We start from the raw sequence: 57671 nt of genomic DNA, 5'->3' as shown, positions 1-57671 counted from the left end.
ACAGAATCGAGGTAGTAAACATGATTGATAAATTCAAAAGGAACATAAATTACGTTAGATTATCAGTTACAGACAAATGTAATTTCAGATGCAACTACTGCATGGATGAAAATGCAGAATTTTTACCTAATGATGAACTTTTAAATCTAAGACAATTAGAAACATTAATAAAAGTTCTAAAAGAAATGAAAATTAAACACATTAGGATAACCGGTGGAGAGCCTACTTTAAGACCTGACATTGTAGAAATCGCAAAAATGTTAAAAAAATATTTTGGAAACTTTAGTATGACAACAAATGGTTCCCTTTTATCATTTCTTTTAAAAGATTTAAAAGAAAACGGTCTCACAAATATTAATATTAGTCTTGATTCCTTAAATAGGGAAACCTTCAGAAAAATCACAAAAAGAGATGATTTAAAAAATGTTTTAGAAGGGTTGGAAAAAGCTGTAAGTTTAGGAATGAATGTAAAAATAAACACCGTTGTTCAAAAAATTAATTTCAATGAAATTTTCGATTTAATTGAATTTGCTTCAAAAATTGAAGTTCCCATTAGATTCATTGAATTAATGCCTGTAGGAAACAGTTACAAAGAAGAAAACTTTGTTAGTGAAGACAATCTAAAATCAAAAATTAAGGAAAAATATACACTTATTCCCATAACAAAAAAACTCGGTTTTGGACCTTCACGGTATTTCTTAATCAAAGAATTAAACTCATACATTGGATTTATATCAGCAATGACACATAATTTTTGTTATTCCTGCAACAAAATTAGGATATCGGCAAATGGCTTAATATATCCTTGTCTAGCCTTTGACTATCATATCTCCTTAAAAGACGTAATTCACGATGAAGAAAAATTAAAAGAAAGAATCAAATTTGCGATAAACAAAAAACCTGAAAAACATTATTTTAATGAAATAGAAAAAACAATACCTATGCATAAAATGGGGGGATAATATGGAAGAATTAACACATTTAGGTAAAGATGGCAATGTACGTATGGTTGATGTTTCTAATAAAGAACCCTCTTTAAGAATAGCAAAAGCATACGGAAAAATATTTATGAAACAAGAAACAATCAAAGCAATAGTAAATGAAGAAATAAAAAAAGGTAATGTTTTAACCACTGCAAAAATTGCAGGCATTATGGGGGCAAAAAAAACTTCCGAACTTATTCCAATGTGTCATAACATTTTTATATCTAACATAGATATAGAATTTAAAATAAACAAAGATAACATAGAAATCTTTTCAACAGCCAAAACATTTTCACAAACAGGAGTGGAAATGGAAGTTTTAACTGCTGTCAGTATTGCTGCATTAACAATATACGATATGTGTAAATCTATTGACAAAGAAATGGAGATCAAAGAAATTTATTTACTTGAGAAATCTGGAGGAAAAAGTGGGAACTTTAAAAGGAGTGAAAAGAAGTGAAATACTTTGTATTAACGTTAAGTGATAAAGGCTTTAAAGGCGAAAGAGAGGATATAAGTGGAAAGGTTATCCAGGAACTAATGAATAAAATAAATGGAAAACTAGTTGGTTATAAAATTTTACCTGACGATGAAAAATTAATAGAAAATGAATTAAATAGTTTAGTAAAAAAAGATATTGATGTTATTTTAACTACAGGAGGCACAGGATTAACTCCAAGGGATGTCACCCCTGAAGCAACTTTAAAAGTAATTGAAAGAAGAATATACGGAATGGAAATAGCAATGATAGTAGAAGCTTTAAAACATACACCCCATGGTATGCTTTCAAGAGCTATTGTAGGTATTGCAAACAAAACTTTGATTATAAATTTACCGGGTAGTCCCAAAGCGGTAAAGGAAAACTTGAACGTTTTGCTGCCTGCAATTCCACACGCAGTTGAAAAAATTAAAGGTTCAAATGTTGAATGTGGAAAATAAAAATTAACCCCCATTTTTAATGGGGGGTTGTTTTATTATTCTACAGTAACACTTTTTGCTAAGTTCCTAGGTTTATCAGGATCATATCCTCTCATATCGGCTATTAAGTATGCAAACATCTGAATTACAGGTGACATAATTAAAGGATACATATCATCAGGTGCTTTTGGTACGTAAATTATATCATCAACTATCTTTAATAGATCTTCATTACCCTCGTTTGTTATTGCAATAATTCTTGCTTTTCTTGCTTTTGATTCTTCAATATTACTCTTTATCTTTTCATATAAATACCCTTGCGGTGCAATAGCAAACACTGGAAATTTTGGATCAAGCAGAGCTATTGGACCGTGCTTTAACTCACCTGCTGGATAAGCAGTTGCATTTATATAACTTATTTCTTTCAATTTCAAAGCACCCTCAAGTGCAGTAGGATGATTTATTCCACGTCCAATGTACATAAAATGATTGTAATTTTTATAATATGAAGCAAGCTCATCAATTTTGAAATCTTCAAGTAATTTTCTAAATAAATTTGGGGATCTTTTCAAAAATTCAAAGTCATTTTCTAAATCTTCGTTCCATATACCTTTCTTTTTCAAAATCTCCATACCAAGCAAGTACAAAACAACTAATTGATTCACATATGTTTTTGTTGCAGCTACTCCTATCTCAGGGCCAGCGTTCATGTAAACCGTTACATCACTTTCTCTTGTAATAGTTGAACCTACAACATTTGAAATTGCAACTACTTTTGCACCTTTTTTCTTCACAATTCTAACCGACTCAAGCGTATCTGCAGTTTCACCTGATTGAGATATTGCAACTACTAATGTTTTATCATCAACATATATGTTTCGATATCTAAATTCCGAAGCCACATCAACTTCTATATCTATATTTGCATACTTTTCAACAAAGTATTTAAAAACTAAAGCTGCATGATAACTTGTTCCACAAGCAACTAATTTTATTTTTTCAACGTTTTCTAAATCAAACTCTTTCAACTCATGTAATACTGGACCATCTAAAGTTACCCTTCCAACTAATGCACTTTCAATTGCTTCAGGCTCTTCGTAAATTTCCTTGATCATAAAATGTTTGTATCCGGACTTTTCTGCAGCTGCTTCATCCCAATCTATGTGGTAAATTTTTCTCAATACGAGATTCCCATTTGAATCAGTTATTTTAAATTCCCCGTCTTTTAAAATTGCTAAATCTCCTTCTTCTAAAAACACCACATCTTTAGTGTATTTAATTATGGGAGTGACATCTGAAGCTAAAATAAGTCTGTCAGGTGCTTTACCAATTACAAGTGGACTACCTTTTCTTGCAGCTACAAGTAAATTTGGAAAATCAGCATGCATTACCGCAATTGCATATGCACCTTTTAACTTTTTTACCGTCATTAAAACAGCTTTATACAAATCACCATCAAAATGTTCTTCTATAAGGTGGGCAATTACTTCCGTATCGGTCTCCGATTTGAACTCATGTCCTCGACTCTTTAAAAACTCTCTCAATTCAACATAATTTTCAATTATTCCGTTGTGAACAAGGGCAATTTTACCGGTACAATCAGTATGAGGATGGGCATTAATATCATTTGGAGCACCGTGTGTTGCCCATCTTGTATGTGCAATCCCTGCAAGTGATCTAACAGGTTTTATCTTCTCCCTAAGATTTTTTATTCTTCCCAAAGATTTAGTAACACTAATTGTTCCATCACAAATGTATGCAATTCCTGCGGAATCATAACCTCTATATTCTAATTTTTGTAAATCATCAATGAGTTCCCCTACATTAAATTCAGTTCCTACTATTCCTACTATTCCACACATTTTCAATGGCCCCCCTTATTTTCTCCGGAAGTTCCTCTTCAATACCCTTACTAGCAACTTTTAAAGCATTATAAATAGCTATTCTATCAGAATTACCATGTGCTTTTACTACCACACCTTTTACACCTATAAAGAACGTACCTCCGTATTTTCTCGGGTCCACCTTTTCCTTCAGTTTATTAAATACAGGCTTCATCAAAAGTGCACCTAAAATACTTACGATATTCTTCTTCGTTTCATTTTTAATAAGACCAGTTATAAGTTTTGCAACACCTTCCATGGTTTTCATTGCAACATTTCCAGCAAAACCGTCTGCAATAACTACGTCAACTTTTCCCGTATTTATATCATTTCCTTCAATGTTTCCTATAAACTGGTCCTTAAAAACATTCTTTAACATTGCAAAAGCTTCTTTTTCTCTTTCGGTCCCTTTATTATCTTCCGTTCCAACGTTTAAAAGCCCAATCTTAGGATTTTCTTTTCCCAGTATTTTAGCATACTCTACAGCCATAATTCCAAATTGAAGTAAATTTGAAGGCTTAACATCAATATTAGCACCGGCATCTGCCATAACACAAAAACCATTTGATGAAGGTATCGGAACGGCAAGTGTTGGCCTATCTATTCCCTTAATTCTTCCAACTACAAAAGTTGCACAAGCAAGTAAAGCACCTGTATTACCTGCACTTACAACTCCATCGGCTATTCCATCTTTCACCAATTTACAGCTCAAATACATTGTGCTATTGCGTCTTCTTACTGCTTCAGTTGGCTTTATATCCATTGGCAAAAAATCATTTGTTATAACCTTTTCACAATTAGATGGTATATCAATATCTTTGAAATTTTCTTCTAGCCCCACCAAATAAAGTTTTACTTCAGGGTTATCTTTTGCAAAAGAAAGGGCGCCAGCAAGTATTTCCGCTGGCGCATTGTCTCCTCCCATTATATCAATTGCTATCTTTCTCATGATTATTGTGCGACTTCAAACACCTGTTTTTTACCGTAGTACCCGCAACTCAAACATACTCTATGGGGAAGTTTTGGCGCACCGCAATTTGGACAAACTGATACTGGCACAGAAAATGCTTTGTAAATTTTTGCTCTTTTGTGATGTGTTCTACTTCTTGACCTTTTTTGTTTTGGAACTGCCATAATATCCCTCCTCTTAATTCCTTTTTTAATTTAATTATTGTTGTTGTTTTTCAATTCATCTTTTAATTTCATTAACTTTTTAAACCTAACATCTACAAATTCTTCTTCAAATCTTTCTTTTTCAGGACATTTGTGCCCAGGATTTTTATTCAAATTTTCTCCACAAAACGGGCACAATCCTTTACAATCTTCTTTACAAAGAAATACATCTGGTGCACTTACAACCAGCGCTTCAATTATTCTATCTTCTAAATCTATCACGTCGCCTTTATAGTATATCACATTTTTTAAATTTTCCATTTCAGAATCTTTAAAATTTGGTTCATTTTTCAAGTCGTATATTCCTTCGATTGTTCCATTTATTTCTAATATAGATAACTCAAGACACCTATCACAGGGTCTTTCGACTTTTCCTTTAACAAATCCACCTACAATTATTGTTCCATCTGAGTATACTAAAGAAATTTTAACATAAAACTTACCTTCAATTACTTTGTAGGTTCCTGTATGAAAATCCATATATTCTCTTTCATAAAAACCTTCCAATTTCATTCTCTTGTTAGCAATTACATCTTTTACCTTTACTTTCCAATCCATTTTCACACCTCATACAATAAATTGCTTTAAAATTTATGGTAATATATTGTTAAGGGGGGAAAAACATGAAAAAATTGTTTTTTATACTTATACTGCTTCCATCCTTACTGTTCGGTTTACTAAACGACCCAATAAATTTTTTAACCGAAACAAAACCTGGTATGCAAATTCAATTTTATACTAATGGAGGAAAAATTTCCATATATTACCCAATTATTTACAAAATTGTTTCATTCGATACATTTACTGAAACAATGAGATATCCAAATATCATTAAAGGCCTTGCATACATTGAATCTGGTTTCAACATTCATGCTTTATCTTACGTTGGTGCTATGGGAATTGCACAATTCAAACCAGACACAGCAAAAGACTTTGGTGTTGTAAATGCTTGGAATCCATTTCAAGCACTACTTGGAGCTGACCGTATGTTAAGATTTTACTATGAAAAGTATGGTGATATTTCAACTGCTCTTGCAATTTATAACGTAGGTGAAACAAATTTTAATAAAGATAAAGAAATGAAAAAGAAAGGCTTGGAATACGCTGAGAAAGTAATTGCAGCTTCAAAAAAAATAAGTGAAAATATTTCACTTTTAGACAGAGGAGTATATTATTTACAGGCCGGGTTTGTTAATAATCTTGATGGTATAAATATAACATTAGAAGTTGGAACAATCTTTGATATTTTAGGTCAACTATATTTTGATATATCTCCAAAACTAATAACCCAGTTATCTTCAGGTACTAATTTTGTCTTTGAACTTACAGAAAAAACATATATTAAACTTGATCATTTTAATTCAATTGTATTTGGATATAATTTGGGGTATAATAATGAAGGTATGTACAACGGCCCAATTGTTGGGTATTCATATTTTAAACCAATTGGTTATTCTTTTGAAGCATATTATGACTTTTCTAAACCTATAGATATTAAAAACATTTCTATAAAAATTGGATACGGTCAAAAAGATTGGAGAGTAAGTTTTGGTTTCGACTCGGATTTTAAAAGCTTTTATGTTGATTTAAAATTCTAATTAGATTGGGTGGAATTCGTGCAAGATGAAAATGTATACTGCGTTATGGACACAGAAACTACTGGATTAAACCCCTTTTTTGGTGATAGAATTGTTGAAATTGCAATTGTTCCAGTGTATAAAAATAAAATAATTGAAAAGTGGATATATCACTCTCTTGTAAATCCCCATATAAAAATCCCTGCATTAACTCAAAAAATACACGGCATCTCAAACACAGAAATTGAAAATGCACCAAGCATTGAAAATGTTGTATCAAACATTAGGGCATATGCAAAGGATACAATTTTTGTGATGCATAATGCATATTTCGATTTATCTTTTATAGACTTTGCAACGAAAGAAATAGGAGAATTTCCTATTAATTTTAGATACATTGATACTTTAGAAATGTGTCAGGTAATATATGGCAAAAAGAGATCTTTGGAAAGCTTGATAAACGAATTTAAGATAGGAACTAAAGTTCCTCATAGAGCACTAGATGATGCTTTACTTACCGCTAAGGTCTTTATAAAACTTACAGAAAAAATTGGAAGTGAAAATTTATCAGAATTTATCAGAAAGTGGGGTGGAAAACCATGAAAAAAAACTTTATACTTGATACAAATGTTTTGATTCACGATCCTCAATCAATATATGCCTTTCAAGACAACAATGTAATTATCCCTTTACCCGTTCTTGAAGAATTGGACAAATTAAAAAAACATTCAGGTAGTTTAGGAAAATACGCAAGAGAAGTTATAAGAGAATTGGACAGTCTTAGACAACACGGAAAATTATCAAAAGGTATTAAACTAAAAAATGGAGGAACTTTAAAAGTTTTAACCCTTGAAAGAAATATTCCAGAGAAAGTAGACTTCTTATTTGAAAAATATGTTGACAATTGGATTCTCGTTTATACGCTCCACATAATGAAAAATTCTAAAATTCCCACCTTTCTTGTATCAAAAGACATAAATTTAAGAGTTAAAGCAGATGCATTAGGAATACCCTCCCAAGATTATTTAACCGACAGATCTAACCTCTCAAATCTAAATCCCGGATACTTTGAAACATCAAACATAGAGCATATAGATAAAAAATCTTTGTATCCTAATGTTTATTTGATAGACAATAATAAGTACTATAGATTTGATGGAGAAAATATTTTCGAAATTCATAAAGACATTGTAGTGTGGAAAATAAAACCAAGAAACAAAGAACAATTTTTTGCAATGGATGCAATGTTAAATGATGATATAAAACTTGTTTCATTAATAGGTATGGCAGGAACAGGTAAAACATTTATTTCACTTGCATGTGCCCTTCAAAAAACTGTGATAGAAAGAAAATATGAAAAAATAATTGTTGCAAAACCATTAGTAGCTCTTGGTGGAAAAGACATTGGATACCTTCCTGGAAGCTTCGAAGAAAAAATGCGTCCATGGATGTCACCAATATACGATAACTTAGAATATTTGTTTAAACTCTCGAACATCAATATGAAAGAATTTATGAAAAAAGATATCATAGAAATTGAAGCGTTAACGTACATACGTGGAAGATCTATTCCAAATCAATTTATCATAATTGACGAAGCCCAAAATTTAACACCCCATGAAATAAAAACTATATTAACAAGAGCAGGAGAAAATACAAAAGTAGTTCTCCTTGGTGATCCATATCAAATTGATACACCTTACTTAGATAAGGATAGCAATGGACTTGTATATGCAGCTACCAAATTTTTAAATAGTAAATTATCTGCACACGTTGTCCTAGTCAAAGGTGAAAGATCTCCACTTGCAACTGAAGCAGCAAATTTACTTTAAATTATAAAAACATATGGAGGGATCGTATGTATAAAAAGGTCTTACTTAAATTAAGTGGTGAGGTTTTAAGTGGTGAAGGTCAAAAAGGATTCAATCTTGACAACATATCGTACCTCATTAAAGAATTAAAACAAATTCTCGAATATGGTACCAATGTGGGCATCGTTATAGGTGCTGGAAACCTTTTTAGGGGGAGGGAAATGAGTGAACTATCTCCAACAATAGCCGATCAAATTGGAATGCTAGGAACGGTAATAAATGCACTTTATTTAAAAGATATTTTCGAAAAAAACGGTATAAGGACCGTTATTGTTTCACAAGTTACTAGTTTACCATCTATCCGTCCAATACATTATGATGATATAAACTTGTATTTTGATGCTGGATATCTTGTCATCTTCGCCGGTGGTACAAGTAATCCTTTCTTCACAACTGATACCGCAGCTGCATTGAGAGCTGTGGAAATGAAGGCAGAAATATTAATAAAAGGCACAAAAGTTCCAGGAGTATTTGATAAAGATCCTAAAATTTACGATGATGCTAAAAAGTATGAAAAGCTAACTTTTGATGAAGCAATTGAAAAAAATTTAAAAATCATGGATACTGAAGCTTTTTCTATCTGCAAAAGATACAATATGCATATAATGGTATTAGATTTCTTTGAAAAGGGAAACCTTTTAAAAGCAATAACAGGGGAAAATGTAGGTACTTTAGTTGTTCCAGGTGATTCAAAGTGAGTAATGTATGGTATCCTGGACACATAAATAAAGCCAAAAGGCGGATAAAAGAATATTTAAAAGCGGTTGACTCAATACTAATTGTGCTTGATGCACGTGCCCCACTTGCTACAACCGCTTTTGAAATAGATATATTCAAGGGGAAAAATATTTTATTTGTACTTAACAAATCCGATATTGCTAATAACGAGCTGACAACAAAGTGGCTCCAAACAATAGGTCAAACTGCTCCAGTAATTTCTTTCAACAAAAATGATTCAATTTCCAAAATTAAAAACTTTGTATTAAAAAACTCTAAAACTAAACTCAACGAAACACGTCTATTAATTGCCGGAGTACCAAATGTAGGAAAGTCTTCTATAATCAACAAAATTTCTGGTAAAAGAAGTGCAAAAACTGGTGCAACTCCAGGGATAACAAGGGGAGTTCAATGGATTAACCTTGGAAAAATAAAACTTCTTGATACTCCCGGCATAGTTTTTGCAAAACTTTTTAATAAGGATATTGCAGCAAAGCTATTACTTGTTGGTTCACTACCAATAGAAAATATAGATAATTATGATATAATTTCAAGGGCATTTGATATTTATAAAACTGAGGCTAACGTAGAGGAGGATTTTGAAGATTACATAACCAAATTTGGGCTCTCCAGGGGGTTTATATCAAAAGGCGGAAAATGTGATTTTGAAAGATCTAAAAATATTTTTTTCAAACTACTTTCCGAAGGAAAATTGGGGAAATTCACATATGATAAAGATTTTTCAATGTGGATTTATAAATAAATAAGTTAAGAATGGGGGAATTCATATGATTGTAATTACAAGCGTTCTAAAAGATGAAATTATCGGTGCTTTTAGGGAATTACTTCCTGTTCTTCAAAATGGGGAAATTTTAAAACGACCTTTTACTAGGGGACTTATTGGAACAAATGAAGTCGTTCTCTCTTACGGTTTCATTGGCAAAGTCGAAGCAGCTATGATGGCCCAAGCACTCATTGACAAATTTCAACCAAAATATTTTATTCACTGTGGATCTGCCGGTGCTTTAAACCCCGAAAGGAAAATTGGAGAAATAATTTGTGGAACAGAATACATAGAACACGATATATATTCTAGAGATATGAAATGTTCAAAAATAACTGCTTCACAAAGCCTTGTTGAACGCATTTGTGATGTATATGACAACATTATCCTTGGACCCATAACAAGTGGGGACGTTTTTGTGGAGTCTGAGAAAGAAAAAGAAAAAATATACAATGAAACTCTTGCAGAAATTGTGGATATGGACAGCGCAGCTATTGCAAAAGTTTGCTACGAAAACGGAGTTGAATTTTGTGCTCTAAAAATTATTATAGACACAAGTAAAGAAGAAACAAGAATCGAATATCAAAGAAACATCAAAAAACTCGCTCCGTTTCCTTCAGCAATTGTTGCAGAAATGCTTGAAAAGCATTTGTTATAACTTGAAATACATCCTATTCACAAAACAACGGGTGAACTCTTCACCCGTTTTGTTTTTTAGAGGAGTAATATGTTAAAATTCAAAGTTTTCTATTTTTAAATACAAGATTTGATGTTATAATCTATAATTGAAAAACTCTAGGAGGTATTGTATGAGAAAAAACGTAGCTGTAATCTTTGGCTCAAAATCAGTTGAGCATGAGATTTCCATTATAACAGCAAATCAGATATTAAATGCAATTGATAGAAATAAATACAATGTAATACCTGTATACATTAATAAAGATGGGGATTGGTATACAGGTTCGGTACTTGAAAAAATAGAAAATTTTAAAAACTTAAACCTTATTGAAAAAAAGGCTAAAAAGATTAATCAATTTAAAAAGAAGAATTCTAAACTTTTGTTAAAAACCAACTTTAAAACATATGAAATCGATCTATGTATTCTCGCAACTCACGGAACGTACGGTGAAGATGGTTCGCTACAAGGATTTTGCGAAATGTTTGATATACCATATACTGGTTCTGGTATTCTTTCTTCAGCAATCGCAATGGATAAAGTACTAACTAAACTCATATTAAAAGAAAACAATATCCCCGTTGTTGACTTCAAATATATTACAAAACAAGATTGGGATTCTTCATATGATAAATTCATTGAAACATGTGAAAAAGAACTAGGATATCCTATGTACATTAAGCCTGCAAGGCTGGGATCAAGCATAGGAATATCAAAAGTATATTCAAAGGAAGAATTTATAACCTCGGCGGAAGTAGCTTTTTCTTTTGACAACAAAATACTTGTGGAAAGGTCCATCGAAAATGCAAAAGAATTAAATTGCGCAGTTTTAGGATATAAACAACCAATTGTCTCAGAAATTGAAGAAATTATAAAGCAAAAAGAATTTTTTGACTTCAAGGAAAAATATATTAACAAAGGGAAAAAATTTTCAAATCACAAAATTCCTGCAGAGCTTGATGAAAATATTAAACAGGAAATAATTAAGCTTGCAGTAAAAACTTTTAAATCCCTCGATTGTTATGGTAATATAAGAATAGACTTCTTGTATAAAGATAAAATTTACGTAAATGAAGTTAATACCATACCAGGCGCTATGGCTTTTTATCTTTGGCAAGCAAGTGGAATAACCTTTACACATTTAATTGATAATCTAATTAACATTGCAGAAAAAGTTTACAAAGACAAGAAAAAGAAAATTTATTCAATCGACACAAACATCTTATCAATTAAGGTGACAAAATGAAGAAAAATGTAAATGGTATAAACATAAATTTTGAAATAACTGGAAAGGGCAAAATTGTCGTTTTTCTTCATGGTTGGGGAGGTAACTTACACTCTTTTTACCCAATTACGAGGCTATTAGATTATCAATCAGTTTTAATTGATCTTCCAGGATTCGGGAAAAGTGACATTCCAAACTCTACTATTGACAGTTTTGAATATGCTAATTATATCCAGAAATTAATTGAAGAGCTAAAAATAGATGAAGCAATACTTGTTGGACATTCCTTTGGTGGAAAAGTAGCTGCAATTATAGCAAGTAATAACCCTAAATGGTTAAAAGGTCTTGTTTTAATTTCTTCTCCAGGGATAAAAACCAAAAAAAAATTAAAAATTACAATTAAAATTTTCTTCTACAAATTTTTAAAAAAGATTATCTCGGTTTTTCCTAAAAAAGAGATTATTTTAGAAAAACTCAAAAACAAATTTGGTTCAGAGGATTTCAAAAGATCAACTGGAACAATGAGAGAAATTTTAAAGAAAGTAGTAAACGAAGATATCTCAGATACAATTCAAAGTATAAAATGTAAAACTCTTTTGATATGGGGAGAAAATGATAAGGATGTTCCTGTTAGTATTGGAAAAAAATACAATGAAAAAATTAGAAATTCTCGACTTATAATCTACAAAAATGCTGGACATTTTCCTTACATTGAAAATTTCGAAAAGTTTTTAAGTGATTTCAATAACTTTCTGAGCGAGGTTTACAAAAATGACTAGAATCATCTTTCTCAGTATAGTAGCTGCAAGCTTTCTAATAAGATCGTTCTATTCACTTCATATGCTTCAACTTGAAGAGTACTCAGAAAAAAAATTTATAAGATGGATTTTTAGCCATCTTGATAGATATTTTTCGAACTTTGTTTTTTTAATTTCAATTATTCTCTACTTTTTCAATCCTCTCTACGCCATTCCATTCGGACTTTTTTCTCTATACCTAGATATTCGAAAATTTGTTTTAAGAAAAAAGAAAAAACCGCTGGTTTTTACAAAAAGACTTAGAAGGTTATTGACTGTTTCATTTACAATCTTTTTAATTTTCTTTGTTGAAGTAATAATTTACAACACAATACTCCTAGATATCTGTACTTTTTCTCTTGTGCTATTTAATTCCATTTATTTCTGGCTAATAAATGGCCTTATGATTCCCATTGAAAGGTTAATAAACAACTATTATTTCAAAGATGCTGTTAGAAAATATAGAAGGTTAAAACCTTTAACCATTGCCGTAACCGGTAGCTATGGAAAAACAAGCACAAAATATTTTATTCATCACATTGTTTCAGAATATTATAAAACTCTAATGACTCCCGAAAGTTATAACACCACAATGGGTATTACAAAAACGATAAGGGAAAAACTTGATAAATCTCATGAAATCTTCGTAGTTGAGCTAGCCGAAAATGATTCATATGGATACAACAAACTTTTAAAACTTGTTCAACCTGAAATTTCGGTTTTAACATCCATTGGTGTTCAACACTTCGAAGAATTTGATAGTATGGAAAAAATCTTTGAAACTTTTAAAGAATATCTTGAAAATGAAAAATCTGGAAAGATGTTAATAGTGAACCTAGATGATGAAAATGTAAAAAAAGTAATCAGCAAAATTTCGAATAAGAAAATAATAACCTGTGGAATTGAAAATAATGAAGCAGATTATGTAGTAAAAGATCTCAAACAAGAAAAAAACGGTTCTAAATTTAGGCTTCTAACTCCCAACGATGTAAGTTTTGAAATTGAAACTAACGTATTTGGAATTGAAAATATAAGAAATCTTTTACTTGCGATAGTAACTGCTTTTGAAATAAAGGTACCTGTGGAAGAAGTCTTAGAAAGAGTCAAAGACATTCAAAGACCAAAACACAGGTTAGAGATTATAAGGGATGATACAATAACAGTTATTGATGATACATTCAATTCAAACCCAAAGGGCTTTAAAATGGCACTTGAATATTTAAAACTTTACAATGGAAGAAGAAAGATAGTTGTTACTCCAGGTTTTGTTGAACTCGGAGAAATTGAAGACGAGGAGCATTATAAACTTGGAAAAAGTCTTTCAAAATACGCCGACTATGTCTTTTTAGTTGGAAAAGATAGAACTAAGGAAATAAAAAAAGGACTCCTAGATTCTAATTTCCCAGAAGAAAGAATATTTGTAGTTGACACGCTTGAAGAAGTTACCGAAATTTTCAAAAAATTCTTAAAACAAGGTGATGTTGTTTTGTTTGAAAATGATCTTCCAGATAACTACATGTGAAAATCTCCTACTTATTTTTTTCAAGCATATGTTTAATTGAAAGTATTCCCCTAGTAATATCTTCATTTTCAACTAAAATACCAGGCGGTACATGTAAAATAGCGGGAGCAAAATTCCAAATAGCTTTTATGCCACTTTTTACAAGTAAATCTGCGGCTTCTTGAGCTGATTCTTTTGGCACACACAAAGCTGCTATTTTTACTTTAAATCTTTTTATAACCCTCTGAAGTTCAGACAATGGAAGAACTACAAGTTCACTCACAAAAGTTCCGATTTTGTCTTCATCATTGTCAAAAATTGCAACTATATCTATTCCTATTCTTTTAAACCCTTTGTATTTCGCAATAGCAGTTCCTAACCCCCCCGCTCCAACGACAATAACATTATCAGTAACATCAACTCCAAAAAGTTCATTTAATTCATTTAAAAGTGAAGGAATATGATAACCAACTTTGGGTTTTCCTACGAAATTTAGATATGAAATATCTTTTCTAACTTGCTCAGGTGTAATTTTTAATTTTTTAGCAATTTCATCCGAAGAAATATATTCTTTTTCTTCTTGCAATAACAACGCTAGATAAAGTTTTAATCTCTCAAGTGTTGGTTTTGGAAACATCAATGTTTTTTTATTATTAGAACATTCTGACATGCTTTACACCTCATTTACATTTTTAACTTATTTCTATCTATTATTGTATCATCAATATGAGTATTTGAAAATTATTTCACAATTTCCAAGGTTAACAAAAAATTAAAAATTTATTACTCGATAAAAACGTGAATTTTTTTAAAAGTTAAAGTATAAACTCTTGTTAATCTTTACCTATCAAGTAACTAAAATCAATTTTTAGTAGTAAAATAGAATAAGGGAATTTTACTACACTTAAACTAAAGATTTAATATTGAAAATTAATTAATGTTTAAAACTTTTTGTTTCGAATTTTTAATCTTAATTAAACAAAGTTCCTAAAAAAATAATGATAATATATATTGTGAAAAATATAACAATATGTTGTAAATATAGGTAATTAGTTATTATTTCAATAAAAGGGAGTGATCGTATGAACAACTTGAAAAAAATTAATGTGGAAATTTGTGTTGGTACTGCCTGTCATTTAATGGGGTCAAACGCATTAGTAAATATGGTTGAAACTCTTTCTGATGAAGTTAAAAAACATTTGAATTTTAAATATTCTTTGTGTTTCGGGGATTGTAACAAAGGCCATACTCCACCAATAGTAAGAGTGAATGATACAACATATACATCTGTCACTCCAGAAAAATTAAGAGAGATTATTTTTTCGTGTTTGGAGGAGATCAAATGAGAAGATTTGTTCTAAATAATGTAATCAAACTAAGAAGAATGCTCTATATGGAGATAATTAAGAGCTATAGAAATGGAAATCTTAAAGATGTTCTTCCGAAAATTCCTAAAAAATTAATTCCCGAAATAAACGGTGAGGGTAGAACTCGTGTTTTTTACGAACGTGAAATTTTAAAGGAAAAGATCAAATTTATTCTCGGGCTTGATTATAAAAAAGTTCGAGAACTTGAACTATATGAAATTGCTGAACAAATGGAAAAAATTATAGATGGTACATCACCATTATTAGTTGAAAATCCTGGGTTGGGAGTAATAAAAGATGTTTGTAATGATTGTCCTGGTGGAAAATATTACGTGACTGATTTATGTAAAAATTGTATAGCACATTCTCCAAAACACAAAGACCCTTTCAATTCTAAGTTATCTAAACTCATTTTTTTGATCTTTTCAACAATTTTATGAGCACCTTTCAAATGACACGAACTTCCCATACAAACCTTTATTTCCATATTTTTCACCCAAAAATATGTTATTTTTTTCACAATTATTTTATAACGTTTTTCCTCATATGTCAATTAGTTTTCCCGTTTAATCTTTTAATATATCTTTCATGGTATACTAAAAATGATTATATTTTACTTAACACATAATCTTTTTTAAATGTAATATCCATTTTTTAAATAAATGTCTTACTCCATATTTATTGGAAAGGGGGAATTTACACATGACACCAGCTTTAGATATTCAAACTTTGATAACAGTATTTTTTATAATTATCTTTGTATTATCAATTATAAGCAAAGTATTTATAAGACGTAAGGCAGGAGTAAACATTGGTAAAATAATTTCATCCATTGTTTCATTAACAATAGGAATTATCTTTTTCTTTACATTCTTTTCTTTGTTCAGTAGATTTACATTAGAATTTTATCCACCACTTTATGGACTAGACGTTCTGTTCAAAGTATTTATTTCCATAATTCCTGCATTGATTATATTTAGTATACTCTTTTCCATATTTAAAAATATTACCCATCAGACAAGAAGAAATGTAGAAGCAGAGCTTAAAAATGTAGGGTTAGACGAAGAAACAATAGCTGCATTTAGAAAATTGGGACTCTCTCCCAATATGTCATATACACAAGCAAACATGTTGTTTTATCAAAAAGTAAAAGAAATTAACGAAAATTCTAAACTTGCTTTAAAAGACAAGGAAAGATTGCTCAAAGAATTAGACAAAGCTTTTGATAAAGTTACAGAGTATTATAAAAATAAATAAATTACCTTTAAGCCTCTTCTATTTTTGGCTCAAACATCTCTTCAGGTGAAATAAATACAAAAATCAATGATACTGCCAATACAGAAAGGGATATTACCAAAAATATAAGATGAGCTGGAACATGATCTAACAAGAACCCATACAAAACTGCACCAAGTGGTATCATAAGCTGTATTAATACCTCAAGGGAGGCAAATACCCTAGACCTTATATTTGTTGGAGTCATCAGTTGCAAATTTGTTGATACGGGAACATTAACAAATGTATTAAAGAAACCTATTACAAAGTAAATTACACCTGTTATAATGAAAAATTCCCAAATAGCATAAAGGGATAAAATATTTGGAAAAATAAATATACTGAAAACTATGAGCATTGCTGTTTGAGAAAAGATTCCAGAGATCATAAGAACTTTACTTCTAGCTTTACTCAGAAATGACGCTAAAATAACATTTCCTACAAGCAACCCCACAGTAAAAATTGCTTGTATAAATCCATACTGTTGAGCGTCAAATTTTACTACTTGCCTAAGAACGTATGGTTCTACAACCTCATAGAGCGGATACAACAAGAAATTAATCAATAAAGCAAAAGAAACAAGATATTTTAATTCCCGTTTCCTAAATATAAATAGTAATCCTTCCTTGAATTCTACAATAAAAAGTTTAAAGTTAAGTTTTTGGTCACTTTTAAACCTCATTTCATATGTTATAAACATTTCACTTATTGCAGAAACTACAAATGATATACCATTTAACAAAAAGACTATTGCTATTCCTGAAATCCCATAAATAATTCCACCTAATGCTGGGCCAATTACCATTGAAAATGAATTTACTGAACCAAGTACTGAATTTGCTTTTCTTAAATGTTCATTCTCTACTATGTCCGGTAACATCGCTACAGTCGCCGACCCAAAAAATCCATCTAATACCGATACTATCGCCTGTACTATAAACAATATTATTATCCCCATCGCACCTTTATATGCCAAAAACGCCAGTATTAATATCAAAATCCCCCTTAAAAAATCTGTCCATACCATTATATTTTTTCTGTTCCACCTATCACCTATTACTCCCGCAAAGGGTGCTGCCAATAACCTTGGCAACATCCCAAGTAATGTAAATATCCCCATCGCTGTTCCTGACCCTGTTAAATCTAATATATAGAGTGGTATCGCTACCATCTGTATCCCCGATCCTATTAACGATACTAATCTCCCCAATATGTATAAAACAAAATTCCTGGCAAATAAACTATTTTTCGGAGATTTTCTCTTCACTTAGATCCCCCTCCCATGAATTGTTCTAAAACTATGTTATTTACACAATTAGAACTTTAGAATAGAAAAGATCAAAAAATTTTTTAAACTCCTTACTGTATTATAACTTTTTTTATTATATCATTGCAAATCAGTTTGCTAATATACTATTACATTACATATTTTGCCAAATATTTGCTTTTATATTAATTTTACTTGAATTATAAATTCATTGCATAAATAAAGTAGCATATATTATAAAAAAACATGGCCTCAATAAACAGAGGCCATGGCATTTCTAATAAAGGTTACGCTTACATTTCAATATTGTGCAATTTCTCCTTTTCTTCTTACAATCCTTGCAAAACATTCAAATATCAAGATACCTGCAATTACATATATACTTGATGAAATTAACATATAAAACCAATCATTTAAAGTTGTTCCCTTACCATTAACTATATTTTTAAATATTTGTATAAATCCATTAGCTGGAACAATATACTTCCATATTCCTTCATAATTACCCATCAAAACTCCCACAATCCCAAACTGTAACAAAGTAAGAATTGATTGAGTTCGTTTGAACTTTAAAGTCATACCCGCAAGTACTAATCCTATTCCATATCCTTGTATCATCAACAATACAAGAGCAATAAAGAAACTTAAAGGAATTAAAACTGGTATACCGGCAATCTTGAAAACTATCACCATTATGACAAGTTCCATGGGTATTACAATTATTAAATTGGAAAATTGGTACAATAAATAAATCACTGTTGGACCAATTGGTGAAATAAACGTTTGTTCTATTAAACCTATATTAGTATCGTTAATAATAGTCCATGAAAGATCAGTCATTGTACCAATTAGAGCCATCCAGACAATATAACCAATCGCAATTGCTTGAACACTTTCACCAAGAACAGCTGGATTTCCAAATTTATTTATTCCAACGACAATAAAATAAAAAATCATTGTCATTATTCCAAAAGAAGTTAAGGTGTTTAAATAATATCGTTTTACTTCTGTAAAACTCCTCAATAATGTTCCTTTGAATACATTTAAATATTTCACTGCCTACCACTCCTGACAAAGTTCACAAATATTTCCTCGAAATTAATCATAATACTTTCAAGATGTTTTATTTCTATTTGTTTTTCTTTAAAATAATCCATTATTTTATATAGTTCTTCCATATTTTCTAATTGCACCTCTAGAATTTTTTCTCCATTTTCTTCATATAATTTTCCGTACTTTTTCAAATCAACATAATGATCTTCTCCTTCAAAAACTATCTTATAAGCTTTCTTTTTAAACGCATTAATGAGATTCTCCTTTTTATCACAAACTATAACTTTTCCATTGTTTATTATCAAAACTCTATCAGCTACTTTTTCAACAAGATGCATATCATGAGTAGATAATAAAATTGTTTTACCCTTTTTAGCTAATCTAATTAACATTTCACGAACTTTTATAGATGATTCAACATCAAGCCCTAATGTTGGTTCATCTAAAAGTATAATAGGAGTATCTGGAAGTAAAGCTATTGCTATTGCCAATCTTTGTTGCATTCCCCTAGAAAGTTTTCCAGCTAGTTCATTTCTTTTATCTGTAAGTTCAACAAATTCTAACACCTCTTCTACTCTCCTTTTTAAAAATCGTCCCCCTAATCCCCGAATATAACCAAAATATCTTAAATTTTCATATACCGTCATTTTCCAATGAATGTTTCTATTGCCTTCTAAAACTGCAGATAAATTTTTTAGTGCTTCAGAAATGTGTTTGGAAATATCAATTCTATTTACATGTACTTTTCCTTCTTCTGGTATAACTAATCTTAGTATAGCCTTTATAGTAGTGGTCTTCCCTGCGCCATTCGGCCCAAGTATTGAAAAGACCTCTCCCTTGTTCACATAAAAACTTATACCTCTAACTGCTTCAACCCTTTTGTTCTTTGAAACATATGTCTTCTTTAATCCTTCAACTTCTAAAGCTTCCATATATTAGCTAATCTCCTGCATTTCTGACGATTTCGGTTCGTAAACTTCGTATGGTGCAATAATTATAAAAATCACAGCTATAAAAATTGTAATTAAATTCACAACTAAAAATAACAAGTGAGCGGCAACACGATCCAACAAAAAACCGTAAATAACTGCACCTAACGGAACCATAAGTTGCGAAAAAATTTCAACTGCAGAAAAAACTCTCGAACGTATGTTTGTTGGAGTCATAAGTTGCAAATTTGTTGATATTGGAACATTGACAAATATATTAAAGAGACCTATAGCAAAATAAATAATTCCTGTTAACCAGAAAAATTTCCAAATTGTAAAATTCGACAAAACATTTGGGAAAATCAGTATGGAAAACGCTAATAACATGAACAACTCTAAAAAAAGTCCCCCAACTATTAATACTTTATTTTTCACCTTACTCAAAAATACAACTAAAATAACATTCCCTAACAACATTCCAATAGTAAAAAATGTTTGAACAAAACCATATTGTTGAGCACTCATTTTGACAACCTGTCTTAATACATACGGTTCTACCACCTGTAAAAGCGGACTAAGCAGAAAGTTTGTAACCATGGCAAACGAAAAAAGGTACTTTAATCCTCGATTGTTAAATATAAAAGCAATTCCCTGTGTAAATTCTTTTAAAAACTTCGTCACGTTCAATTTTCCTTTTTCTTTAAACTCAACATTGTAAGTTATAAACATTTCACTTATTGCTGAAACTATAAATGATATACCATTTAATAAAAAGACCATCGCTATACCTAAAACACCGTATATGATTCCCCCCAATATTGGACCTATTATCATTGAAAATGAATTTACCGAACCAAGTACTGAATTTGCTTCTCTTAAATGTTCATTCTCTACTATGTCCGGCAACATCGCTACAGTCGCCGACCCAAAAAATCCATCTAATACCGATACTATCGCCTGTACTATAAACAATATTATTATCCCCATCGCACCTTTATATGCCAAAAACGCCAGTATTAATATCAAAATCCCCCTCAAAAAATCTGTCCATACCATTATATTTCTCCTATTCCATCTATCCCCTATCACCCCTGCAAAGGGTGCTGCCAATAACCTTGGCAACATTCCAAGTAATGTAAATATCCCCATCGCTGTCCCTGAACCTGTTAAATCTAATATATAAAGTGGTATCGCCACTATCTGTATCCCCGATCCTATTAACGATACTAATCTCCCTAAAATATACAATACAAAATTTTTCTCGAATAACCTATCTCTCAAGTTCATTCTCCTCACAAGATATCCCCCCGGTATTCAATTTACCTTTCCCCCTGATAACTTCACAACTTACAAAGCCCGCACTAATAGTACCATTTAAATAAATATCCTCTGCACTAATATTTCCACATTTTACAGATGCATTTTCATCTATTATCATATTTTCAGTAGAAATATTTCCACATTTTAAAATTCCATAGTCAGAAACTATAATTTTTTCCGACGAAACATTACCACATGAAATCTCACCATATATTGCTAAACTGTCAGTTTTTAAATTTGAACAAACAAGTTTTCCATTAACAATTACCTCATCAGCTTCAATATCATCTTTTGTTTCAAAAGTTTCCCCTTCTTTTACAATTAATGTGTCAAATTTTTGTGTTTTATTTTTCTTAAAATTCCATTTTCCTTTGAAATTCCCATTCTTTATCTCAATTCCCGATAAAAAAGGTTTTAAAAATAAACCAAATAAACCTCTCATAAATAGATTGTTAACCCTTGTAATTCCTCCACGAACTTTTGGCATATTTCCACTTTCTTTACTCCCTACAATATTTAAACTCCCGTGGATAATTCCCCCTTCCCATTTTACTTTTGAACCAACAATATTCATATCTCCCATTACTTCTCCAGAAAAAGTAAGTTTTCCCATAACAACTGAACAATCACCTTTCACTGTCCCTCTAACGATTACTTCACCGCTCACAACATTAATATCACCTTCAAAAACTTCTCCTTCAGCAATTATTGTTTTATCCCCCATAAACACTTTTTCTTCTTCAACATTTTCTTCGTGCTCTTCTTCAAATCTTATCTTTTCTTCCGCTGCTTTTTCTTTTTCCTTTATAGCTTGAATTAACACTTCCGCTTCATCAGCCGTTATTTCCCCTTTTTGAAGAGCTTCCAATACCTTTTTAATTTCATCCATTTTGTCCACCCCCACTTTTCTTTTTAATCATATTTAAAGCATCTTCAACTGTTATTAAACCTTTCTTTAATTTTGTAAATACATCATCCGTTTCTTCAACTTCATCCTCACCAATTGGTTTTAAACCCATTTTATCCAAAAGTCTCTCAAGTCTTCCTCTCAAGGTAAAATATCCTATTCCCGTAATTCTTTCCATCTCTTTTAAGTTTCCTCTACTTCTCAAAAATAAAATTACAAACCTCATATCTTCTTCATCTAAAAAAGCTAATGGCGATACTGTAAACAAACCTGAAACTTTTACATTATCATGTGTACATTTTAATTCAGTTACTTTCATTGGTTTTCCACACACTGGACATAATGGCAACACTTTTTCACCTCCTTATTGTTTTTTACTTTGAATATATTCACAAAACAACAACTTGATAGCACATTCTTGATTAGTAAAATAAAAATAAATGTTTCTTCCTTCTTTCTACAAATTTTATTATACTATTACCAAATATTTTTGTCAATAGATAAAATTTTTTGTGTTTGATCTAAAATATTTTGTCAGGAGATAAAAAGCGGTAGAAATAAAAAAAAGCAGAGCAATCGCTCTGCTTTTTAAAGATTAATTTACAATTAATTTTACATGTTTGAAAATGTTAATAGCTTTAAAAATTACTACTATTATTGAATTACTATAAACTTTCCTTTTAAAAGGCCACCAGTTACTCTCACGCCAGCTTCATCAATACTAGAACCTATGTTCTCAACAAAAATAGCAAAATGGAAAATTCGACCACCATTGTTGAAATAGTCAATTATTTCTCTTAAAATAGGAGATTGTGAAGAATCAAGAGTTACATTAACAACTTTGTTGGTATCTGTAAAGGTTTGCGTTGCTATTACTAAACTATCAGAAACGTTATTTAAAGTAATCTCAGTAGTACTTGCATAGACTGTAACATTTACTTCTCCAATAATTGTTCCAGTTGCTTGAATCTCAAGATCAACTCTTAATTGATCAATTTGGACTCTATCAAGTACTTCCACCCCTTGAAGTTCATCAAAAATAACGTCTTTAAACAAAACAGGGACATTTCCATATTGACCTACATTTAAAATGTATTGATTAGTTGCAGGTATAGGTAAACTGAATGGAATTTGTGTACACCCAGACAAAATGAGAATAGTAAGTATTAAAGACACTCCTAATATCATTAAACCCTTTTTTATTTTCATAATATCACCTCCCAAGCTTTTAAAAATTATATCAAAAATTAAACAAAAAACAAAAAAATAAAAAATAGCCCCCGATTGGGGGCTAATAAATGGTGGCGGCGATGGGACTCGAACCCATGACTCACTGATTATGAATCAGTTGCTCTAGCCACTGAGCTACGCCGCCGCGAAAAATATGATATCATAATTTAATCTAGATGTCAATAAAACTGTTATTTAAATATTTATTACAGAGCCTTTGTCAAGAAAGCGGATGTTAATTTTCAAAAAGGCAAATCAGCCATACCAACCCAGCATTGAATACCGTCTTTTGTAAACATTTGGTTAATCTTATCCTTTAGCATTTTTCCTTTTACATTTCTTGTATCTATAAGTATTCTTACTATACTTGTATTATCTACTATCAAATCAAGTATTACTATTTCAAACTTTTCATATTTTGCACTGGATTTTTAATCTTAGATATTTTCATTCCTCAGACTCCATAATTATTGACATATTTCAGAATGTGCTCCTCATGGGTTATCCTCTTCTTTGCCTCCTTTTTCCGTCGTTATTTTCCTTATTCGAATTTTTACCTTATTATATCCTTTCATATCTTTATCTCACATTCTTCTTCTATATCCTTATTCCATATTTACATTTCATATTCATATTTTCAAAGATCGTTTTTTTCAAATTACAACTTTTTTAACTCCTTATCTTGCCCATTTATTTTATACACATACGGATTTATCCAAAGCCAGAATGGCTGGAACAAGTTCCAATGGATAAGCAGAATGTTGCAAACAAAGTGTTAAAAGAAGTTGGCGTAAAAGATATGAGAATTGTTGGTATAACAAATCAACAGAAAATTACTATATTATGGGATGGAAGAACAAGTAAACCTGTATACAATTCAATTGTTTGATAATGTAGAAGAACAGCGGAAACGTGTAAAAAATTGAAAGAAGATGGTTATGAAGAAGTAAAAAAAGGAAATATATTGTTTGGAACAATTGATAGTTGGCTTATTTGGAATCTAACAAGGAATAAGATACGTGCAATAGATTATTCAAATGTTTGGCTGATCTTATTCTATGCTAAAATTTTCTGGCTTAACTAATAATTTATTGATATCTTGAAATTTGCTAATGTAACTTTTTTCAAATAGATTCGAACATTATTATGATGAGATCCACAACTACAAGTGAGACTCCAAAAATTTCAAGGTATCCAAGAGAAGGGAAAGGGTTAAATAATAACGCTATTAGTGCTACGATCATCACAAGTGTTGTAGAAAAATTAACCGCTTTTGAGGAGCCAAAACCATATATCATTTCTCCTATATAGAAAAGCAGGAAAGTTGAGAGGGCTATGAAATCATGCGGTTTAGTGCCATCTGGAAAAAGACCAGTAAGAATCATAAAAATTCCACTTAAAAGAACATACGATCCTCCAATAGTTCCAGATTTTGAATAAGATTTCAGGGTCATAAAAAATCCGTAGAGGCTCATCAAAATGCCACCTATTATGAGTGAGCATGAAAAAATCCAAGGATATGTTGCAAATCCAGGTTTTCCAAGTTTGCTAAAAGTATGAATCGATATATTGAACCACGGATTGAACATATTCGATACAAGAATACCGGCAATGAATACACCTATACTAAAAAGACCCAATAATTTCCAATATTTCATGTTTTTTGCTCCTTTAGTAAATTTTTTCTTTTTGTTTAGTTTACCATAAAAAGCAGATCTGCTTAAAACTGAGCGTTCTTCCTTTTTTTCATTCTGAGCATAAGCGAAGAATCTCAAAGCACATCTTCATATTTTTGAAACACACTTACTCCAAAATGATCAGAAACAACTTCCTTATTTATACCGTTAAATATCACAAATGATGATGTAACTTCAATACACTTATTTACAAAAATAAAATCAATTCTCAATTTATTATTACTTTCATTCCATCCATCCAAATTACTCGTTTTTACCGTAACACCATCATCTTTGAATTTAGCCAAATTATATGTATCAAACAACCCTTTTGACAAAATATAGTCATATCCTTCTTGTCTCACAAAAGCATTATTATTAAAATCTCCCATAAGAAATGTTAGTTTTTCTTTATCTATTAAGTTATATAATTTATCAAACTGAGCTTTAAATGGCTCTTCTTTGTCATCCCACCATCCCAAGTGACATGAATAAAAATCAATTTCTTTTCCATCAATCAAAACCGATGCCTTGATTACTTTTCTTGTTTTCCAAAAGTAGAAATCATCAACTTTTGATACTAAAAACGATTCAACATTAACAACCTTATGTCTTGTAATTATTGCAACTCCTTCCTCATACTTTTCAAATCCAATATGACACTTTTCATAGTATAGTGTATATTTCTCCTTTGAAAGTTCGTTAACTTTATTTATTAACACCAATGCAAAATTGTCTTCTCTAACATTAGCTCCTATTAACTTTGCACCAATTGACTGATTTACTTCTTGAAGTGCTATAACATCATATTGTTTTTCTATGATGTCATTAGCAATTATTTGTAACTTTTTCATTTGATCTTCTTCCAACCACGAATGACAGTTTAAAGTTAAAAGTCTCAAATTTACCTCCTAACAAAAACTTAAATTAACAAAAATACTTAAACATTGTAAAGAATCAACCATCTTCTTCTATTGACTTCTTTTTATACCTTTTGTGAAAATATTTAATAAACTTTTCAAATAACAAAAGTAATAAAAAGGCAAAAAGAACTCCAAAAATTATGCCGGAAAGATCAATAATTACATCATTTAATGAAGAACCTCGATTATAATATTGTTGACTATATTCGTCTATAACAGCAATAAAGTTTGGAAAAGTAATACCCAAAAGTAATGCAATATAAACTTTTGTTATTTTCGAAAAGCCAATAAAACTTAAAAAACCCAAAATAAAATATAAACCAAAGTGAGCCGTTTTTCTTACTAACATTTCAGCAGGAACATACTGCGTCTTAAACCACATTTTCTTTATATACAACTCTAATTTTCTAAACAATGCTGTATTTGAAAAGTCAATGGCTTGATCTATCTTTCTCAAAATATTCGTAACAAAACTAGACTGTTGAGAAGATTTCACTGGACTTCTCGAAGAAAAATAAAATATTAAGAAAATCCATAAAATTAGAACCAAAAAGATTACTATAATTTTGTAATTAACTTTGTTATTCATTTCTTACCTCACTATCAAATTTTAAAAGTTTCAATTTTAAAATTAGAAATAGTATAAAAACACCAGTCAATACCAATGAAAAAACACTGTTATAAAGGAAAAGAATTCCCAACAAACAAAATAGTGTACTAATAAATGTCATTGCAAAAAAGGTTTTTCTTTTACTTTTGAGCTTTCTAAACAGTTTATCATAAATATGATCTCTATCACCACTAAATGGGGATTTTCCAGCTAACATCCTCCTCAGCATACTTGAAAAGATATCAACAAAAAAAGGTGAGAGTATAATCAAAGAAGCTATTGTATGTGACAAACTTTTTGAAAATGATGATATTACTGCTACACCCAATATACCGCCTATCGTATAACTTCCCATATCCCCCATGAAGATTTTTGCTGGGGGAAAATTATAAAAAAGATACGCAATTAACGAACCAATTAGAGCCGTTAAGAAAAACTTGTCATACGGAAATGTAACAGTCCACAAAAGGCCAAATGCTGCAATAACAGAAGTTATTCCACAAATCCCATCCACACCATCCATCATATTAACTGAGTTTATCAAAAAGGCATAAAACACTGTAGCAATTACAATTTCTACAGGATTTGTTAAAAAGCGAGTTGAAACAAAATATCCTATTAAAAACTCTACAAACATTCTCAACCAAGGATTTAACGATTTTATATCATCGTATAACCCCAAAAACGCTAAAACCAGAATATACAATTTTCTAAAAATACTAAACGGTGTAAAAAACAAAAACGAAAGCATAAAAGCTACCCCACCAAGATAAGGGGTAGCTTTTTCATGATTTTTTAACACTTTATCAGGATAATCTACAACATTATACTTAAATGCTACTTTTCTCAAAAAAGGAATTATAAGAATAGTGAATACAAAAGATAGTAAAAGTGAATAAAACATATCTGCCTCCTTTTTTAAATCACAAAGTATATTCTATCATATATTATTTTCCTTTTAAATTCTTATAATCAACGGGAACATAATTTACAGACGGTCTTCTCTTTCCAGATTGCTTATACAAATCCATTAGCATATACACCTCTTTAGGCATATCGCTAGTCACTTTTAAACCTAATTCTCGAGCTTTTTCAATAGTAATTGGATAATCATGTGTCCAGTAACCACTAACTAATTTGTCTGCAAGTTCTTCAGCTTTCTCATTATACTTTTCTTTTAATAAATCAGTCACATACTCTTTCATCTGTCTTATCGCCTTTTCAGCAACATCGGCCAAAATCAAAGTTTGATCATCAATTTCGTTAATATCTTTCTTTCGTACAACTGACAAAATGGAGGCAGCAGGATATTGTCCAAGTTGAGGATCAACGGGTCCTAACACAGCATTTTCATCCATAACTATTTCATCCGCAGCTAGTGCTATTAAAGTTCCTCCAGACATTGCATAATGTGGTACAAATACTGTGACTTTTCTTTTATGTTTTTTCAAAGCATTTGCAATCTGTTCCGCTGCTAGTACAAGACCACCTGGAGTATGAATTATTATATCAATTGGCATATCATTTGGGGTCATTTTTATAGCTCTAATTAATTCTTCAGAATCTTCTATATCAATGTACCTTCTTATAGGAACACCAAATAAACTTATAGACTCTTCCCGATGGATAAGTGTAATAACTCTACTATTTCTTTTTTTCTCTATACTTCTAATTATCCCTTCCCTTGATGCATGAAGTGAAAAACTTTTAAATAATGGTGTTAAACTGCTTACAATCAGTACCATCCAAAAAATCTGAAATATTATTGTAAACAAATCAGCCATTCCATCACCTCCTTACTATTATATACCAAAAAACAAGGCTCTTTTTAAAAAGAGCCTTGTTTAAATATGAAGTATAATGAAAACTCATTATCTTATTGGTTTATCTTTTGTTGCTTCCTCAAGAATTTGAAGTCTTTCCCATCTTCTTGTAATGTACTCTTGAAGTTCTCCAATAATTTCATCGGCATCAGATCTTTTCAAAAGATTTCTAAATCTTCCTTGGGCCTTAATAAACTCTATTACTGGTTTTAATTCTTTTACCTTCTTGGTAATTCTATAAACTCCTCTTTCAACTTCATACAATGGCCAATACCCTGTTTCAATGGCAAGTTTTGAAATATCTACTGCTTTATCATCATTAACTCTCCAAAATCTTACACATGGTGAAAATGCTGCAATAAATGCTGGACCATCAAATTCTAAAGCCTTTTCTATCTTTTTAAAGAAATCCATTGGTTCTGATGTTGAAACTGTTGCTACATATACATTCTCATGACCAGCCATTATTTCTACAATATTCTTTTTAAGCTGTACTTTCCCAGGAAGTTTTTTACCTACGGGTTGTGTTGTTGTTTGTGAACCTGCAGGAGTTGAACCTGATCTTTGGTTTCCAGTATTCATGTATCCTTCGTTATCATATACAATGTATATAAACTTGTGACCTCTTTCTACTGCACCTGAAAGTGATTGAAGTCCAATATCGTATGTTCCACCATCACCAGCAAAAGCAAAGAAAGCATATTTTTTGTTTGGATCCACAATTCTTCCTTTTTTTGCAAGTGCTCTATACGCTGTTTCAACACCACTTATTGTTGCTCCAACATTTTCAAAAGCGTTGTGAATGTAAGGAACATTCCAAGCTGTAAATGGGTATATAGTTGTTGAAACTTCCAAACAGCCAGTTGCAAGACCTACAACAGGTGTATAACCAAGGGACTGTGCTGTCATAAGGGCAAACTTTGCCACGTTGGGGGCAGCACATCCAGGACAAAGTCTATGTCCCTGAGTTATTCCTGGATTTTTATCTGCAAACATCGTTGCTAATTGCATTATATTTAAAGCCATCCATTACACCTCCTCATTCTCTGAGTCCAAGATATCTTTCTTCATCTGGGTTAAGATCACCTGAGAAAGCATCCTCAAATGCTTTTTTAATATGTTCAATTTTAATATCTCTTCCGCCAAGTCCGTATACATAGCTTCCAATCAATGGTTTGGATGATACATTGTATAATGCGCTCTTTACTGCTTCATATAGTGGAGCCTCTGCGCCAAAAGATGCAGCTCTATCAAGAACTATAACCGCTTTTCTTCCATCTAACAATTCTTGAAGTTCTTTCTTTGGGAAAGGTCTAAAAATCCAGGGTTTAATGACCCCAACTTTATGCCCTTGTTCTCTCAAAAGATCCACAGTATATTTAATTGTTCCTGCAGTTGAACCAAGAGCAATCATTATATATTCTGCATCATCTATCATATATTTATCAAGAACTTCATATTTTCTTCCCGAAATTTTTTCAAATTCTTCAGCTACTTCTTTAAACACCCTTTTCACATGTTTCATAGCTTCAATTTGTTGTCTTTTATGTTCAAAATAATAATCATATAAATCTAATGGACCATATGTGACGGGGTTTTCTACATCAAGCAACGGATATTTTGGATTTGGTTCACCAACAAATTTCTTTGCAACTTCATCATCTAAGAAATCTACAACTTCTACGCCATGGGAAATAATAAAACCATCAAAATTAACCATAACAGGTAATCTTACATCTTCATGTTCTCCTAATTTAATAGCCATCAATGTTAAATCATATGCTTCTTGTGCATTTTCAGCCCAAAGTTGAATCCAGCCAGAATCTCTTTCAGCCATAGCATCACTGTGATCACAGTGAATATTAATTGGTCCTGAAAGAGCTCTATTTGCAACAGGCATTACTATTGGTAACCTTGAAGATGCAGCTATATAAACTATTTCATGCATTAATGCAAGACCGTTAGCCGCCGTTGCTGTCATGGCCCTTGCACCAGCAGCTGCAGCACCAACAACTGCACTCATTGCACTATGTTCGCTTTCAACAGGAATCATTTCAGTTTCAACAACACCATCTGCAACATATTGAGCAAAATATTCTACCACCGGTGTTTGTGGAGTAATAGGATAAGCTGCCACAACATCTGGATTTATTTGACGCATTGCATTTGCAACTGCCTGAGCACCTGTAACTGCTTGTCTATTTTTTACTTCTGGCACGTCACACACCTCCTCAATCCTGAAAATCCGTTTCAGGTTTCATTACTATTGCACGTTTCTCTTCAGGTAATTTATCATTTGATTTTGGACAAACATTGGCACAAAGTCCGCAACCTTTACAGTAATAATAGTTGTATCCTCTCATCTTTGGTTTACCATCTACGACCTCAATTTTAATAGCTTGATCTGGACAATAAAGCCAACACATCATACAATTAATACAATTCTCAGGTTGATAAACAGGTCTAATTACTCTCCAAGTACCAGTTTGATATTCTTTTGCCGTAGCTGGTTTGTCAATAATTCCACCAATTGGTATTTCCTTCCAATTTTTGAGTTCAGCCATTACATTTCACCTCCTCAAATCCACGGCGCAATGCTCTAATGTTAGCTTCAACTATTTCTTCAGAAAACTTTTTTCCAAATGTTTTTCTAATTCTTTTTTCAGCACTTTCTAAAGTAATGGCACCAGTAACTTTTGCTATAGCTCCCAACATCACTGTATTTGGGATTCCTCTTTTAATCTCTTCTAATGCAATATCAGTTGCAGGTACGACACATATTTTTCCAGAAATTCCAAGTTTTTCTTTGACAAATTCTATATCTTTCGTTGTGTTGACTATAAAAATAGTATCTTCTTTAACACCAGTGACTAAATCTGGATGACCAAGCATGGTGTCATCAATAACGATCACGACATCTGGACTTTCTACAGAACTGTGGACAAGGATTGGCACATCAGCTATCCTGTTAAAAGCTTTCATTGGAGCACCCGTTCTTTCAGCACCGTATTCTGGGAAAGATTGAACATATTTTCCCATCTCTAGTGCTGCTTCTGCTAGCATTTGCGATGCACTTTTTGCACCTTGCCCTGCTCTTGCATGCCATCTTATTTCAAAATATTTTGCGGGCACTTTTATCCCTCCTCGCTAAAATTTGTTGTCAGACTTTCAGATACATACTATAGTCTATTTCTGAGAAGATATCGTCAATCCATTCATAATGTGAAAGTCTTCTCATGTCTATTTTACCACTAATAACCATTTCATACAATTCTAAAAAACGTTTCACATGTGTTTTAGTTCTGTTAACAGCATATTCCACACTTGTATTTGTTGTCATTATAAATGCCCAATCACTCGATTGTGCAAGCAATAATTCTCTCGCCATTTGATTCAAAGCTCTTTTTATTTCAGAAGGGGTTTCAGAAGGATCAGGATATTTCTGAGCTGCCTCTGTCATTTTTTCAACAAGCTCATGAAGATGAAGATATATCCAATCGTTAGAACCGTTTAACCAAACTTCATTGTAACCATTTGCACCCCAAGTAGAAGCAGCAGGAGTAACTATTTGAACTTTTTCCACAATATCTACTATATCAGAAGCTTTCGTTGTTCGAACAAATTTACTGCCATCAACATGTCTCAAAAATTCTTCTAGAAAAATTGGTCCCTCATACCACCAGTGCCCGAATAGTTCAGCATCAAACGGAGCAACTATTATAGGTTCCAAACCTTCAAAAATATTTAACAAATTAGAAGCTTGCATTTCTTTTTTTCTCAAAAAATCCAACGCATGTTCTTTGGCAACTTTTTTAGCTTCATCAATATCATAAAACTCTTTTTCATTAAGCGGAACATCTTTACCAGTTATTTTGTGGTATTTAATACCAGTGTTAACTCTTACTCCACTTGGATCTATATATGGTTTTATATATTCAAATTCCCTATCAAATCCTATGTCTCTATAAAACTCCCTATATCTTCCATCACCAGGATAACCTATATCAGCACTCCAAACTTGTTCGCTACTCTCAGGATCTCTGGCGAAAACAAACACATTATTTGGAGTTATTACAGGCCTATAAACTCCGTATCTGGGTTTTTCATCTGCATACCAAAATCCATGTGAATCGACAAAGAAAAATTCTATTCCATATTCTGCTAAATATTTATCTAATCCTGGAAAGTATGCACATTCTGCAAGCCAAATTCCCCGTGGTTTTTTCCCCATATGTTTTTCATATGTCTTTACACCTTGCTCAATCTGCGCTCGGATAGCTTGAGGATATTGTTCCATAAAAGGAAGAAATCCGTGTGTTGCATTGCAAGTAATAATATCAAGATAACCCTTTTCCATATATTCTCTAAAACCTTTTAATATATTACCTTTATATAATTCTTTAAAAATATACAATATTTCTTTAAAATCTTTGTAATAAAATTTAGCCATCTTATGTTTCTTTGAATTCTCACTTTTTGTCCTCTCTATTTCCCTCTCAGCAAGCTTTATTAACTTCTCCATTTTCGCAATGTACTTCTGCTGTAAATCTTCGTTTGCTAACATTTCCATTAAAGGGGGAGTAATTGTCATAGTAAGGTGAAATTTTTTGTTCTCATCCTCAAGTCTTTTAAAGATCCGTAAAAGGGGAACATACGTTTCTGTAATTGCCTCAAACAACCAATTTTCTTCTAAGAAAAAGTCATACTGTGGATGATGTATATAAGGAAGATGTGCATGAAGCACAAGGATTATATTTCCTTTTGGCATGTTATATCCCCCTTCCACTTCTAAACACGCTAATTAACTGCCAGTTAAAACTTTTCCCAGACAAAGTTTTTGAAATCTCTCTTTCTAACCCAAATATAGAACTTGCAACCCTTTCCACTTCTTTAATAACTGGCCCATCTGAAGGATTGACAATTTTTCTCTTTTTCCTAATATCAAGCCATCTTTCCCTTGTACTTTGGCTTGGAGAATTAGATGGAGTTCTACAAACATTTGATCTTAAAATAGGAACGAACCTGCCATCTCTTGTAAGATAACCTAATTCGGACATATAATCAGCATTAGGCATTGGGACATTAAAATAATAATTTTTTTGATTGTTTATATCAATCAAAATTTCAAATGTTCTATGGGCATTATTTCCTTTGAAATTAATAAAAGTTACATCATATATTCGAAGTACCGTTCTTGTACCATTTGGAAGATTTTTCAATATATTTCTCGTACTTTCAGAAAAATCCCAGTAAACATGTATCCAATTAGGATTAACGGGCATGAGCACTAATTTATCTTTGTTATACGTTTGAGGAATTTCTGAAGTGGTTTCTTGTGGAGTTCTTTGAATATCTTTTGAGGGTTTTGAAGGAGATGAGGAAGATGAAGAAGATTTATTGTTTAATTCTATTTCTTCAAACTTCTCAAGTTTTTTAATATAATCCTCAAATAATTTCACAACTTCTCTTTTTTTCATCATCCTTTTAACCTTTAACCCTAACTTTTTTGCTTTGGATTTAAGTTCTTGAATTGTAGGATTACTCTTTAACCAATTCTTTAAACTCGCACTCTTTCCATCATTTGCCATATTACCCCCCCTTTTTTTAAAAAAATTTAGTTTTAAATTTTATCAATTTAATGATAACATAACAATTTACTGTTGTAAACAGTTGAAGTGATTAGTATTTTATTGATATTCTAAGTTAAATTGAAATAAATGTATTTGTTGGGGTTAAATCAGGAATTTTCGTAAATTCAAAATAAGATTTTTAGCAGTTGGAGTATTGGCAATTCCACCTTCTCCAGTTTCGCGAAGATTTTGTGGGAGAGTACTTCCTACTCTTTTCATTGCATCTACTACTTCATCAAAAGGTATAATGCTCTTGATTCCACTTAAAGCAAGCTCAGCGGATGAAATAGCAAGATTAACCAGATTTCCATTCCTTTTCACACAAGGTACTTCTACAAATCCTCCTACTGGATCACACACTAAACCCATAACTGATTTCAACACTAACGCAGATGCATTAGCAACTTTTTCAGGATCATTTGAAATAAAATATGATAAAGCTGCTGCTCCCATAGCAGCCGCAGTACCAATTTCTGCTTGGCATCCACCAGCTGCACCTGAAATTGTTGCCTTATTAGCGATTACTTTTCCTACTCCTCCAGCTACGATAAACGAATCAAGTAATTTTTCAAAATCCGGTTTATATACCTTTTCGATTGCATAAAATACTCCAGGGATAATTCCAGATGCTCCTGCTGTAGGACATGCAACAATTCTTCCCATACTTGCATTACTTTCTGCAATTGATAATGCGGTCACTGTAGCAATATAGCTAAATTCACTCAAAAACTTTGGAACATGTTTATTCAACTTATACGCATTTTCACCAGTCATTCCTGTAAGTGTTTTGTGTTTTTTTCCATACTGATCTTTCGCTTCTTCAAGTATTATTCTAAGCATATCAGAAAGTTTGCCTCTTAATTTTTTTGGATCAACACCTGTTTCAAACATCTCCAAATTTAAAATTACCTCATGAAGAGGTAACGACTTACACATTTTTTGAATATCTTTCCATGTGTACATTAATTATCCCTCCTAATGAAATAACATTCAAATACACTTGGCAAACTTTTTATCTCTTCAATATTTTCTATAGGTTCATCAAGTTCAATTATAGTTAAAGCTTTTTCTTGAAGAAGATTTATTCTTCTTAAATAAAGATTTGCCACATTTACTTTAATAGTAGCTAAAATACTCTTTAATGCACTTGGAGCATCTTTGTTGACAATTACTAAAGTATCATAATCCCAAGAAAGCTCGCATGGTACAGAATCAATAAAGGTTATTTTTATATCGCCTCCACCTATGGAAGAACCTTCGATTTCATGAAAAACATTATCCCTTTTTACTTTTATTTTTACTGTATTTGGATGTACATCGCCCAAATCCTCTAACTTAAAGTGGAATTTTAACCCAAAATTTTTTGCTATTTCATATGCATTTTTTATTTCCGGATTATCTTGGCGCAATCCAATTATTCCAGCTAATAAGGCTCTATCAGTACCGTGCCCTTTATAAGTCTTAGAAAAAGAACCATGTAGAATAAAGGTCACTTCATCTGGTACTCCGCCAATTAATTTATAAACAAACCTTGCAATTTTTAAAGCTCCCAATGTGTGGGAACTTGAGGGGCCTACCATAACTGGACCTAAAACTTTCAATAGATTCATAGAATTCCCCCTTTCACTTTCTATCTTGATTTTATCACGTTATATGCTAAAATATAAGAAGAATTTGGGAGGTCGTCTAATGGCAGGACTGCGGACTCTGGATCCGCCAATGGTGGTTCGAATCCACCCCTCCCAGCCAAAAAAGGGGCTTTAAAGCCCCTTTTTTATTTTAAAAACACTGGATCATCAATTTCAAGATGCTCTCCACCATTCTTTTTACCACGGATTAAAACCAATTCAGCTTTCTTACCATACGCAATACACATTTGTTGGGGTACTAATCTACTATTTACAAGTATAGAAATAAAACTTGGAAGCTTGTATGGTGAAGCAATACTAACAAAAGTTCCCTTGTTTTTCAGTAAATAAAAAGCAGATTTGACAAACTTTTTTAATAGCGTTATATCCCCTTTTCTACTAATTTTTCGATATTTGTTCGGACTATCTGAGGAAGGATGAAATGGAGGGTTAAAAACTACCATGTCAAAAGATTCTGGAGAGAACTTATTTTTCACTTCTTCCACATCTATGTTAAAAAACTCAACATCCAAATTTTCATTCAATACTTTCCCTTTAAGAGCTCTTTCATAAAAATCTCTTTCTTTTTCTATTCCAATTACTTTTAATCCATAAAGCTTGGATAAACCAAAAGTCACAAAACCAGTGCCTGCTCCTAATTCACACACTTTTTTTACATCAGAAGTTGGTTTTGAATACCACAACAGAAGAACCGATGCATGAGTCGGTTTGTGGCCATCAATATCTACTGTTTTAATCTCTCTACCTAAATTTTTGTCAAAGGGAGGAAGTTTGATCATACCTTAATTTTTCATATGTACATCAATTTGAGTGAATGGTATTTCAACACCTTCATCATCAAATATTTTCTTTATTCTCACTGCAAGAGCATTAACAGCATCAAAGTAAGTACTTCTCTCAACCCAAAAATAAACTGTAAAATCTATTGAACTAGAACCAAATTGCTTAAAAGCTATAAAATTACTAACGCCATCTTTCACTACCAAAGGTTCTTCATCTATAGCTCTTTGTAAAAGTTTTAAAACCGTCTCTAAATCACTATTATACGACACTCCTACATCCATTTTTACTCTTCTCACGGGACCTGGCCAAAATTTTGTAACTGTACCACTCCAAACACTTTTGTTTGGAAGTAAAACAAGTTTTCCATCAAAAGTTCTTAAATAACTATGATTTATTTTTATTTCATCAACTATTCCTGATATTCCATTTACATCAACAACTTCTCCTTCAAACAATTTTCTCGTTGTCATTACAAGTATCCCTGATATAAAATTGGCTAACGGTTCTTGTAGTGCAAGACCTACGACAATACCTGATATACCTAGACCTGCTATGTAAGGCATAAGATCAACATTCCAAATATTTAAAAGTACCAAAATTGCAAATATCGATATTACTAACCCCATAAAGAAATTCACAGTTTTAGGGGCTTTTAAATCTTTTCCCAATACCTTTAAAGATTTTTGTATTAATTTCGACAAATATTTGTAGAAAATCCATGCAATTATAATCGTTATAACCGAAAATAATATTTCATCCCAATAAATTAATAACCATTCTTTCATTGTCCACCCCCTATTATTTTAGTAAATCATAATCCAATTTCATTGCGTTTTTCACTTTTTGCATGGTTTCTTTAGCAACATTCCTTGCTTTTCTATTTCCTTCCACAATTACATCTCTTACAAAACCATCACTTAAACTATTGTATCTTTCCCAAATTGGTTCAAGTTTTTCTCTCATATTTTTTAACAAAAGCTTTTTACAATCTACACATCCAATCTTGGCGTTAGTACATCCATCTTTTACCCACTCAGCGTCTTCTTCCGAAATACCAAATGCCTTGTGATAATCCCAAACAGGACATTTTTCTGGATTACCTGGATCTGTTCTCCTCTTTCTTGCAGGATCTGTAATCATGGGCATTATCATTTTTCTTAATTCTTGTTCGTTTGAAATTAGAGGGATTGTATTACCATAACTCTTACTCATTTTACGCCCATCTGTTCCAAGCAACTTTGGAACTTTAGAAAGGACCGGTTCTGGTTCAGGAAATACCTCTTCATACAAATAATTAAATCTTCTGGCAATTTCTCGTGTTAGTTCTATATGATATACTTGATCTTCACCAACAGGAACTCCCTCAGCAAGATAAATCAAAATATCTGCAGCCTGAAGAACAGGATAAATTAGAAAACCTGCATTTGAAAGATCTCTCTCAGAAAGTTGCTGTTTAATTTCTTTGTAAGTTGGTACCCTTTCAAGTCTTGAAACAGAAACGAACATTGAAAAAAGTAAAGTTAACTCGGCATGTTCTTTTATTTCTGACTGAATAAATATTGTCGACTTTTCAGGATCAATTCCAACGGCTAAGTAAGATTTCACAAGTTCAATAGAATTTTTAACTATTTCACCGGTTTCATTATAGTGAGTTGTTAAAGCGTGCCAATCTGCTACAAAATAAAAACACTCATGACCTTTTTCCTGCAAATCAACCCAAGATTGTAATGCACCAAAAAGATGTCCAATATGTAAACTTCCAGTTGGTCTCATACCACTAAGTATCCTCAAAATAATCCCCTCCGTTACTTCTTTCTTTTCTTACCTTCCAATTTTTCATATGTCTTCTTTAATTCTGTTACTACATAATAATTCACAGAACCCTTTGGATAAGTTCCTCTTGCTGTTAACTTACCCGCGGGTTTACCAGTTAAAATTTCAATTGCTTCGTCCACAGAGTTTACTGTCCAAATATTAAATTTTCCATTTCTAATATCTTTCAAAATTTCTCTAGATAAAACCAAATTTTTAACATTAGCTTCCGGAATTACAACTCCGTGAGTACCATCAAGTCCTCTATGTTTACATAATCTATAAAATCCTTCAATCTTTTCATTAACCCCTCCTATTGGTTGAACATAACCATGTTGATTTATAGAACCAGTAACTGCTATTGATTGTTTTATCGGTATCTTAGATATAGCCGATATTATTGCTATAGTTTCTGCAAGTGAAGCACTATCCCCTTCAACAACTCCATACACTTGTTCAAAACTAATAGAAACTCCCAATGAAAAAGGTATCTCCTTTGCATATTTTCCGCCCAAATAACCTATAAGTGTTAAAACTGCCTTGCTATGTATATTTCCACTTAATTCTGATTCTCTTTGTATGTCTATTATTCCTACACTTCCTACGTACGTTTTTGCCGTTATTTTTATTGGATGTCCGAACGAATAATCACCCAAATGTATCACCGTTAATCCATTAATCTGTCCAACTCGCTCGCCTGAAGTTTCTACCATTATTTCATTCTTTTTTAAAGCCTCATCGTATTTTTCTCTATAAATTTTTACTCTATTTTCATATTCTTCTATTGCAGTCTCAATATCAATTGCATCTATTACATCTGAATTTCTAAGTGTCGAATAATGATCCGATTCTAATATTAAATTTGTCACCTTTCCCATTTTCATTGATAGTTTTTCTCTATTTTCCGCTAATCTCATAGAATACCAAATTACTTTCTTCAAAGCTTTAGAAGTTAGTGGTTTTAAATTATTGGTTTCTACAACATTTGAAATAAATGAATAATATTGTTTTACATTTTCCAAAGTTGCGTCTATCTCCCAATCAAATTCTACTTTTACTTTAAACAATTTCTGAAAATCTTCATCATATTCATACAACAAATAATACAAATCAGGCGTTCCAATTATTATAACTTTCAAATCTAGATCTATTGGTTCAGGTTTCAAAGAAATGGTAGGATTTACACCATATGCGGCATCAAGATTTTCTATTTCAATCTTTTCAGTTAACAACGTTTTCTTTAACTTATCCCAAACATACGGATATTTGAAAATATCTTCGGCGTTTAATATCAAATATCCTCCGTTTGCCCTATGAATAGCTCCTCCTCTAATAAGGGTAAAATCTGTATAAGAAATCCCCATTTTTGATATATATTCAATTTTTCCAAATAAGTTTGGATAAGTTGGATTTGTTTCAAAGACTACAGGGGCACCAATTACATCTGAGTTATCAACTATCAAATTTACAGTCAAAATATGTTTTAAATATACCTTTGCTTCATCAAGATTTTTCAATCTTTCGCTATTTTTAACTATATGATCCTTTAATTCTTGGAAATGTTGAACAAGTTTTTCACTGTATGAAAATTCATTTTTTAACTCTTCAAACAAAGCCTCTACCGAAAACAATATTGCGTATTTATCTAAGTCGTTAAATTTTTCCGAATATTCGGAATCGAGCTTTCTTAATCGATGAACCACTCCAGAAATTAAATGTTCAACCTTTTTTGCATTTTCCTCATACATGCTCTTTAATTCTTCTGACAAATTTTCAAATTGTTCAGGTGTCATCGGTTTACCATCTAAAGCTGGCACATAAACAATACCTGTGGGAGACATTTTAACAATGTATCCTAATTTAAAAGCTTTCTTAGATAATTCTTGCAATATTTTGTTTTTTCTTTCCTTATATTCGTTTTCAATTTCTTTCTTTTTTTCTTCATATTCTTCACTTTCAAAGGTTCTCTGAAGTCTTGTAAAAAGTTCATCTGAAAGTTTCTGAAGTCTATCTTTCAAAAGTTTTCCAGAACCTGCAGGTAATAAAACAACTTTAGCAGAATATGGGTTATCAAGATCAACCAAATAAGCTATATCATCTTGTTTTTCTTTCTTTTTTGCATATGTACTAACAAAAGATTTAACAAAAGACCTTCTACCAGTCCCACTAGGACCTACAACAAAAATATTGTAACCTTTCTTATCCATGGAAAGACCAAAATTAATTGCCTTAAAAGCACTTTCCTGTCCAATGTAAGTTTCGCAAGGGCTAACATTTTTTGTTGTGTTTACTCTTGGTAAAATTTTATTTGGAATTACCAATTCTTTATAGCTCAATTTCCTCATAATCTACACCTCTAGGAACAAACTCAAATTCTCCCGTATTTAAAGAAACTCCAAAAACTGCACTCCCACTACCAGTCATTGAAACTGCAAAGTAATCTTTCTTTAATTTTTTTATATTTGCAATAATATCAGACCTAATTGGCAATACGACTTTTTCAAAAATGTTATATGTACATTTCTGAATATTTCTCAAATCGCGCAATTGATACGCTTCGTACAAATTGTAAACATTACATCCTGCCTTTCCAAATAAGGAAGGTTTCAACATTTCATAGGCATTTTTTGTAGATATTCCTCTGTTTGTAGCAATGACCTTTACTTTATAACCTTTAATTGGTGGAAGTTTTTCTATCTCGTCACCTTTTCCTTTTACAATTGCTGTACCACCTTCTAAAAAGAATGGTACATCACTTCCTATTTTTGAAGCTAATTTGAATAATTCTTCCTTTTGAATTCCATACTCATCGCCAAGGTATTTCAAAAAAGCAGCAGCATCGGAACTTCCGCCCCCCAATCCAGCTTCAACCGGAATGTTTTTTTCTAATATTATTTTTAATCCAAAATTTGGAATGCCATATTCTCTAGTAAAGATTTCCCATACTTTATACAAAATATTATTTGAAAAATTAATATTTGATTTGATTTCTATTCCTCGCTCAATTTTTGAGATTATCAACCTATCATACATTGAAATATTTTGAAAAAGAGACACTATTTCATGATAACCATCATCTCTTTTTCTTACAACATCAAGAAAAAGATTTATTTTTGCATATGCTCTAAGTATTCGACTACCGCTCTGCTCCATCCTTCCATCTCCTCTAAATAATCAAAAGGACTATTTGAAAAAATCTCTTCAAATTTCTCCTTTTCTACCAATCCGTTATATTTAACTTCTGCAATATAACATAAACCCACGTGAACCCTACTAACTGGTGTATCAACTACATTTATTATTCCCACATATTCAAGTTTCTTTATTTCGACATCCACTTCTTCGTCTATTTCCCTTCTAAGCCCTTTGTAAAAAGCTTCCAAAGGATCTGATGAATCATCTAAATTTACATGTCCACCGACCCCAATAGCAATCTTATTATGCAGTCTTTTTTCACCTTGAGCAGTAGTTCTTTTAAAAAGTAGGAATTTTCCATCTTCTTTTAAAAGAATATATGGAATGACTTGTCTTATTGATTCATCAAATTCGGCTTTCTCTCTGTCCAAAAAAAAACCTTTTTCTTTTATTAAATTAATTATATCACATTCAGGTACCTCAACTAGTCCTGTTCTACCTTTACACAACCTGTTAATTTCATCTGTTGAAACAACCAAAACTTTTTCCTTTTCGTACATGATCATCCTCCTAACTTTTCTATATCAATTTCTAAAATATCTTTTGCTATTTTCCTATCAATTTCAGAGGAAATAACTCCTATGGCAGCAAAAATATAATACTTATCTCTAAAAATCTTTACTTCTTCTTGAGGAAGAAGTTTCATTGGATGAAGCCTAGAAAGATGATTAATAGAATTTAATACATTTTTAGCATATTTTGACCTACTTAAAAAACCTCCTGTACCAAACAAATATTTTACAGCTGTCAAATCTTTACCTTCAGCAATTAACTTTCTTCCAAGTGGAGTATACAAATGTTTCTTCTTACCTACATGTCTCCTAAGTCCTTGCTGAAAACAATACAAAGCTAGCCTTGATATAAAATATTCGTCACTGTCTGATTTTGGATATGGAGAGATCCTTTTCACAAGTTCATCGAAATTTTCAAACTCTTTTCTTAAATTTTCTTCACCAATCATATCAATTACTGTTTTTGCATTAACAAACAGTCCTAAGTCCCCTTCAACCGTTCTTTTGGCAATCGGTTCAGGAGAAATTGTTATTTTTTGTATTTCTTTACTTCCTTCTGTAACAGAATCAATATCAGTAGTAGCGCCACCAATATCTACTACTGCGACATCATTAAACATTTCAGATAACAACTCTGCAGTTTTCATTACCGCACCGGGAGTTGTATGAATTTTATAATCTACAATATCATAAATTTTTTCCATACCAGGTGCTTTTGTAATATTTTGTGCAAATACTTCTTTAACAACATTTCTTGTTGGCTCAACATTTAATTCATCTATCTTTGGATAAACATTTTCCGTTATAAAAACTTTCTTTCCAGCATTACTCAAGATATATTCAACTTGTTCAGCTGCAGCAATGTTTCCCGCAAAAATTATTGGAACATCTAAATCTAATTTTGAAAGAAGCTTTGCATTATGAATTACTGTCTCTTTCTCACCGTAATCTACCCCTCCTGCAAGGAGAATTAATTTAGGAGAAATTTCTTTAATCTTATTAAGATGAAACTCATCCATCTTTCCAGCCGTTACGTATTTAATAACGGCTCCTGCTCCAAGGGCAGCCTCCCTTGCCGCTCGAACAGTCATATCATATACAAGACCGTGAACAGTCATTTTTAAGCCTCCTGCCGCACTGCTAGAGGCTGCAAATTTTTCCCAAGTCAGATTTTTCTCTTTTATTTTTTCTTTTAAATTATTTATCGCTTTCTCAATTCCAATAGTTACATCGCCTTCGTTTACAGTAGTCCAATGCTCTCCTTGACCTACTATCTTTACTTTATTACCAAAACCATCAAATGCAGTTATTACTGTGGTTGTTGAACCTATTTCTGCGAAAAGCAAATCTACTTTCAATCAAATCACCCCTATATGATTCTACCATGAATCAAAATTTATAAAAAAGTAATTTTCTTGCACAATTAGTATATTATAGAGTATAATTAAATGGGAGGAGGTGTAACTATGAAAATTACTTTTCTAGGTCATGCAGTGTTTTTAATAGAAAGCAAGAAAAGTATTATTATCGATCCCTTTATCAGTGGCAATCCCGCATTTCCAATCGATTTCCAATTACCCCAAATTGATTATATACTTGTGACACATGGACATGGAGATCACATTGGAAACACTGTAGAACTTTCAAAAAAATTCAATTCAACCGTGATTTCTAATTTTGAAATTTGTAATTACCTTCAAAAGAAGGGTGTTAAAAATGTTCATCCAATGCATATAGGTGGTTCAAAAGAGTTCGATTTCGGTAAATTAAAAATGACTCCTGCCGTTCATGGTTCTGGGATAATTGAAAATGACGAAATAATTTATGGAGGAAATCCGGGTGGTTTCCTCTTAAAAATGGAAAAAAGTATATATCACGCAGGAGATACTGGCCTAACCAAAGATATGGAATTTGTAAAAGGAGTTGATATTGCGTTATTGCCAATTGGTGGGAACTTTGTAATGGACGTGGATGATGCCGTAAAAGCAGTAGAAATAATTCAACCAAAGATTGTTATACCAATGCATTACAATACCTGGGACATTATAAAAGCAGATGCGGAAAAATTCAAAATACTTGTTGAAAAATTAGACGTCCAATGTAAAATATTAAAACCCGGAGAATGGCTGGAGGTATAAATGAAAAAAATAATTCTTCTTTTAATACTTTTAACTAGTTCTTTCAGCTTTGCCTTTAATATTCCAAGATTTGTAGGAATAAACGATGAATATTTTGAATTCGACGGTTTAACCGCTTTCTTTGATGGTGAAGAAATAACTAACAACAAAATCAATGGTATCGATTATGAAGACGGTGCCCATGTATTAAGATTAGTTGGACAATTTGAAGAATTTATTTTCAAAGTTATTGTTGACACTGTTCCACCGACAAACACAAATTATATTTTAAAAGATCCAAACTTAGTAATTTTTGAAAAACCAGTTACTGAAGTTAACTTAAACTCGCGAACAGATTTTTTTAAACCTTTAAATACCAAAAACACAACTCGACCTGACTATAACCCTATAGTAGTTTGTAGTAAAGACGAAGCAGGAAATTTAGGCGGATTTGAATATATAAAACCCAGTGTAAGTAATATTACTCCTCTTGATTCAAAAGTTCCTTTAGGAGGAATCAGTAACAAAATTATATTACTCTCTTCAAATTCTCCATACAAAGCTATTGGAAGAATAATTATACCTACACAATCAACATTGTTTTTCGAACCAAACGTAGAGTTAAAAACTGTTGGTCCTGTACAATTTACAATAAAGGGAAATATTTATATCCCCGAGAATGTAAAAATATCTGGAAAATTAGATATAGATCTACAACAAAACGGCACAATTTATATAAATTCTTCCAATATTAATGGAAACATAAGTTCAAATGGAGGTAAACTCCTATTCTTGGACAATTTAAAGCAAGAAAATATCTCACTTTCTAAAACAAATGTTGCTATTGTCAAAAACTCTATAATTGAAAATTTCTCTGTCAAATTTATACCTCTTTTGGTGATTGAAAATTCAACTATTACAAATCTAAATATTGTAAGCTCAAGAACTGTAATAATTAACAATTCTTTAGTTAACAATCTTCATGTTGAAGGTTTTACAAATGTAAGAGCTTACAATCTAACTTCTTTTTCTTTTAAAATTGAAAATTTTACAAACATAAAGTTAATCGATTCAAACATCTTAGACGCAAAATTAGATAAAGGTGTGTACCTTCATTCAAAAAACACTTTATTTGAATCTCTTAATCTATCAAATTATTCAGTTGCCACACTTAACAAAATAACGATCCACAAACTCTCATTGTTTAAATCCAAAATTTCAAAAAAATTTACCGTATACTTGGAAATTCAAAAAGATAATTCTTCTATAATCGAAGAATATTGAAAAAAGGGGGAAAATATATGGATTGTGTTTTTTGCAAAATAATCAATGGAGAAATACCCTCAGAAAAGTTGTTTGAGGACGAAGATTTTATAATAATAAAAGATATAAAACCTGTTGCTCCTATACATTTATTACTAATTTATAAAAAACACGTACCAACAATCAATGAATTACGTGAAGATGACAGAAGAAGATTTTGGAAAATATTTTCAATCATCAAAGATATTTCAAAAAAGCTTGGATTTGAAAGTTATAGAGTTGTTGTTAACAATGGTAGAGAAGCAGGTCAAGAGATTCATCACATACACTTTCATATAATTGCAGGTAGAAAACTTGGAAAAATAGGTTAGGAGGGGAAAAAAATTAAAGCAATAGTTTACTTGCCAATAAAACCGGAAATAGCGAAAACACATAATCTTCCAATAAAACTTCCAGTATTAGTGGAAGATTTACCTCTAATTACAGAAATAGATAAAATACCGTTAGAAGTTATAATAAGAGGTCTTGAAGCTCAATATGAAATTGAAAAAAATGACTACTGGGGTAGTTATCTTGCTTATTTTTATTACGAAGCGTTTAAAAAACACCTAAACAAAAACCAATTAGAAAAAGCAAAAGAATATTTAGAAAAAGCAAAGAACACTATGTACGATTACAGATATCACTTTTATTTAGGCCTACTATTTTCAAAACTTTCCGATTATGATAATGCGGAAATTGAATTGAAAAGGGCAATTTCACTAAACCCAAATTTCTACCTCGGGTATTATGAACTTGGAAATATCTTGTATTTAAAAAAAGACTATGATGAAGCCATAGAGATGTACATGAAATCTCTTGAACTCAACAAAGAATTTTCTTTACCCCTTTTAAAAATCGGTGACGTGTATTTTGAAAATAATCAATTGAAAGATGCAGAACTTGCCTATAAAGCAGCGTTAAAAATTGAAAAATTACCCGAAGTTTACTTAAGACTTGGAGTATTATACAATACAAGATATCAATTTGAAAATGCAGAAAAAGTTTTCAAAGAAGCCCTATCGATTGAATACAAGCCAGAAATTGCCTACAATTTATCGTATACTTTAACAAGATTAGGAAAACATTTGCAAGCCCTTCAACTTTTAAAAGAACTAGTAAATAACTATCCCTCATCCGAAGTATACAATGAGCTTGGTTTGTTACAAAAAAATCTTGGTTTTTACGAAGAAGCCAAAGAAAATCTTAAACTCGCAGGTGACGAATATCGAGAGAATTATCTCAAGGTTCAGTTATTCATAGAAGGTATAAAGGAAGAGATCTTAAAAGAATTAAAAGAATACGATCCTGAATACACGGAATTTTTAAAAAATGTGCTTAGAAACAAAGATAACATAGAGAAAAAATTAGAAGAATGTGATTTCCCATTTTCAGAATTAGAAATAATATTCGATCTCACCGATGAAAATGGTGAAATCCTTCTAGATAAATTCATGGAAACATTAAAGATTAAAAATATTGGGGAAAAGAAAAATGAATTTTATAAATTCATTCCCTTCATAATTTCAGGTATGTACATTGCAGGGGCAGACCCAATACTTATAGAAAAAAACGCTATCAAAATTTCTATTACTCTTTTTGGCGACGGCGAAGGAGTTGTTCTTGCAAAAACATTAACAACATTTTATCTTTCTATTTTATTCACTAACGACCCTATAGAATTTATAATTGAAAAAACCTTAGAAATTATCTCCGAATTTCATTACCCAATTTCTAAAAAAATCGCAGATCTCCTTGAAAATGAAAAAACTTCACTGGATGACTTCATTGACAACTTCAAGGAACCTGAAAATATTTTGGATTTCTTACTTCAATTGTTTGAATTTTTCAGTTACTCTCCGCATATTGAAGATACCAAACACCTACCAAACACAACCTTTAGAAAAACTGCTGAATTTTTTACTAAACATTTAAATTTTTGACTTTACTTAACCTCCCATTAAATGGGAGGTTTTGTTTTTATTAAAAAATTAAACCGATTTAACTTTATTGCTTGACACTAACTTTTTGATGTGGTATTATTTTTATTGTGATAAAGGAGGTGTTAATATGGCAGAAATTGAAAAAATCAGACAGCTTATTGCTGAACAACTTGGAGTGGATGTGTCTGAAGTAACAGATGACAAAAATTTAACCGATGATTTAGGAGCGGACTCTTTAGATATGGTAGATCTTGTTATGGCTTTTGAAGATGAGTTTGGAATAAAAGTTGAAGATTCGGACCTTTCAAGAATCAAAACAGTAAAAGATATTATTGATCTAATATCACAAAAAGTGTAGTAAATAATTCCAAAAATAAGAGATGGCTCAAAATTGAGCCATCTTTTTTTTAAAAAAAATAAAAATAGTATAAAATATAACTATACAGAATAGGAGGCATATGATGATAAGAAGGTTAGACTTTGAAATAAGACATTTAAAAAGACTTCTTGGAGAGCTAACTCCATATTCTATTATAAAAAAAACCCCCTTGTTTAATTGGAAATATTTTGACTTAGATATAACTTTTCCATATAAATGGGACGAAGAAAAAATCCCTGCAATTTTTGAAACAACCGTAAAACTTGAAAGGAAAAATCCAACTTACTTATCAGGTTGGTTTGGCGGGGAGAGCCTTGTAAAAGTGGATAATAAACCATATGGAGAAATAAATGTATATCATTCCATGGTAAATCTTTCCCCATTTTGCGATAACAGTGTTCATTCTATAAAGATAGAAACAGTACCTAGAACTCTATTTGGAAAAAAGGAAGAGCCATTGTTCAAAGAAGCATATTTAATTGAATTTGACAATGAAATTAAAAAAGTTATAAATTACACATCTAATGTAATTAAACTCTGCGAAGAAACAAAAAATGAACCGTTGAGAAAAAAATTGGTAGAATTAACAAACCAATTTCTATATTCGATCAACAACTCTCATTCAACAAGTCATTTTATAACGAAAGTTACTGAAAATCCCACTATTGAATATGATATAACAACTACATGGTCTACTATAGATTTTCCAGTTTCATACGGAATAACTCCAGAATTAAAAAATGAAATTCTCAATAAATTCACTTCCTACAAAGAAACGATTGAAAGTTTAAATAAAATATTCCCGAAAATAGGAAAAGTATTTTTGGTAGGGCACGCACATATTGACTATGCATGGTTGTGGCCAATAGAAGAAACAAAACGAAAAATTTTGAGAACTTTTGCTAACGCTATTCAGCTTGCAAAAAGATATCCTTATTTTATTTTCACTCAATCCTCAGCCCAAATGTATGAAGATCTGGAAAAAGAATCCCCTGAGCTTTTTAAAGAAATTAAACAACTTATTAAAAGCGGACAATGGGAACCAGTAGGAGGCATGTGGATAGAATCAGATTGTAACATTCCAGGAACTGAATCACTAATTAGACAATTTTACTATGGCCAAAAATATTTTACTCAAAAATTCGGGAAACAATCAAGAGTTTGTTGGCTACCAGATGCATTTGGTTTTTCTTGGATCCTTCCTCAAATATTAAAAGAATCCAACATAGATTTCTTTATAACTACCAAATTAAATTGGAATGAAGCAAATGAATTTCCTTATGATCTTTGTAAATGGAGAGGAATAGATGGTAGTGAAGTAATCTTTTTCAGTTTTAATAACGAAGAAGGTGGATACGGTGGAAATATATCACCTAAAACCATTTATAGTACCTGGAATAATTTCAAACAAAAAGACCTTTCCTCCTTTACAATGGTATCAGTAGGATATGGAGATGGTGGTGGAGGACCCACTGAAGAAATGTGCGAAAATTATTTAGTTATAAAAAGATTACCCGATTTACCTGTTGTTGAATTTTCAAAAGTTGAAGATTTTTGTCTTAATTTACAAAAAGAAACCTCCAAACTTCCCGTATGGGACAATGAGCTGTACCTTGAACTTCACAGAGGAACATTATCTTCACAGTCCAAAATTAAACGACTTCATAAAAAGGCTGAAAATGCTATTTTTGAAACTGAAGTTCTAAATGCTTTATTTAATCTTGAAAAACAATCAGAAATCGATGAAATATGGAAAAGGATTCTTACAGTGGAATTTCACGATATATTACCTGGCTCCTCCATCAAAGAAGTGTACAAAGAAACAGAAAAAACTTTAAATAAATCTATACATTTACTGAATGAAATACCACAAAACATACATTTTGACGATAAAGAAAACTATTTCACGTTATTTAATCCTTCATCATATAAACAAAAAATTCGTTTTATCTTACCTGAAGCATTGACTTTAAAGTTCAGAAACAAACAACTAAATTGTATAAAAACATACGATGGGAAGTATTTATATGCACTAAATGAATATGTTGAATCTCTCGATTTAATTGATATAAAAATTGAAAAAGTTGGCAAACAAATTCAAAAATCTTTTTATACAGATGAAAATTTTGAGAATGCCTATATCAAGGTTCAAATTAATAACGATGGCACTTTTAACGTATATCATAAAAAATTAAAAAAGTGGTTATTCAATGACAGAGGAAACGTTTTAATGTTGTATAAAGACATACCCTACTTCTGGGAAAATTGGGATATTGATTTTCACCACTTTAAATCCGGACATCAAATTAAAGCAAATTCGGTTGAATACGTAGAAATTAACAACCTAAGAAAAGTAATCAGAATTAACTACAAATTTGAAGAAACTGAAATAACTCAATTCTACATCCTATGGAATGATTCAGATATTTTAGAAATTAAAACTGAAATAAATTGGCATCACAGGAGAAGTATTTTGAAGGCGATATTTCCAACAAATGTCTTTTCGAGATATGCAAAATTTGACATTGATGGAGGTTATATAATAAGGCCTACACATCAAAATACAAATTTTGAACAGGCAAGATTTGAAGTCATGGCACAAAGATGGGTTAATTTATCAGAATATGATTTTGGAGTATCATTAATTAACGATGGAAAGTACGGCCATGGTGTCTCAAATTCAACTATAAGTTTAACCTTGATAAAAGCAGGAATATATCCGGATTTCTTCTCAGATGAAGGAAGACATGAATTTTCTTATGCTATAAAACCAAACGAAAAAGAAGATATCGTTGAAATTACAAAAACAGCCGAAATTTTCAACAGACCATTAAAAGTATTCCGTGGAAGAACAAAAGAGAACTTTCCAAGGTTACAACTTTCAAAAGAGAATTTCAGAATACTATCATTCAGAAGGACTGAGAAAGGTTATGTTTTGAGAATAGTGGAAATTGCCGGGAGTAGTGGAAAACTAAAAGTTTCATTAAAAAACACAAATATAAGCAAAGTATATCTAACAAACATACTCGAAGAAGTCAAAAAAGAATTGGAGACAAAAGATAATTCTTTTGAACTTAACTTTAAGCCTTTTAAAATTTATACAATTTTAATAAAATAAATAATTCACATTACAATTACATCTGCCTTAATCGCACCATTTTTATGAAGTTCAAGCAATATTTTAATTATTTCTTTCGGAGAAATACCAGCAGTTTTAAGAGCTTCTACTAAATCTAAAACTGTTGAAGTTCTCTTAATTTCTATTTTATAACCTTCCTGTGAATAGGTAATTTTTTGCACTTCTTCCTTTTCACCATATATAATATTTGCCGTACCTTCTTTAATAACTATTAAAGGAATCTGATTAGGTATAACTTCTATTTCCTCAACAATTGATAGAAATCCTATTAAATCCTTATTAAATTCTTGAGGAATACTTAATTTTATTATCTGTGGTTCTAAAGAGGAGGCTATATTAACCTGAAATTTTTCATTAATTAATTTAGAAACTTTTTCAGCACTTGAAAATTCTGAATGAATTAAATACACCGTTGTGTGATTTTCATCAATAATGTTAGAAGGAATCTCTTTAATTATAGTTCCCCCATTTTGAACAAAACCTTTTACTTTGAATCTAATTTGATCCTCCTGAATACCTAAAGAATTAATCGGTCCTTCGGCAAGTGCATATACTTTCCCATCTGAACCAAATAATTCTGTTTTTAGTAAAAAACCTTTTTCTATACTTTTAGCATTCCCAACTGCATACAAAGTTACATCGATTTTCATTCCCACTTTATAGTATGCTGGAATATTTGCAACGACTAAAACCAATGCAGTGTTGGGAGATTTTAAATCATCTCTTGGAATCGAATTACCATAATACTTAAGCATATTCAAAACCAAATGAGAATATGTAACTCCATCATCGCCTGCTCCATTTAATCCTACCACAATACCTATTCCAAAAAGTTGATTATCTTTTGCTCCTCTAAAAATAGCTATATCTTTTATTCTCACAGATGAAAAAGAAATAATCGAAATAGCTAAAAACAAAAACATTAAAACTTGTTTCATCTCACACCTCATTTTATTTTATTTTATATATTACATGCAGTAATGGTCCTTCTTCGACAATACCAACTACTTTTTCTTTGGTTTTCATATTTTCTGCTTTTATTGCATCTCCAAGGTTTCCATTTTCAAGAACCATATATTTGGTTTTTACAACTATATTGTTTATTTTCACGTATCCTTCTACAATTTGACCTTTAACAACGTAAGGTAATGGTTGAAGATATTCTCTAAAAACTGGCTCACCTACTTCGAAATCTTTTTTTGCAATCATGGGAAGTTCTGAAAGATCGACAACTGTACCGAACAAGGAATAATCATTAATTTCAGATGGAATTAAATCTTTCTCTGTGACAATCTCACCATAATTTATCTTTCTTGCAGCTAAAAATACTCTTTTAATATTTTTCACATATACTGTTACGTCGTAATATCCGACAGGCATCTCCTCTTTTAGCAAAGAAAAACGAACGAAATATGTATTTGTCTTTGTATCAATAACATTCACTGAAAATTTATCATGCCGAGTTATAGTCCCCTCAACCGTTGTTATAGTTGCTTCAGCTTCTGGTGGAAGTTTTGATAAAATTGTTTGAATAGCTATTTCTTGAGCTAAATCTTCAGTTAAGGTAGATGGATATAATTCTTTTACATTAGAAACCCAAATAGTTCCACTAGTTGGAGTGGCAATTATATCCGTTGCTACTTTAGAAAGCTCCATTAAAATATACCGTACATCAATATCATAAGAAGCATTATCCGGCAAATAAACAAGTTTCAAATCCTTTAAAATTGTTTCATCAATTCCAGTAAATGTAGCTGCAACATCAAAAACAGTTACCACATTAGTGGTAACTGTTGACTGAAGAAGAAATTCTATGCTCACAGAAAATACAGTAGATAATACCAAACAAAAGATAACAATTAAAATTTTCCTAATCATTTATATATCAATCTCCTTAACTTGGAGTGCATGTCTAAAAATAAATTCTTTTCTACTCTCTGTATCACTACCCATTAGCATTTCAAATAATTCATCCGCTTCTTCAGCATCTTCAATTGCCACTTTTAACAATTTTCTGGTATCTGGATTCATTGTTGTTTCCCACAATTGTTGAGGATTCATTTCTCCAAGTCCTTTATATCTCTGTATTTCAAACTTTTTATCACCAATTTGATTTTTTAATTCTTCAAGTTCCTCATCCGAAAAAAGGTAATAAGTTTCTCTTCCAACAGTCAATTTATACAAAGGTGGTTGAGCAATGAAAATTCTTCCTTCGTCAATTAACTCCTTCATGTATCTATAAAACAGCGTTAATAATAAAGTCCTAATATGTGCACCATCTACATCTGCATCAGTCATAATAATAATTTTTCCATACCTCAATTTTGAAACATCAAAATCATCTCCTATACCTGTCCCAAGGGCAGTGATGATATCGCGAACTTGTTCATTTTTCAAAAGCTTTAACCAACTACTTTTTTCGACATTTAATATTTTTCCCCTTAATGGTAAAATAGCTTGAAAATTTCTATCTCTCGCTTGCTTTGCAGAACCGCCTGCAGAATCTCCCTCAACAATGAACAATTCAGACTCTTCAAGTTTTTTTGTTATACAATCTGCTAATTTACCTGGAAGGGACGAACTCCCAAATGCACTTTTTCTTTTAACCATTTCTCTGGCATGTTTTGCTGCTTCTCTTGCCTTCTTTGCTTCCAATGCTTTTTGAACAATTATCTTTAATGTATTTTGATTTATCTCAAAATACTCATTAAGTTTTTCTCTTACAACCTTTGCAACCGCTTCTTGAATTTCTTCGTTTCCTAATTTAGATTTTGTCTGACCCTCAAATTCTGGTGTTGAAGTCATTAAAACACTAATAATTGCCGTCATACCTTCTCGAATATCTTCTCCTCTGAGAGAATCTTTTTTCAATTGACCGGTGGCTTTCCCTAATTCATTTATTAACCTCGTGAAGGCTATCTTAAATCCTGTAACATGAGTTCCGCCTTCCACAGTTCTGATGTTATTAACAAATGAGACAATTCTTTCAAAATCTGAATCAGTGTATTGAAATACAACTTCAATTTTATTGGAATTGTATTCACCATATATATATACTGGTTCATGTAATGTTCTTGTTCCTTTATTTAAAAATGAAATAAACTCTTTAAGCCCACCAGTATAATGGAATGTTTTTTCAGTGCCATCTCTTTCATCTTTAAAAATTATCGTAACCTTGGGATTTAAAAATGCTAAGTCTCTAAGTCTTATTAAAATAGTATCGGAATCAAAATCCGTTGTTGAAAAAATAGTAGAATCTGGCTTAAACCTTACAATAGTACCATTTTTTTCAGTTTCCCCAATTACTTTTACTTCAGAAATTGGAACACCTCTTTCATATTTTTGAAAATATATTTTTCCATTTCTATGTACTTCTACTTCCAACCATTCTGAAAGAGCGTTTACTACAGAAGCTCCAACACCGTGAAGCCCTCCACTAACTTTATATGAATCTTTCGAAAATTTTCCACCCGCATGCAAAGTTGTCATGACAACTTCCAAAGCACTCTTACCAGTTTCTGGATGTATATCAACAGGGATTCCCCTACCGTTATCTTCCACTTCCACACTACCATCTTTAAAAATAGTAACTTTTATAGTATCACAATATCCTTGCAAAGCTTCATCAATACTATTATCAACTATCTCATAAATTAAGTGATGCAAACCAGCCTTGCCAGTGGAACCTATGTACATTCCAGGTCTTTTTCTAACAGGCTCTAGTCCTTTTAATACTTTAATTTGTTTCGCATTATAATCCATTACACAACCTCCTTACCTTCTATGCTTTATCACAACCTTATTTATTGCCTTAAAACCAATTTTTTTATTCAATTCTTCTCTAATCTTTTCCTTAAAAAAATTTAATTCAGTAACATAAATATTATCATCACATTCAATGAATAAAGTTCCATTTAAAAAATTCGTTACCTCACAATATTCATTAAAAGGTTTTCCAATCATATTTGAAAATTCCTCTTTGGAAATAGTATTAACGTAAAGTTTTCTGAACAACTTATTTTTAATTGCAACTTCTTTAAATACCTCTCCTAATTTTTTCATTTATATACTCCTCGAAATTTCTTGAAATTTCTAAAGAAATCTCTTTTGAATAAAAAATTCTTTTCCCCATACTATCAACAGGCACAACTCCTCTACTTGTATGAGTTAAAAATATCTCATCGGCGTAGAACAACTCCTTTAACTCTACAATTCTTTCTTCAACTTCATAACCAAATTCATTTAACATCTCAATAACATTTTTACGCGTAATTCCCTCTAGAATTCCCGATTCTACGGAAGGAGTAATTACTTTACCATCTTTTATGAAAAAAACATTTGAAAAGCTTCCTTCGCATACTTGGCCTCTGCTTCCCAGAAGAATGACATCGTAATATTTTCCTTTTTTTAATCGAGCTATGTACAAATCAGGGCGTCCCACAGATTTTAAATTTGGAGGAATACTTGAAGGATCAGCATGTCTAATTTCAGAAACATCTATATTTACCTCATTTATAGGATTATTTAGAAAATTTTCACCCAAAGCAAAAAGTTTTAACGAACCATCAATTATTCCAAAAACTTTTACCCTATCATACGAACTATATTTCATAACATATCTTTCAAATTCTTTAAATGATACTTTATTCTCTGTGATATATGAAAGAGAATTTAAAAATCTCTTATAGTGTTCTTCTAAAGCAAAGGGGATTCCATCATAAAATCTGATAGTTTCATACACAACTATTCCTCTTGTAATACTATCTAACAAATCCTCCTGAAACTTTCCTTGTTGCATTTGTAGAAATCACTCCCTCATCAGTCACAGCTTCAATTACAACCTCATTGAATTCTCCCAATTCTCCGTATGCCATCTCATGTACAACATAATATTCATCATATCCACTATATATTTCTCGTTTTACGTTTTCCACTAATACTGTAACTTTTTTATTCAAAAGTCCTCTTCTATATATATTTGCTGTTTTTTTACTTTCTTTTTCAAGAATAGATATTCTTTCTCTTTTTATATTTCCAGGGATCTTTTTATTAAATCTTGAAGCTAAAGTACCTTCTCTATCCGAATATCTAAATCCATGAACTTTTGAAAACAACGCCTCTTTTACAACCATCAAAGTGTTTTCAAAATCCTTTTCCGTTTCACCAGGAAAACCGACAATAATATCAGTTGTAACAGAAAAATTGGGATCATATCTTCTCAAAATCTCTATAACTTTCAAATATTCCTTTTGGGTATAATTTCTTCTCATTCGCTTTAAAATTTCATCGCTTCCACTTTGAAGTGGTATATGTAGATGGTTACATATTTTATCTTCATTTGCAATAAATTCAATCAATTCTTCATCTATATCTTCAGGATTGATGGAACTCAAACGAATTCTAAAATCTCCTTTGATTTTAACCAAATTTCTTAAGAGTTTAATCAAATTATATCCTTTCTCAAAGCCATACTTTCCAAGATTAAGACCAGTTATAACTATCTCATGATAATTCTTTTTTACCAAAAGACTTACTTCATTTACAACTATATCTATTGGCTTGCTCCTTATCTTCATCCCCCGAGCTAATCTGATAGCGCAATAAGTACAAACATTATCACAGCCATCCTCTACTTTTACGTAAGCCCTGGTTCTTTCAGCAAGTGAAGATGTAATTATTTCACCATCGATTTCATCATTTTTCCAATATTTTTTGTCTAAAAAAATACCTGTCTTATTTATTATTTTATGAATATCCTTTTTCTCCTTATTTCCTACAATTAAATCTACGCCTTCTTTTTTTAAGTCTTCAAGACCTATTTGCGAATAACATCCTGCAGCAATAATTTTAGATTCAGGATATTTCTTTCTTAATCTTCTAATCTCTTGTCTTATTTTCCTTGTAGCTTCAGCAGTTACTGCACATGTATTTAAAATAAAAATATCCGATTCGACTTCTCCATTAACAACTATAAAACCAAAGTTTTCGAGCTTTTCTGCCATAAGCTCGGTTTCATATTGGTTTAATTTACAACCATATGTAATTAAACTTATTCTCATCTATTTGTATTCTCCTCTCTACTCACTGCATCTAGTATCTTCATTCTAGTAATAACACCTATAAGTCTTTCTTCGTCATCGACAACAGGTAAAATTTTTAAACTATGCCTAATCATCAAATCAGCAGCGTGTAAAAGAGGAGTAGATTCTTTTATAACTATCGCTGGTTTCGTCATTATTCCACTAACAGGCTTATTTGAAATTTTTTTTAAATTTCTAACAAACTGATTTAAATCAGGTATAAAAGATGCAGATTGTAATAACGAAAAATAACTTGGAAGAGCTGCTCTAATGATATCATTTTCACTTATAAATCCAACAACTTTGTAATCCTCATTCACTACAGGGACACCTGTTACTTTTTGTCTTGATAAAATCTTCAAAACTCTTGAAACAGTTTCATCCTCTAAAATTGCTGTTATATCCCTTATATAGAAATCTTTTACTTTCATCATTCCACCCTCTCAATCTTGAATTTTTCCAGAGCTTTTTTAACATCATCCAATTTAGGCGGAACTTTTGTTTTATACCATGTTTTCGCAAGAGCAGCGGCATATCCATATTTTGCAATTTCAATAAGATCATTTGTTTCAAAATACTTATATATCATAGCAGCCATATAAGTATCACCTGTTCCAAGTAAGTGAGAATGTTCAATTTCTATCA

64 protein-coding genes and 2 tRNA genes (2 of these 66 running past the window's edge) are annotated in these 57671 nt (G+C 31.4%); 25 read left to right on the top strand and 41 right to left on the bottom strand.

What is annotated here, in order from left to right:
• The 4 genes in view from BUB65_RS06150 to BUB65_RS06135 are tightly spaced (at most 5 nt apart) and all read left to right on the top strand, a layout consistent with a single transcriptional unit that may run on beyond the window.
• On the top strand, positions 1 to 15 hold the 3' end of the coding sequence (locus tag BUB65_RS06150) for an ABC transporter permease (protein ID WP_073073260.1). The gene continues 762 nt to the left of window position 1, outside the view; 15 of the gene's 777 nt are visible here — the last part of the coding sequence; its start codon lies off the left edge, out of view; its stop codon occupies positions 13 to 15.
• Between the two features lie 5 nt (positions 16 to 20).
• Positions 21 to 962 carry a GTP 3',8-cyclase MoaA gene (gene moaA / locus BUB65_RS06145; RefSeq protein ID WP_084728053.1) on the top strand — a complete coding sequence of 314 codons (942 nt, stop codon included), beginning with the start codon at positions 21 to 23 and terminating at the stop codon, positions 960 to 962.
• Between the two features lies 1 nt (position 963).
• Entirely contained in the window at positions 964 to 1443 is a 480-nt protein-coding gene (gene moaC, locus BUB65_RS06140) for a cyclic pyranopterin monophosphate synthase MoaC (RefSeq protein ID WP_073073259.1), read from the top strand.
• Positions 1440 to 1922, top strand: a complete 483-nt coding sequence (locus BUB65_RS06135; protein ID WP_073073257.1) for a MogA/MoaB family molybdenum cofactor biosynthesis protein — start codon at positions 1440 to 1442, stop codon at positions 1920 to 1922. Before moaC ends, BUB65_RS06135 begins: the two co-directional genes overlap by 4 nt.
• 35 nt (positions 1923 to 1957) lie before the next feature.
• On the opposite strand, the gene glmS is transcribed toward BUB65_RS06135, so the two are convergent.
• The 4 genes from glmS to BUB65_RS06115 are packed head-to-tail and all read right to left on the bottom strand — an operon-like array spanning position 1958 to position 5515.
• Positions 1958 to 3763 carry a glutamine--fructose-6-phosphate transaminase (isomerizing) gene (gene glmS, locus BUB65_RS06130; RefSeq protein ID WP_073073255.1) on the bottom strand — a complete coding sequence of 602 codons (1806 nt, stop codon included), beginning with the start codon at positions 3761 to 3763 and terminating at the stop codon, positions 1958 to 1960.
• Positions 3732 to 4733: a phosphate acyltransferase PlsX gene (gene plsX, locus BUB65_RS06125; RefSeq protein WP_073073253.1), complete on the bottom strand. Its 1002-nt coding sequence runs from the start codon at positions 4731 to 4733 to the stop codon at positions 3732 to 3734. The genes glmS and plsX overlap by 32 nt, the downstream gene beginning before the upstream one ends.
• Positions 4734 to 4735: 2 nt before the next feature.
• The gene (rpmF, locus tag BUB65_RS06120) at positions 4736 to 4918 is read right to left on the bottom strand and encodes a 50S ribosomal protein L32 (protein ID WP_073073252.1); all 183 of its coding nucleotides are present in this window, start codon (positions 4916 to 4918) and stop codon (positions 4736 to 4738) included.
• 30 nt (positions 4919 to 4948) lie between these two features.
• Positions 4949 to 5515 carry a YceD family protein gene (locus BUB65_RS06115; protein WP_073073250.1) on the bottom strand — a complete coding sequence of 189 codons (567 nt, stop codon included), beginning with the start codon at positions 5513 to 5515 and terminating at the stop codon, positions 4949 to 4951.
• 65 nt (positions 5516 to 5580) lie between these two features.
• On the opposite strand from BUB65_RS06115, the gene BUB65_RS06110 reads away from it, so the two are divergent.
• From BUB65_RS06110 to BUB65_RS06070, 9 genes are all read left to right on the top strand, one after another.
• Positions 5581 to 6555 (top strand): lytic transglycosylase domain-containing protein, encoded by a 975-nt coding sequence (locus tag BUB65_RS06110; RefSeq protein ID WP_073073248.1) that lies wholly within the window; start codon positions 5581 to 5583, stop codon positions 6553 to 6555.
• Between the two features lie 18 nt (positions 6556 to 6573).
• Complete coding sequence (locus tag BUB65_RS06105) at positions 6574 to 7137, top strand: 3'-5' exonuclease (RefSeq protein WP_073073246.1); 564 nt, start codon at positions 6574 to 6576, stop codon at positions 7135 to 7137.
• Positions 7134 to 8366 carry a PhoH family protein gene (locus BUB65_RS06100; protein WP_073073244.1) on the top strand — a complete coding sequence of 411 codons (1233 nt, stop codon included), beginning with the start codon at positions 7134 to 7136 and terminating at the stop codon, positions 8364 to 8366. The genes BUB65_RS06105 and BUB65_RS06100 overlap by 4 nt, the downstream gene beginning before the upstream one ends.
• A gap of 26 nt (positions 8367 to 8392) precedes the next feature.
• The gene (pyrH, locus tag BUB65_RS06095; RefSeq protein ID WP_073073242.1) at positions 8393 to 9103 is read left to right on the top strand and encodes a UMP kinase; all 711 of its coding nucleotides are present in this window, start codon (positions 8393 to 8395) and stop codon (positions 9101 to 9103) included.
• A complete protein-coding gene (locus BUB65_RS06090; protein ID WP_073073240.1) occupies positions 9100 to 9885 on the top strand; it encodes a GTPase in 786 nt (261 codons plus the stop codon). The genes pyrH and BUB65_RS06090 overlap by 4 nt, the downstream gene beginning before the upstream one ends.
• Before the next feature lie 25 nt (positions 9886 to 9910).
• On the top strand, positions 9911 to 10564 hold the full coding sequence (locus BUB65_RS06085; protein WP_073073238.1) for a 5'-methylthioadenosine/S-adenosylhomocysteine nucleosidase: 654 nt from the start codon (positions 9911 to 9913) through the stop codon (positions 10562 to 10564).
• 151 nt (positions 10565 to 10715) lie between these two features.
• The gene (locus BUB65_RS06080) at positions 10716 to 11828 is read left to right on the top strand and encodes a D-alanine--D-alanine ligase family protein (RefSeq protein ID WP_073073236.1); all 1113 of its coding nucleotides are present in this window, start codon (positions 10716 to 10718) and stop codon (positions 11826 to 11828) included.
• Complete coding sequence (locus tag BUB65_RS06075; protein ID WP_073073234.1) at positions 11825 to 12586, top strand: alpha/beta fold hydrolase; 762 nt, start codon at positions 11825 to 11827, stop codon at positions 12584 to 12586. Before BUB65_RS06080 ends, BUB65_RS06075 begins: the two co-directional genes overlap by 4 nt.
• On the top strand, positions 12579 to 14126 hold the full coding sequence (locus tag BUB65_RS06070) for a Mur ligase family protein (RefSeq protein WP_073073232.1): 1548 nt from the start codon (positions 12579 to 12581) through the stop codon (positions 14124 to 14126). Before BUB65_RS06075 ends, BUB65_RS06070 begins: the two co-directional genes overlap by 8 nt.
• A gap of 7 nt (positions 14127 to 14133) precedes the next feature.
• Here BUB65_RS06070 and BUB65_RS06065 read toward each other — a convergent pair whose 3' ends face one another.
• A complete protein-coding gene (locus BUB65_RS06065; RefSeq protein ID WP_073073230.1) occupies positions 14134 to 14775 on the bottom strand; it encodes a redox-sensing transcriptional repressor Rex in 642 nt (213 codons plus the stop codon).
• Between the two features lie 412 nt (positions 14776 to 15187).
• Between BUB65_RS06065 and BUB65_RS06060 the strand changes: the two genes are divergently transcribed.
• The 3 genes from BUB65_RS06060 to BUB65_RS06050 all read left to right on the top strand — a co-directional run bounded on the left by BUB65_RS06060 (position 15188) and on the right by BUB65_RS06050 (position 16729).
• A complete protein-coding gene (locus tag BUB65_RS06060) occupies positions 15188 to 15451 on the top strand; it encodes an NAD(P)H-dependent oxidoreductase subunit E (RefSeq protein ID WP_073073228.1) in 264 nt (87 codons plus the stop codon).
• Positions 15448 to 15912, top strand: a complete 465-nt coding sequence (locus BUB65_RS08320; RefSeq protein ID WP_073073226.1) for a hypothetical protein — start codon at positions 15448 to 15450, stop codon at positions 15910 to 15912. Before BUB65_RS06060 ends, BUB65_RS08320 begins: the two co-directional genes overlap by 4 nt.
• Before the next feature lie 262 nt (positions 15913 to 16174).
• Complete coding sequence (locus BUB65_RS06050; RefSeq protein ID WP_073073224.1) at positions 16175 to 16729, top strand: hypothetical protein; 555 nt, start codon at positions 16175 to 16177, stop codon at positions 16727 to 16729.
• Positions 16730 to 16736: 7 nt separating this feature from the next.
• On the opposite strand, the gene BUB65_RS06045 is transcribed toward BUB65_RS06050, so the two are convergent.
• The 8 genes from BUB65_RS06045 to BUB65_RS06010 form a co-directional block, all read right to left on the bottom strand.
• On the bottom strand, positions 16737 to 18014 hold the full coding sequence (locus BUB65_RS06045) for an MFS transporter (protein WP_073073222.1): 1278 nt from the start codon (positions 18012 to 18014) through the stop codon (positions 16737 to 16739).
• Between the two features lie 300 nt (positions 18015 to 18314).
• A complete protein-coding gene (locus BUB65_RS06040; protein WP_073073220.1) occupies positions 18315 to 19070 on the bottom strand; it encodes a hypothetical protein in 756 nt (251 codons plus the stop codon).
• Positions 19067 to 19999 (bottom strand): ABC transporter ATP-binding protein, encoded by a 933-nt coding sequence (locus BUB65_RS06035; RefSeq protein ID WP_073073218.1) that lies wholly within the window; start codon positions 19997 to 19999, stop codon positions 19067 to 19069. Before BUB65_RS06035 ends, BUB65_RS06040 begins: the two co-directional genes overlap by 4 nt.
• 3 nt (positions 20000 to 20002) lie before the next feature.
• The gene (locus BUB65_RS06030) at positions 20003 to 21283 is read right to left on the bottom strand and encodes an MFS transporter (protein WP_234946822.1); all 1281 of its coding nucleotides are present in this window, start codon (positions 21281 to 21283) and stop codon (positions 20003 to 20005) included.
• Positions 21267 to 22205, bottom strand: coding sequence for an SHOCT-like domain-containing protein (locus tag BUB65_RS06025; RefSeq protein ID WP_073073213.1), 939 nt, complete (start codon positions 22203 to 22205; stop codon positions 21267 to 21269). Before BUB65_RS06025 ends, BUB65_RS06030 begins: the two co-directional genes overlap by 17 nt.
• Entirely contained in the window at positions 22198 to 22575 is a 378-nt protein-coding gene (locus BUB65_RS06020) for a DUF2089 domain-containing protein (protein ID WP_073073211.1), read from the bottom strand. Before BUB65_RS06020 ends, BUB65_RS06025 begins: the two co-directional genes overlap by 8 nt.
• A 302-nt stretch (positions 22576 to 22877) precedes the next feature.
• A complete protein-coding gene (locus BUB65_RS06015) occupies positions 22878 to 23432 on the bottom strand; it encodes a hypothetical protein (RefSeq protein ID WP_073073209.1) in 555 nt (184 codons plus the stop codon).
• Positions 23433 to 23522: 90 nt separating this feature from the next.
• A tRNA-Met gene (locus tag BUB65_RS06010) sits at positions 23523 to 23598 on the bottom strand.
• A 600-nt stretch (positions 23599 to 24198) separates the two neighbouring features.
• Between BUB65_RS06010 and BUB65_RS08360 the strand changes: the two genes are divergently transcribed.
• Entirely contained in the window at positions 24199 to 24342 is a 144-nt protein-coding gene (locus BUB65_RS08360; protein WP_159429137.1) for a hypothetical protein, read from the top strand.
• Between the two features lie 33 nt (positions 24343 to 24375).
• Positions 24376 to 24537 (top strand): hypothetical protein, encoded by a 162-nt coding sequence (locus BUB65_RS08355; protein WP_159429136.1) that lies wholly within the window; start codon positions 24376 to 24378, stop codon positions 24535 to 24537.
• Positions 24538 to 24577: 40 nt separating this feature from the next.
• On the opposite strand, the gene BUB65_RS06005 is transcribed toward BUB65_RS08355, so the two are convergent.
• The 13 genes from BUB65_RS06005 to sdaAB form a co-directional block, all read right to left on the bottom strand.
• The gene (locus BUB65_RS06005; protein WP_073073206.1) at positions 24578 to 25228 is read right to left on the bottom strand and encodes a DUF998 domain-containing protein; all 651 of its coding nucleotides are present in this window, start codon (positions 25226 to 25228) and stop codon (positions 24578 to 24580) included.
• Entirely contained in the window at positions 25225 to 26031 is an 807-nt protein-coding gene (locus BUB65_RS06000; protein WP_073073204.1) for an endonuclease/exonuclease/phosphatase family protein, read from the bottom strand. The genes BUB65_RS06005 and BUB65_RS06000 overlap by 4 nt, the downstream gene beginning before the upstream one ends.
• A gap of 55 nt (positions 26032 to 26086) precedes the next feature.
• Positions 26087 to 26641, bottom strand: a complete 555-nt coding sequence (locus BUB65_RS05995) for a VanZ family protein (protein ID WP_073073202.1) — start codon at positions 26639 to 26641, stop codon at positions 26087 to 26089.
• On the bottom strand, positions 26634 to 27566 hold the full coding sequence (locus tag BUB65_RS05990) for a glycosyltransferase family 4 protein (RefSeq protein WP_073073199.1): 933 nt from the start codon (positions 27564 to 27566) through the stop codon (positions 26634 to 26636). The genes BUB65_RS05995 and BUB65_RS05990 overlap by 8 nt, the downstream gene beginning before the upstream one ends.
• A 43-nt stretch (positions 27567 to 27609) precedes the next feature.
• Complete coding sequence (locus BUB65_RS05985) at positions 27610 to 28446, bottom strand: SDH family Clp fold serine proteinase (RefSeq protein WP_073073197.1); 837 nt, start codon at positions 28444 to 28446, stop codon at positions 27610 to 27612.
• 87 nt (positions 28447 to 28533) lie between these two features.
• The gene (locus tag BUB65_RS05980) at positions 28534 to 29511 is read right to left on the bottom strand and encodes a thiamine pyrophosphate-dependent enzyme (RefSeq protein WP_073073195.1); all 978 of its coding nucleotides are present in this window, start codon (positions 29509 to 29511) and stop codon (positions 28534 to 28536) included.
• Between the two features lie 13 nt (positions 29512 to 29524).
• Positions 29525 to 30703, bottom strand: coding sequence for a pyruvate synthase subunit PorA (gene porA / locus BUB65_RS05975; RefSeq protein WP_084728052.1), 1179 nt, complete (start codon positions 30701 to 30703; stop codon positions 29525 to 29527).
• Between the two features lie 13 nt (positions 30704 to 30716).
• Positions 30717 to 31049: a 4Fe-4S binding protein gene (locus BUB65_RS05970; protein WP_073073193.1), complete on the bottom strand. Its 333-nt coding sequence runs from the start codon at positions 31047 to 31049 to the stop codon at positions 30717 to 30719.
• Entirely contained in the window at positions 31042 to 31617 is a 576-nt protein-coding gene (locus tag BUB65_RS05965; protein ID WP_073073191.1) for a 2-oxoacid:acceptor oxidoreductase family protein, read from the bottom strand. Before BUB65_RS05965 ends, BUB65_RS05970 begins: the two co-directional genes overlap by 8 nt.
• 28 nt (positions 31618 to 31645) lie before the next feature.
• Entirely contained in the window at positions 31646 to 33253 is a 1608-nt protein-coding gene (locus tag BUB65_RS05960) for a glycoside hydrolase family 57 protein (RefSeq protein ID WP_073073190.1), read from the bottom strand.
• A gap of 1 nt (position 33254) precedes the next feature.
• On the bottom strand, positions 33255 to 34073 hold the full coding sequence (locus BUB65_RS05955) for a DUF4912 domain-containing protein (protein WP_073073189.1): 819 nt from the start codon (positions 34071 to 34073) through the stop codon (positions 33255 to 33257).
• A 144-nt stretch (positions 34074 to 34217) separates the two neighbouring features.
• The gene (gene sdaAA / locus BUB65_RS05950; RefSeq protein WP_073073188.1) at positions 34218 to 35078 is read right to left on the bottom strand and encodes an L-serine ammonia-lyase, iron-sulfur-dependent, subunit alpha; all 861 of its coding nucleotides are present in this window, start codon (positions 35076 to 35078) and stop codon (positions 34218 to 34220) included.
• Complete coding sequence (gene sdaAB, locus BUB65_RS05945; protein ID WP_073073187.1) at positions 35078 to 35725, bottom strand: L-serine ammonia-lyase, iron-sulfur-dependent subunit beta; 648 nt, start codon at positions 35723 to 35725, stop codon at positions 35078 to 35080. The genes sdaAA and sdaAB overlap by 1 nt, the downstream gene beginning before the upstream one ends.
• Positions 35726 to 35790: 65 nt before the next feature.
• Between sdaAB and BUB65_RS05940 the strand changes: the two genes are divergently transcribed.
• Positions 35791 to 35864 (top strand) — tRNA-Gln (locus BUB65_RS05940).
• A 25-nt stretch (positions 35865 to 35889) separates the two neighbouring features.
• Here BUB65_RS05940 and BUB65_RS05935 read toward each other — a convergent pair.
• Genes BUB65_RS05935 through BUB65_RS05905 form a run of 7 tightly spaced genes read right to left on the bottom strand, consistent with a single transcriptional unit; the run spans position 35890 to position 43424 of the window.
• Positions 35890 to 36543 carry a tRNA1(Val) (adenine(37)-N6)-methyltransferase gene (locus tag BUB65_RS05935; RefSeq protein ID WP_073073185.1) on the bottom strand — a complete coding sequence of 218 codons (654 nt, stop codon included), beginning with the start codon at positions 36541 to 36543 and terminating at the stop codon, positions 35890 to 35892.
• Between the two features lie 3 nt (positions 36544 to 36546).
• Positions 36547 to 37332 (bottom strand): mechanosensitive ion channel family protein, encoded by a 786-nt coding sequence (locus BUB65_RS05930; protein WP_073073183.1) that lies wholly within the window; start codon positions 37330 to 37332, stop codon positions 36547 to 36549.
• Between the two features lie 13 nt (positions 37333 to 37345).
• Complete coding sequence (gene trpS, locus BUB65_RS05925; RefSeq protein WP_073073181.1) at positions 37346 to 38338, bottom strand: tryptophan--tRNA ligase; 993 nt, start codon at positions 38336 to 38338, stop codon at positions 37346 to 37348.
• 14 nt (positions 38339 to 38352) lie between these two features.
• Entirely contained in the window at positions 38353 to 40704 is a 2352-nt protein-coding gene (locus BUB65_RS05920) for an ATP-binding protein (protein WP_073073178.1), read from the bottom strand.
• Complete coding sequence (ispE, locus tag BUB65_RS05915; protein ID WP_073073176.1) at positions 40685 to 41512, bottom strand: 4-(cytidine 5'-diphospho)-2-C-methyl-D-erythritol kinase; 828 nt, start codon at positions 41510 to 41512, stop codon at positions 40685 to 40687. The genes BUB65_RS05920 and ispE overlap by 20 nt, the downstream gene beginning before the upstream one ends.
• Positions 41467 to 42054 carry an NUDIX hydrolase gene (locus BUB65_RS05910; protein ID WP_073073174.1) on the bottom strand — a complete coding sequence of 196 codons (588 nt, stop codon included), beginning with the start codon at positions 42052 to 42054 and terminating at the stop codon, positions 41467 to 41469. The genes ispE and BUB65_RS05910 overlap by 46 nt, the downstream gene beginning before the upstream one ends.
• Before the next feature lie 2 nt (positions 42055 to 42056).
• Complete coding sequence (locus BUB65_RS05905; protein WP_073073171.1) at positions 42057 to 43424, bottom strand: GlmL-related ornithine degradation protein; 1368 nt, start codon at positions 43422 to 43424, stop codon at positions 42057 to 42059.
• A gap of 108 nt (positions 43425 to 43532) precedes the next feature.
• Between BUB65_RS05905 and BUB65_RS05900 the strand changes: the two genes are divergently transcribed.
• The 6 genes from BUB65_RS05900 to BUB65_RS05875 all read left to right on the top strand — a co-directional run bounded on the left by BUB65_RS05900 (position 43533) and on the right by BUB65_RS05875 (position 50925).
• A complete protein-coding gene (locus BUB65_RS05900; RefSeq protein ID WP_073073169.1) occupies positions 43533 to 44204 on the top strand; it encodes a metal-dependent hydrolase in 672 nt (223 codons plus the stop codon).
• Complete coding sequence (locus BUB65_RS05895; protein ID WP_073073167.1) at positions 44205 to 45467, top strand: hypothetical protein; 1263 nt, start codon at positions 44205 to 44207, stop codon at positions 45465 to 45467.
• 17 nt (positions 45468 to 45484) lie between these two features.
• Positions 45485 to 45817, top strand: coding sequence for an HIT domain-containing protein (locus BUB65_RS05890; protein WP_073073165.1), 333 nt, complete (start codon positions 45485 to 45487; stop codon positions 45815 to 45817).
• A 30-nt stretch (positions 45818 to 45847) separates the two neighbouring features.
• Positions 45848 to 47428 (top strand): tetratricopeptide repeat protein, encoded by a 1581-nt coding sequence (locus BUB65_RS05885; protein ID WP_234946818.1) that lies wholly within the window; start codon positions 45848 to 45850, stop codon positions 47426 to 47428.
• Between the two features lie 127 nt (positions 47429 to 47555).
• On the top strand, positions 47556 to 47786 hold the full coding sequence (gene acpP, locus BUB65_RS05880) for an acyl carrier protein (protein WP_073073163.1): 231 nt from the start codon (positions 47556 to 47558) through the stop codon (positions 47784 to 47786).
• Between the two features lie 103 nt (positions 47787 to 47889).
• Positions 47890 to 50925, top strand: a complete 3036-nt coding sequence (locus BUB65_RS05875; protein WP_073073162.1) for an alpha-mannosidase — start codon at positions 47890 to 47892, stop codon at positions 50923 to 50925.
• Positions 50926 to 50930: 5 nt separating this feature from the next.
• Here BUB65_RS05875 and BUB65_RS05870 read toward each other — a convergent pair whose 3' ends face one another.
• The 8 genes in view from BUB65_RS05870 to BUB65_RS05835 are tightly spaced (at most 13 nt apart) and all read right to left on the bottom strand, a layout consistent with a single transcriptional unit that may run on beyond the window.
• Entirely contained in the window at positions 50931 to 51884 is a 954-nt protein-coding gene (locus tag BUB65_RS05870) for a flagellar basal body P-ring protein FlgI (RefSeq protein ID WP_073073161.1), read from the bottom strand.
• Positions 51885 to 51897: 13 nt separating this feature from the next.
• Positions 51898 to 52824 carry a flagellar basal body P-ring formation chaperone FlgA gene (gene flgA / locus BUB65_RS05865; protein ID WP_073073160.1) on the bottom strand — a complete coding sequence of 309 codons (927 nt, stop codon included), beginning with the start codon at positions 52822 to 52824 and terminating at the stop codon, positions 51898 to 51900.
• Complete coding sequence (gene gyrB / locus BUB65_RS05860) at positions 52825 to 54708, bottom strand: DNA topoisomerase (ATP-hydrolyzing) subunit B (RefSeq protein WP_073073159.1); 1884 nt, start codon at positions 54706 to 54708, stop codon at positions 52825 to 52827.
• Between the two features lie 12 nt (positions 54709 to 54720).
• The gene (locus BUB65_RS05855) at positions 54721 to 55008 is read right to left on the bottom strand and encodes a DciA family protein (protein WP_073073158.1); all 288 of its coding nucleotides are present in this window, start codon (positions 55006 to 55008) and stop codon (positions 54721 to 54723) included.
• Entirely contained in the window at positions 54983 to 55744 is a 762-nt protein-coding gene (locus BUB65_RS05850; protein ID WP_073073157.1) for an aminotransferase class IV, read from the bottom strand. The genes BUB65_RS05855 and BUB65_RS05850 overlap by 26 nt, the downstream gene beginning before the upstream one ends.
• On the bottom strand, positions 55707 to 57005 hold the full coding sequence (gene mtaB / locus BUB65_RS05845; RefSeq protein ID WP_073073156.1) for a tRNA (N(6)-L-threonylcarbamoyladenosine(37)-C(2))-methylthiotransferase MtaB: 1299 nt from the start codon (positions 57003 to 57005) through the stop codon (positions 55707 to 55709). Before mtaB ends, BUB65_RS05850 begins: the two co-directional genes overlap by 38 nt.
• Positions 57002 to 57457 carry a CBS domain-containing protein gene (locus BUB65_RS05840; RefSeq protein ID WP_073073155.1) on the bottom strand — a complete coding sequence of 152 codons (456 nt, stop codon included), beginning with the start codon at positions 57455 to 57457 and terminating at the stop codon, positions 57002 to 57004. Before BUB65_RS05840 ends, mtaB begins: the two co-directional genes overlap by 4 nt.
• A protein-coding gene (locus BUB65_RS05835; RefSeq protein WP_073073154.1) for a 1-phosphofructokinase family hexose kinase crosses the window boundary here: on the bottom strand, positions 57457 to 57671 show its 3' end. Its footprint extends 739 nt past the window's final position; 215 of the gene's 954 nt are visible here — the last part of the coding sequence; its start codon lies off the right edge, out of view — the gene reads right to left on this strand; its stop codon occupies positions 57457 to 57459. Before BUB65_RS05835 ends, BUB65_RS05840 begins: the two co-directional genes overlap by 1 nt.

This window comes from Thermosipho atlanticus DSM 15807 (genome assembly GCF_900129985.1).
Taxonomy (GTDB): Bacteria; Thermotogota; Thermotogae; order Thermotogales; family Fervidobacteriaceae; genus Thermosipho_A; species Thermosipho_A atlanticus.
Note: the sequence above shows the minus strand (reverse complement) of the source record. Positions and strands in the feature narration are given on the sequence as shown.

What these genes read in the sequence shown, in the direction of transcription:
- flgA (WP_073073160.1), bottom strand. Translation starts at nt 52,824, where the DNA reads ATGATTAGGAAAATTTTAATTGTTATCTTTTGTTTGGTATTATCTACT.
- BUB65_RS06085 (WP_073073238.1), top strand. Translation starts at nt 9,911, where the DNA reads ATGATTGTAATTACAAGCGTTCTAAAAGATGAAATTATCGGTGCTTTT.
- BUB65_RS05920 (WP_073073178.1), bottom strand. Translation starts at nt 40,704, where the DNA reads ATGAGGAAATTGAGCTATAAAGAATTGGTAATTCCAAATAAAATTTTA.
- BUB65_RS05850 (WP_073073157.1), bottom strand. Translation starts at nt 55,744, where the DNA reads ATGCAACAAGGAAAGTTTCAGGAGGATTTGTTAGATAGTATTACAAGA.
- BUB65_RS06110 (WP_073073248.1), top strand. Translation starts at nt 5,581, where the DNA reads ATGAAAAAATTGTTTTTTATACTTATACTGCTTCCATCCTTACTGTTC.
- BUB65_RS08360 (WP_159429137.1), top strand. Translation starts at nt 24,199, where the DNA reads ATGGATAAGCAGAATGTTGCAAACAAAGTGTTAAAAGAAGTTGGCGTA.
- BUB65_RS06115 (WP_073073250.1), bottom strand. Translation starts at nt 5,515, where the DNA reads ATGGATTGGAAAGTAAAGGTAAAAGATGTAATTGCTAACAAGAGAATG.
- glmS (WP_073073255.1), bottom strand. Translation starts at nt 3,763, where the DNA reads ATGTGTGGAATAGTAGGAATAGTAGGAACTGAATTTAATGTAGGGGAA.
- sdaAA (WP_073073188.1), bottom strand. Translation starts at nt 35,078, where the DNA reads ATGTACACATGGAAAGATATTCAAAAAATGTGTAAGTCGTTACCTCTT.
- gyrB (WP_073073159.1), bottom strand. Translation starts at nt 54,708, where the DNA reads ATGGATTATAATGCGAAACAAATTAAAGTATTAAAAGGACTAGAGCCT.
- BUB65_RS05855 (WP_073073158.1), bottom strand. Translation starts at nt 55,008, where the DNA reads ATGAAAAAATTAGGAGAGGTATTTAAAGAAGTTGCAATTAAAAATAAG.
- BUB65_RS05900 (WP_073073169.1), top strand. Translation starts at nt 43,533, where the DNA reads ATGAAAATTACTTTTCTAGGTCATGCAGTGTTTTTAATAGAAAGCAAG.
- BUB65_RS05910 (WP_073073174.1), bottom strand. Translation starts at nt 42,054, where the DNA reads ATGTACGAAAAGGAAAAAGTTTTGGTTGTTTCAACAGATGAAATTAAC.
- BUB65_RS06065 (WP_073073230.1), bottom strand. Translation starts at nt 14,775, where the DNA reads ATGTCAGAATGTTCTAATAATAAAAAAACATTGATGTTTCCAAAACCA.
- BUB65_RS06030 (WP_234946822.1), bottom strand. Translation starts at nt 21,283, where the DNA reads ATGAACTTGAGAGATAGGTTATTCGAGAAAAATTTTGTATTGTATATT.
- BUB65_RS05980 (WP_073073195.1), bottom strand. Translation starts at nt 29,511, where the DNA reads ATGGCTTTAAATATAATGCAATTAGCAACGATGTTTGCAGATAAAAAT.
- BUB65_RS06035 (WP_073073218.1), bottom strand. Translation starts at nt 19,999, where the DNA reads ATGGAAGCTTTAGAAGTTGAAGGATTAAAGAAGACATATGTTTCAAAG.
- BUB65_RS05955 (WP_073073189.1), bottom strand. Translation starts at nt 34,073, where the DNA reads ATGGCAAATGATGGAAAGAGTGCGAGTTTAAAGAATTGGTTAAAGAGT.
- moaA (WP_084728053.1), top strand. Translation starts at nt 21, where the DNA reads ATGATTGATAAATTCAAAAGGAACATAAATTACGTTAGATTATCAGTT.
- BUB65_RS05840 (WP_073073155.1), bottom strand. Translation starts at nt 57,457, where the DNA reads ATGAAAGTAAAAGATTTCTATATAAGGGATATAACAGCAATTTTAGAG.
- rpmF (WP_073073252.1), bottom strand. Translation starts at nt 4,918, where the DNA reads ATGGCAGTTCCAAAACAAAAAAGGTCAAGAAGTAGAACACATCACAAA.
- BUB65_RS06070 (WP_073073232.1), top strand. Translation starts at nt 12,579, where the DNA reads ATGACTAGAATCATCTTTCTCAGTATAGTAGCTGCAAGCTTTCTAATA.
- acpP (WP_073073163.1), top strand. Translation starts at nt 47,556, where the DNA reads ATGGCAGAAATTGAAAAAATCAGACAGCTTATTGCTGAACAACTTGGA.
- BUB65_RS05935 (WP_073073185.1), bottom strand. Translation starts at nt 36,543, where the DNA reads ATGATCAAACTTCCTCCCTTTGACAAAAATTTAGGTAGAGAGATTAAA.
- moaC (WP_073073259.1), top strand. Translation starts at nt 964, where the DNA reads ATGGAAGAATTAACACATTTAGGTAAAGATGGCAATGTACGTATGGTT.
- BUB65_RS06080 (WP_073073236.1), top strand. Translation starts at nt 10,716, where the DNA reads ATGAGAAAAAACGTAGCTGTAATCTTTGGCTCAAAATCAGTTGAGCAT.
- BUB65_RS05875 (WP_073073162.1), top strand. Translation starts at nt 47,890, where the DNA reads ATGATAAGAAGGTTAGACTTTGAAATAAGACATTTAAAAAGACTTCTT.
- BUB65_RS06050 (WP_073073224.1), top strand. Translation starts at nt 16,175, where the DNA reads ATGACACCAGCTTTAGATATTCAAACTTTGATAACAGTATTTTTTATA.
- BUB65_RS05970 (WP_073073193.1), bottom strand. Translation starts at nt 31,049, where the DNA reads ATGGCTGAACTCAAAAATTGGAAGGAAATACCAATTGGTGGAATTATT.
- BUB65_RS06060 (WP_073073228.1), top strand. Translation starts at nt 15,188, where the DNA reads ATGAACAACTTGAAAAAAATTAATGTGGAAATTTGTGTTGGTACTGCC.
- BUB65_RS08320 (WP_073073226.1), top strand. Translation starts at nt 15,448, where the DNA reads ATGAGAAGATTTGTTCTAAATAATGTAATCAAACTAAGAAGAATGCTC.
- BUB65_RS06015 (WP_073073209.1), bottom strand. Translation starts at nt 23,432, where the DNA reads ATGAAAATAAAAAAGGGTTTAATGATATTAGGAGTGTCTTTAATACTT.
- BUB65_RS05930 (WP_073073183.1), bottom strand. Translation starts at nt 37,332, where the DNA reads ATGAAAGAATGGTTATTAATTTATTGGGATGAAATATTATTTTCGGTT.
- BUB65_RS06100 (WP_073073244.1), top strand. Translation starts at nt 7,134, where the DNA reads ATGAAAAAAAACTTTATACTTGATACAAATGTTTTGATTCACGATCCT.
- BUB65_RS05960 (WP_073073190.1), bottom strand. Translation starts at nt 33,253, where the DNA reads ATGCCAAAAGGAAATATAATCCTTGTGCTTCATGCACATCTTCCTTAT.
- sdaAB (WP_073073187.1), bottom strand. Translation starts at nt 35,725, where the DNA reads ATGAATCTATTGAAAGTTTTAGGTCCAGTTATGGTAGGCCCCTCAAGT.
- BUB65_RS05985 (WP_073073197.1), bottom strand. Translation starts at nt 28,446, where the DNA reads ATGGCTGATTTGTTTACAATAATATTTCAGATTTTTTGGATGGTACTG.
- BUB65_RS05990 (WP_073073199.1), bottom strand. Translation starts at nt 27,566, where the DNA reads ATGTTTTATTCACTTTTACTATCTTTTGTATTCACTATTCTTATAATT.
- pyrH (WP_073073242.1), top strand. Translation starts at nt 8,393, where the DNA reads ATGTATAAAAAGGTCTTACTTAAATTAAGTGGTGAGGTTTTAAGTGGT.
- BUB65_RS06075 (WP_073073234.1), top strand. Translation starts at nt 11,825, where the DNA reads ATGAAGAAAAATGTAAATGGTATAAACATAAATTTTGAAATAACTGGA.
- BUB65_RS05870 (WP_073073161.1), bottom strand. Translation starts at nt 51,884, where the DNA reads ATGAAACAAGTTTTAATGTTTTTGTTTTTAGCTATTTCGATTATTTCT.
- BUB65_RS06025 (WP_073073213.1), bottom strand. Translation starts at nt 22,205, where the DNA reads ATGGATGAAATTAAAAAGGTATTGGAAGCTCTTCAAAAAGGGGAAATA.
- mtaB (WP_073073156.1), bottom strand. Translation starts at nt 57,005, where the DNA reads ATGAGAATAAGTTTAATTACATATGGTTGTAAATTAAACCAATATGAA.
- ispE (WP_073073176.1), bottom strand. Translation starts at nt 41,512, where the DNA reads ATGGAGCAGAGCGGTAGTCGAATACTTAGAGCATATGCAAAAATAAAT.
- BUB65_RS05995 (WP_073073202.1), bottom strand. Translation starts at nt 26,641, where the DNA reads ATGAATAACAAAGTTAATTACAAAATTATAGTAATCTTTTTGGTTCTA.
- BUB65_RS05890 (WP_073073165.1), top strand. Translation starts at nt 45,485, where the DNA reads ATGGATTGTGTTTTTTGCAAAATAATCAATGGAGAAATACCCTCAGAA.
- BUB65_RS05895 (WP_073073167.1), top strand. Translation starts at nt 44,205, where the DNA reads ATGAAAAAAATAATTCTTCTTTTAATACTTTTAACTAGTTCTTTCAGC.
- plsX (WP_073073253.1), bottom strand. Translation starts at nt 4,733, where the DNA reads ATGAGAAAGATAGCAATTGATATAATGGGAGGAGACAATGCGCCAGCG.